General features: G+C 54.8%; 51 protein-coding genes and 7 pseudogenes. 28 read left to right on the top strand and 30 right to left on the bottom strand.

The genetic code is table 11. The annotated features are described in order from the left end of the window. Positions 1-236 precede the first annotated feature (236 nt). The 5 genes from MUN84_RS14215 (at position 237) to nth (ending at position 3267) form a co-directional block, all read left to right on the top strand. The gene (locus tag MUN84_RS14215) at positions 237-665 is read left to right on the top strand and encodes a hypothetical protein (RefSeq protein WP_244694670.1); all 429 of its coding nucleotides are present in this window, start codon (positions 237-239) and stop codon (positions 663-665) included. A 76-nt stretch (positions 666-741) separates the two neighbouring features. After that, positions 742-1317 (top strand): DUF6799 domain-containing protein, encoded by a 576-nt coding sequence (locus MUN84_RS14210; protein WP_244694669.1) that lies wholly within the window; start codon positions 742-744, stop codon positions 1315-1317. A 317-nt stretch (positions 1318-1634) separates the two neighbouring features. After that, positions 1635-2270 carry an RNA polymerase sigma factor gene (locus tag MUN84_RS14205; RefSeq protein ID WP_244694667.1) on the top strand — a complete coding sequence of 212 codons (636 nt, stop codon included), beginning with the start codon at positions 1635-1637 and terminating at the stop codon, positions 2268-2270. Then, positions 2209-2439 (top strand): hypothetical protein, encoded by a 231-nt coding sequence (locus tag MUN84_RS14200; RefSeq protein ID WP_244694666.1) that lies wholly within the window; start codon positions 2209-2211, stop codon positions 2437-2439. The genes MUN84_RS14205 and MUN84_RS14200 overlap by 62 nt, the downstream gene beginning before the upstream one ends. Before the next feature lie 108 nt (positions 2440-2547). Further along, positions 2548-3267 (top strand): endonuclease III, encoded by a 720-nt coding sequence (nth, locus tag MUN84_RS14195; protein WP_244694665.1) that lies wholly within the window; start codon positions 2548-2550, stop codon positions 3265-3267. Between the two features lie 44 nt (positions 3268-3311). On the opposite strand, the gene MUN84_RS14190 is transcribed toward nth, so the two are convergent. Together MUN84_RS14190 and gldB are read right to left on the bottom strand one after the other, a co-directional pair. Next, positions 3312-4532 (bottom strand): glycosyltransferase family 4 protein, encoded by a 1221-nt coding sequence (locus MUN84_RS14190; protein ID WP_244694663.1) that lies wholly within the window; start codon positions 4530-4532, stop codon positions 3312-3314. Positions 4533-4534: 2 nt separating this feature from the next. Next, entirely contained in the window at positions 4535-5545 is a 1011-nt protein-coding gene (gene gldB / locus MUN84_RS14185) for a gliding motility lipoprotein GldB (protein ID WP_244694661.1), read from the bottom strand. 12 nt (positions 5546-5557) lie between these two features. Here gldB and MUN84_RS14180 point away from each other — a divergent pair, with 12 nt between their 5' ends. Together MUN84_RS14180 and MUN84_RS14175 are read left to right on the top strand one after the other, a co-directional pair. Next, entirely contained in the window at positions 5558-5977 is a 420-nt protein-coding gene (locus tag MUN84_RS14180) for a PorT family protein (RefSeq protein WP_244694660.1), read from the top strand. Next, a complete protein-coding gene (locus tag MUN84_RS14175) occupies positions 5956-6321 on the top strand; it encodes a hypothetical protein (protein WP_244694658.1) in 366 nt (121 codons plus the stop codon). Before MUN84_RS14180 ends, MUN84_RS14175 begins: the two co-directional genes overlap by 22 nt. Positions 6322-6457: 136 nt before the next feature. Here MUN84_RS14175 and MUN84_RS14170 read toward each other — a convergent pair whose 3' ends face one another. The 4 genes and pseudogenes from MUN84_RS14170 to MUN84_RS14155 all read right to left on the bottom strand — a co-directional run bounded on the left by MUN84_RS14170 (position 6458) and on the right by MUN84_RS14155 (position 12258). Further along, positions 6458-8800: a PAS domain-containing hybrid sensor histidine kinase/response regulator gene (locus tag MUN84_RS14170; RefSeq protein WP_244694656.1), complete on the bottom strand. Its 2343-nt coding sequence runs from the start codon at positions 8798-8800 to the stop codon at positions 6458-6460. A 230-nt stretch (positions 8801-9030) separates the two neighbouring features. Beyond that, positions 9031-10637 (bottom strand): annotated as a pseudogene (locus MUN84_RS14165) (Rne/Rng family ribonuclease). A gap of 327 nt (positions 10638-10964) precedes the next feature. Next, positions 10965-11870, bottom strand: a complete 906-nt coding sequence (locus MUN84_RS14160; protein WP_244694655.1) for a tetratricopeptide repeat protein — start codon at positions 11868-11870, stop codon at positions 10965-10967. A gap of 82 nt (positions 11871-11952) precedes the next feature. Further along, on the bottom strand, positions 11953-12258 hold the full coding sequence (locus MUN84_RS14155) for an HU family DNA-binding protein (RefSeq protein ID WP_045690055.1): 306 nt from the start codon (positions 12256-12258) through the stop codon (positions 11953-11955). A 197-nt stretch (positions 12259-12455) separates the two neighbouring features. Here MUN84_RS14155 and mutY point away from each other — a divergent pair, with 197 nt between their 5' ends. From mutY to recG, 4 genes are all read left to right on the top strand, one after another. Beyond that, on the top strand, positions 12456-13547 hold the full coding sequence (gene mutY / locus MUN84_RS14150; RefSeq protein WP_244694654.1) for an A/G-specific adenine glycosylase: 1092 nt from the start codon (positions 12456-12458) through the stop codon (positions 13545-13547). A gap of 96 nt (positions 13548-13643) precedes the next feature. Continuing rightward, a complete protein-coding gene (locus MUN84_RS14145) occupies positions 13644-14051 on the top strand; it encodes a single-stranded DNA-binding protein (RefSeq protein ID WP_244694652.1) in 408 nt (135 codons plus the stop codon). Positions 14052-14215: 164 nt separating this feature from the next. Then, on the top strand, positions 14216-14812 hold the full coding sequence (gene gldD, locus MUN84_RS14140) for a gliding motility lipoprotein GldD (protein WP_244694651.1): 597 nt from the start codon (positions 14216-14218) through the stop codon (positions 14810-14812). 109 nt (positions 14813-14921) lie between these two features. Continuing rightward, complete coding sequence (gene recG / locus MUN84_RS14135) at positions 14922-17021, top strand: ATP-dependent DNA helicase RecG (protein ID WP_244694650.1); 2100 nt, start codon at positions 14922-14924, stop codon at positions 17019-17021. Between the two features lie 138 nt (positions 17022-17159). Here the strand turns inward: recG and MUN84_RS14130 are convergent, their stop codons facing one another. Continuing rightward, positions 17160-17393: a hypothetical protein gene (locus tag MUN84_RS14130; RefSeq protein WP_244694648.1), complete on the bottom strand. Its 234-nt coding sequence runs from the start codon at positions 17391-17393 to the stop codon at positions 17160-17162. Between the two features lie 394 nt (positions 17394-17787). Here MUN84_RS14130 and MUN84_RS14125 point away from each other — a divergent pair, with 394 nt between their 5' ends. Then, positions 17788-18342, top strand: a complete 555-nt coding sequence (locus tag MUN84_RS14125) for a hypothetical protein (RefSeq protein WP_244694647.1) — start codon at positions 17788-17790, stop codon at positions 18340-18342. Continuing rightward, the gene (locus MUN84_RS14120) at positions 18261-19235 is read left to right on the top strand and encodes a hypothetical protein (protein ID WP_244694646.1); all 975 of its coding nucleotides are present in this window, start codon (positions 18261-18263) and stop codon (positions 19233-19235) included. Before MUN84_RS14125 ends, MUN84_RS14120 begins: the two co-directional genes overlap by 82 nt. Positions 19236-19502: 267 nt before the next feature. Here MUN84_RS14120 and MUN84_RS14115 read toward each other — a convergent pair. The 10 genes and pseudogenes from MUN84_RS14115 to MUN84_RS23885 form a co-directional block, all read right to left on the bottom strand. Next, a pseudogene (locus tag MUN84_RS14115) lies at positions 19503-20932 on the bottom strand (Glu/Leu/Phe/Val family dehydrogenase). A gap of 230 nt (positions 20933-21162) precedes the next feature. Then, positions 21163-22949 (bottom strand): annotated as a pseudogene (locus tag MUN84_RS14110) (acyl-CoA dehydrogenase family protein). Between the two features lie 344 nt (positions 22950-23293). After that, complete coding sequence (locus tag MUN84_RS14105) at positions 23294-24472, bottom strand: acetyl-CoA C-acyltransferase (RefSeq protein WP_244694645.1); 1179 nt, start codon at positions 24470-24472, stop codon at positions 23294-23296. Between the two features lie 46 nt (positions 24473-24518). Further along, a complete protein-coding gene (locus MUN84_RS14100) occupies positions 24519-24887 on the bottom strand; it encodes a four helix bundle protein (RefSeq protein ID WP_262920531.1) in 369 nt (122 codons plus the stop codon). Between the two features lie 39 nt (positions 24888-24926). Next, positions 24927-27335 (bottom strand): 3-hydroxyacyl-CoA dehydrogenase/enoyl-CoA hydratase family protein, encoded by a 2409-nt coding sequence (locus MUN84_RS14095; RefSeq protein WP_244694643.1) that lies wholly within the window; start codon positions 27333-27335, stop codon positions 24927-24929. Positions 27336-27520: 185 nt separating this feature from the next. Next, complete coding sequence (locus MUN84_RS14090; RefSeq protein ID WP_188558023.1) at positions 27521-27997, bottom strand: MarR family winged helix-turn-helix transcriptional regulator; 477 nt, start codon at positions 27995-27997, stop codon at positions 27521-27523. 141 nt (positions 27998-28138) lie between these two features. Beyond that, the gene (locus tag MUN84_RS14085; RefSeq protein WP_244694642.1) at positions 28139-28714 is read right to left on the bottom strand and encodes a SpaA isopeptide-forming pilin-related protein; all 576 of its coding nucleotides are present in this window, start codon (positions 28712-28714) and stop codon (positions 28139-28141) included. Positions 28715-28720: 6 nt separating this feature from the next. Further along, positions 28721-28888 carry a hypothetical protein gene (locus MUN84_RS14080; protein WP_244694641.1) on the bottom strand — a complete coding sequence of 56 codons (168 nt, stop codon included), beginning with the start codon at positions 28886-28888 and terminating at the stop codon, positions 28721-28723. A gap of 120 nt (positions 28889-29008) precedes the next feature. After that, complete coding sequence (locus MUN84_RS23890) at positions 29009-29818, bottom strand: AMP-dependent synthetase/ligase (protein ID WP_317238944.1); 810 nt, start codon at positions 29816-29818, stop codon at positions 29009-29011. Next, on the bottom strand, positions 29779-30804 hold the full coding sequence (locus MUN84_RS23885) for an AMP-dependent synthetase/ligase (protein WP_317238943.1): 1026 nt from the start codon (positions 30802-30804) through the stop codon (positions 29779-29781). The genes MUN84_RS23890 and MUN84_RS23885 overlap by 40 nt, the downstream gene beginning before the upstream one ends. Before the next feature lie 185 nt (positions 30805-30989). Here MUN84_RS23885 and MUN84_RS14070 point away from each other — a divergent pair, with 185 nt between their 5' ends. From MUN84_RS14070 to MUN84_RS14055, 4 genes and pseudogenes are all read left to right on the top strand, one after another. Further along, positions 30990-32138 carry a formimidoylglutamase gene (locus MUN84_RS14070; protein ID WP_244694640.1) on the top strand — a complete coding sequence of 383 codons (1149 nt, stop codon included), beginning with the start codon at positions 30990-30992 and terminating at the stop codon, positions 32136-32138. A 54-nt stretch (positions 32139-32192) separates the two neighbouring features. Next, positions 32193-32452 (top strand): annotated as a pseudogene (locus MUN84_RS14065) (cytochrome b5 domain-containing protein). 86 nt (positions 32453-32538) lie between these two features. After that, complete coding sequence (gene murQ / locus MUN84_RS14060; RefSeq protein ID WP_244694638.1) at positions 32539-33342, top strand: N-acetylmuramic acid 6-phosphate etherase; 804 nt, start codon at positions 32539-32541, stop codon at positions 33340-33342. A gap of 370 nt (positions 33343-33712) precedes the next feature. Continuing rightward, positions 33713-34278 (top strand): annotated as a pseudogene (locus tag MUN84_RS14055) (hypothetical protein). 69 nt (positions 34279-34347) lie between these two features. Here the strand turns inward: MUN84_RS14055 and MUN84_RS14050 are convergent. The 4 genes from MUN84_RS14050 to era form a co-directional block, all read right to left on the bottom strand. Further along, positions 34348-34575, bottom strand: coding sequence for a hypothetical protein (locus MUN84_RS14050; RefSeq protein WP_244694637.1), 228 nt, complete (start codon positions 34573-34575; stop codon positions 34348-34350). 207 nt (positions 34576-34782) lie between these two features. After that, positions 34783-35019, bottom strand: coding sequence for a hypothetical protein (locus tag MUN84_RS14045; RefSeq protein ID WP_188558015.1), 237 nt, complete (start codon positions 35017-35019; stop codon positions 34783-34785). A gap of 150 nt (positions 35020-35169) precedes the next feature. Further along, on the bottom strand, positions 35170-36492 hold the full coding sequence (gene der, locus MUN84_RS14040) for a ribosome biogenesis GTPase Der (protein ID WP_188558014.1): 1323 nt from the start codon (positions 36490-36492) through the stop codon (positions 35170-35172). A gap of 167 nt (positions 36493-36659) precedes the next feature. Then, a complete protein-coding gene (era, locus tag MUN84_RS14035) occupies positions 36660-37559 on the bottom strand; it encodes a GTPase Era (protein ID WP_244694635.1) in 900 nt (299 codons plus the stop codon). 216 nt (positions 37560-37775) lie between these two features. Between era and hemH the strand changes: the two genes are divergently transcribed. Continuing rightward, entirely contained in the window at positions 37776-38822 is a 1047-nt protein-coding gene (gene hemH, locus MUN84_RS14030) for a ferrochelatase (RefSeq protein ID WP_244694633.1), read from the top strand. 84 nt (positions 38823-38906) lie between these two features. Here the strand turns inward: hemH and MUN84_RS14025 are convergent, their stop codons facing one another. Together MUN84_RS14025 and MUN84_RS14020 are read right to left on the bottom strand one after the other, a co-directional pair. Next, complete coding sequence (locus MUN84_RS14025) at positions 38907-39392, bottom strand: PRC-barrel domain-containing protein (protein WP_244694631.1); 486 nt, start codon at positions 39390-39392, stop codon at positions 38907-38909. A 27-nt stretch (positions 39393-39419) separates the two neighbouring features. Continuing rightward, complete coding sequence (locus MUN84_RS14020) at positions 39420-40079, bottom strand: hypothetical protein (protein ID WP_244694629.1); 660 nt, start codon at positions 40077-40079, stop codon at positions 39420-39422. Positions 40080-40242: 163 nt separating this feature from the next. On the opposite strand from MUN84_RS14020, the gene MUN84_RS14015 reads away from it, so the two are divergent. Then, positions 40243-41172: a DUF389 domain-containing protein gene (locus MUN84_RS14015; protein ID WP_244694628.1), complete on the top strand. Its 930-nt coding sequence runs from the start codon at positions 40243-40245 to the stop codon at positions 41170-41172. 73 nt (positions 41173-41245) lie between these two features. Here the strand turns inward: MUN84_RS14015 and MUN84_RS14010 are convergent, their stop codons facing one another. Then, the gene (locus MUN84_RS14010) at positions 41246-42394 is read right to left on the bottom strand and encodes a cysteine desulfurase family protein (protein WP_244694627.1); all 1149 of its coding nucleotides are present in this window, start codon (positions 42392-42394) and stop codon (positions 41246-41248) included. A gap of 188 nt (positions 42395-42582) precedes the next feature. Continuing rightward, positions 42583-43968: pseudogene (gene glmM / locus MUN84_RS14005) on the bottom strand (phosphoglucosamine mutase). Positions 43969-44135: 167 nt separating this feature from the next. Here glmM and mazG point away from each other — a divergent pair. From mazG to MUN84_RS13960, 9 genes and pseudogenes are all read left to right on the top strand, one after another. Next, positions 44136-44973: pseudogene (gene mazG / locus MUN84_RS14000) on the top strand (nucleoside triphosphate pyrophosphohydrolase). A 278-nt stretch (positions 44974-45251) separates the two neighbouring features. After that, positions 45252-46115, top strand: coding sequence for a MotA/TolQ/ExbB proton channel family protein (locus MUN84_RS13995; protein WP_188558102.1), 864 nt, complete (start codon positions 45252-45254; stop codon positions 46113-46115). Between the two features lie 120 nt (positions 46116-46235). Then, entirely contained in the window at positions 46236-46814 is a 579-nt protein-coding gene (locus MUN84_RS13990) for an ExbD/TolR family protein (RefSeq protein ID WP_244694626.1), read from the top strand. A gap of 11 nt (positions 46815-46825) precedes the next feature. After that, a complete protein-coding gene (locus MUN84_RS13985) occupies positions 46826-47344 on the top strand; it encodes an ExbD/TolR family protein (protein WP_188558004.1) in 519 nt (172 codons plus the stop codon). Next, positions 47341-48171 (top strand): energy transducer TonB, encoded by an 831-nt coding sequence (locus tag MUN84_RS13980; protein ID WP_229728709.1) that lies wholly within the window; start codon positions 47341-47343, stop codon positions 48169-48171. The genes MUN84_RS13985 and MUN84_RS13980 overlap by 4 nt, the downstream gene beginning before the upstream one ends. Before the next feature lie 538 nt (positions 48172-48709). Further along, on the top strand, positions 48710-49231 hold the full coding sequence (locus MUN84_RS13975; RefSeq protein ID WP_244694625.1) for an energy transducer TonB: 522 nt from the start codon (positions 48710-48712) through the stop codon (positions 49229-49231). Between the two features lie 190 nt (positions 49232-49421). Further along, a complete protein-coding gene (locus tag MUN84_RS13970) occupies positions 49422-49676 on the top strand; it encodes a hypothetical protein (RefSeq protein ID WP_244694624.1) in 255 nt (84 codons plus the stop codon). Continuing rightward, entirely contained in the window at positions 49663-50622 is a 960-nt protein-coding gene (locus tag MUN84_RS13965; RefSeq protein WP_317238942.1) for a substrate-binding domain-containing protein, read from the top strand. The genes MUN84_RS13970 and MUN84_RS13965 overlap by 14 nt, the downstream gene beginning before the upstream one ends. A 46-nt stretch (positions 50623-50668) precedes the next feature. After that, on the top strand, positions 50669-52291 hold the full coding sequence (locus MUN84_RS13960) for a tetratricopeptide repeat protein (RefSeq protein ID WP_244694623.1): 1623 nt from the start codon (positions 50669-50671) through the stop codon (positions 52289-52291). Between the two features lie 81 nt (positions 52292-52372). Here MUN84_RS13960 and MUN84_RS13955 read toward each other — a convergent pair whose 3' ends face one another. From MUN84_RS13955 to bamA, 5 genes are all read right to left on the bottom strand, one after another. Further along, positions 52373-53467 carry an RluA family pseudouridine synthase gene (locus MUN84_RS13955; RefSeq protein WP_244694622.1) on the bottom strand — a complete coding sequence of 365 codons (1095 nt, stop codon included), beginning with the start codon at positions 53465-53467 and terminating at the stop codon, positions 52373-52375. Positions 53468-53600: 133 nt separating this feature from the next. Beyond that, entirely contained in the window at positions 53601-54233 is a 633-nt protein-coding gene (locus MUN84_RS13950; protein ID WP_244694621.1) for an OmpH family outer membrane protein, read from the bottom strand. Between the two features lie 45 nt (positions 54234-54278). After that, positions 54279-54908: an OmpH family outer membrane protein gene (locus MUN84_RS13945; protein WP_244694620.1), complete on the bottom strand. Its 630-nt coding sequence runs from the start codon at positions 54906-54908 to the stop codon at positions 54279-54281. Between the two features lie 95 nt (positions 54909-55003). Continuing rightward, positions 55004-55297, bottom strand: a complete 294-nt coding sequence (locus MUN84_RS23065) for an outer membrane protein assembly factor (protein WP_262920530.1) — start codon at positions 55295-55297, stop codon at positions 55004-55006. A gap of 26 nt (positions 55298-55323) precedes the next feature. After that, entirely contained in the window at positions 55324-57273 is a 1950-nt protein-coding gene (gene bamA, locus MUN84_RS13940; RefSeq protein ID WP_262920529.1) for an outer membrane protein assembly factor BamA, read from the bottom strand. Positions 57274-57340 lie beyond the last annotated feature (67 nt).

Below are 57340 nucleotides of genomic sequence, written 5' to 3'. Positions count from 1 at the left end.
ACCAGCGAGTGAGCAAAGGTAGCTCCCCTGGCCGGTGTGGGCAGGAGCAACACGGTACTTTTACAGGTCCTCTGTGCCGAGCTCTTGCCTTACGCAAGCCGTTTTACCTGCGTTATCGTATAAAACAACCTTCGCCGGCTTGCATTACGGGCGCCATAGGTTTCTGGCAAAGCGGCTCCAATACCAATTTTGTGGTTGCCGCGCGCCGCCTGCTGTTCCATCTACCTGTTCTCCGTATGCCTCCATCCCAGCCCCCTACCACCCTCGATTTTGTGGAGTTTCGCCGCCCGGATGAGCTAGGAGTGCTTATCATTCGCTGGACGCGGCCGGTTTCGGCCGCTGAGCTGCAGCAAAGTTACGAGGCGGCCCTGACCGTAGCACGGCCGGCGGCGGTTAGGTATTGGCTGGCCGACTCGCGGGGCCGAGGGCCGGCCAGTGAGGACGACACGCATTGGGTATTAACCCAGTTTATTCCGCGCGTAGCTACCTCTTTGCGCGGCCGAATTTATTTGGCGTTCCTTGTTTCAGCCGCGCAGCTTAGCCCTGAGGAGCAGCAAACTGGCTCGCCTATGGTCCTCAGCAACCTTGCCCACGTTCGGCTCTTTGCCGCGGAAGAAGCTGCTCTTTATTGGCTGCATAGCCGCCAGCACCTACACAGCGCCTAGCCTGTAGCATTGGGGTTAGCCGCAAGTCGGGGCTCCCCCGTATGCTAGCGTATTTCTCGCTCTTTCCCGACTTTCTATGCTCACTCCCGCTATGCTACTTCGCTCTCTCATGCTGGCTGCCCTGTTGTCAGGGGTCAGTACTTTTTCTGCTGTTGCTCAAACTAGTAAATCGGCGGCTACGGCGGCCACACTCAAAGACGGAGCCTTTGCTCGGAATGGCAAGATGTACCGCCTACAGGCGGGGAAAGTCACGCCCCTAACTAGCCCCTTACGCGTTGGTAATGACCTAACGCTGCAACCCGATGGCACCCTGCTCGGCAAAAACGGTTCCCGGCGCCGCCTAACTGATGGTAAAGCCGTGAACATGCAGGGTGACGTGGTGCTTTACCGCGACGACATGATGACGGCCGCGGCCATTGAGCGCCACGATGAGTTGACCACCGGCTCGAAACCTACCGTGGTAGAAATTCCTGCTACCGCCAACGTAACGGCCCTAGTCCCGGAGTTGCAACGCACCAGCCAGCGCCTAGAGCAGCTTCGGCAGCTTACTGATTTGCTGGCGGAGCGAGCTACGGGCGCCGCAACAGGCACCAAAGCCACGGCCGCTTCTGAGCAGCAGATTCAACAGCTCAGTCAGCAACTTCAACCGTAGTGCACGGTTTTTGCTTTTAGCTGTACAAGGGTAAACCGAAGTTCCTACATCTTAAGAAGCTTCGGTTTATTTATTTCATTGTCAATAAGTTATATATTTAAATACACTATTTAATCTAGAATTGTATATACTGAATATTTTGGTTTCAGATGTTGCGAAAAAAATTTTGGCTTTTGCGGGGCCAAGGCATTGTGTTTGGGCCAGCGGTTCTCTACATTTGGATTCACTGAGTTTTTCTCTACTCACTTCTTCTCCTTTTCACTGGCAACTGCACTCTATGGCCTAAAGCTCTACGTCCCCTAATTTTCGTAGTCTTTATGGAAACCATGCAGCCGAGCGACTCCGCTCTTATTTCGCTTTATATTGCCGGCCAGGAAGAAGCCTTCGCTCAATTGCTTGAGCGGCACAAAGCCCGCGTATTTACTACTATTATGCTGATCGTGCGCGACGAAGATGTTGCCGAAGATCTGCTGCAGGATACCTTTATCAAGGCCATTCACACCATGAAGGGTGGCCGCTATAATGAGGAAGGAAAATTCTCGTCCTGGATTTGCCGCATTGCCCACAATTTGGCTATTGACTGCTTCCGTCGGGAAAAACGCAGCCCTTTGTTGAACCTTGATACAACAAGTCATGCGTTCAACTCGTTGTCGTTGGCAGAAGAGGGTGCTGAAGCTGCGCTTACCCGGGAAGAAACCCACGCGCGGCTTCGGGAGCTGATTCAGGAGCTGCCCGCGGCGCAGAAAGAAGTCCTGATCATGCGCCACTACGGCGACATGAGCTTTCAGGAAATTGCCGATGCAACGGGGGTCAGCATTAACACAGCGCTGGGGCGTATGCGTTACGCGCTGATTAACCTGCGGAAAAAAATGGCCGCGCAACCCGTTTTCTATGATCAAAACGTTTACCCACGAGAAGCTGCTCCGGTACGTGTACAACGAATTGCCGGCTAATGAACAGCAGGAAGTAGAACAAGCTCTGGTACACGACCCCGAGCTGGTCGCCGCCTGCGCCGATCTGCTGTTGGCCCAACGTACCCTCGATGGAGCCCGGTGTACGCCCAAGCAGAGCACTACTAGTTCTATTCTGCAATACTCCCGTACTTTTTTGAAGGCCGGGTAGCATCTTCTTAGGGGAAAATTCTTGTCCTTACCCGCCTATGTTTCTAGAAACATAGGCGGGTAAGGACTTTTTTTGCGTGTATTTTGCGCGGTATTCATTTGTTGCAGCATGCGTAAGCCTGAGCGGTACCGCCTTTTTTTAGAGTATTTCACCACCAATTTTCCGGAGCCGAAAACGGAGCTGGTGTACTCGAACCCCTACGAGCTGATTGTGGCTGTGGTACTAAGCGCCCAGTGCACCGACAAGCGAGTAAACCAGATTATGCCGGCCCTGCTCCAGCAGTTTCCTACTCCTGAGCAGCTAGGCGCCGCTTCTGCCGAGGATATCTTCCCTTTTATTCGTAGCGTTTCTTACCCCAACAACAAGGCCAAGCACTTGGCGGGCCTCGGCCGCTTGCTTGTAGAAGAGTTTGGGGGCGAAGTGCCGAGCACCATTGAAGAATTGCAGCGCCTGCCGGGCGTGGGCCGCAAAACGGCCAATGTAGTTGTCTCGGTTATCTATAACCAGCCGGCTATGGCCGTCGATACGCACGTGTTTCGGGTATCTCACCGGCTAGGCTTGGTGTCCCGCACGGCTACTACGCCCCTAGCGGTGGAAAAAGAGCTAGTGCGCTACATCCCCGAAGACTTAGTGCATAAAGCCCACCATTGGCTTATTCTGCACGGCCGCTACATCTGTGTGGCGCGGCAGCCCAAGTGCGGCATTTGCCCCTTAAGAAGTTGGTGTAAGTATTACGCAGAGGTTGTGTCAAAGCAGGAGCCCATCTTGCAAAAAAAGCCTCAGAAAGGCCCTAAAACCCCAATTTCACCGAATACTAGTACAACATAGTATATAAGTAGTTATAGGCAGTACATAAGGATGTAACTGTCTTGTCAGCGGGCTTGCTCAAGAATGCGCTGAATGGTCTGGCCTATTCGCTGGCGGTCAAATTGAGTAGCGGCAACCCGCTGCCCCGCCGCCCCTGCAGTCCGCAGCTGGGCGGGGTTACGCAGTATTTCGGCCAGCCGCTCCGTGAGTTTTTCCGCGTTGCCGGCGGGCGTGAACCAACCGCATTTGTGCTGCTCCACCAAGCTCTTGGTCCACCCTTCATTCGTGACTATAACTGGAGTTCCAACGGCTAGACTGTCGTAGAACTTGGCAGGTGAATTAGCATCGAGCACTGGCAGCCCGAGAAATGAAACGACCGATACATCTGCCAGCCGAAACCAGGTAAATACCGCGTGACGGGGCTGGGCCGGCACCAGCCGAATGGCGGAGCAACGGCCAGCCGCCGCTCGTAGCAAAGGCTCATCGTAGCCGTGGCCCATGAATAACCAGACGACATTCGGACACACAAGCGCCAGACGTTCGGCGGCCGCAACCAGCGTAGGAATATCATTGGCGCGCCCGAACGTGCCAGCGTACAAAATTACCTGCCGTCCTTCCAGCCCCTGCTCCTGCCGCAAGGCCGCTACTGCCGCATCGGTGGCCGTGGCTGCTAAGTCTAGGTCGGTTCCGTTCAGAACCGTGTGCACCTTGCCGGGGGCAAAAGCCCAACGAGAGGTAGCGCCAGTCCCAACCTGTTGCACATAGTTTGTCATGTCGGGCGAGAGGGTCATAATGGCCCGCGCTTGCTGGTAGAGCTTGCCTTCTAGCTTGTATAGCTCCCGCCGGGCCAACTTGCTGGGCACCGCGCCCATGGCAATGGGAAAGGAAGGCCACAAATCCTGCACCTCAAACACCCACGGTACCCGGCGCAAACGGGCCACTTGCGCAGCGGCCCAAGCCGCCGTAAGCGGGGTGCTGATACCCCAGATAACGTCGGGCTTGTTTATACGCAACCCTTCCCGCAGGGCGTAGGCAGCGTACTGCCCAAAGGAAAGCACGCGGCGGGCGGAGCCCATGTTGTTCTGGTAAGGCACCGCCGCGGCCCGCATTTCCACTCCTTCCGGTAGCCACGGAAAACGCTCCGTCAGGCGCTGGGGCTCCCAGGTACGGGTGGTAATAAGCGTTACGCGGTGCTGCTGGGCTATTTGGGTCAGCAGCGAGTAGTGCCGGCTGGTGGCTGGGCAGTCGGGGTTGGTGTGGTACTGGCTGAAGACGGCAATATGCATGGCTAGCTGATCCGGCCCCGGTTCTGCTTCGGGCGGTAGCGCGACTCGTTCAGGATGCGCTGGGCGTTTTTCTCGGCCATCAGCTGCTGCAGGGTAACGTTCGGGTGGTCGGCCATGTATTTGCGCACAATCTGCCAGCCAATCCAGGCCCCTACCCTACCGGGACAGGTCTTGTCAATTTCCGGAATATTGGGCCGCTCCCCGATGTACTTCTGAATGGTGAAGGGCGCCGTGTTGTAGAGCAGGTTTTTGTCGATGAAGTGAGCCCAGATCTTTCCTTCGTTGAAACTCACTCCGGCCATTTCCTTGTCGGTGTAGCCCATAATCAGGGAGTCGGGGGTGCAGGGCAGCACTTTTTCAGCGAAGTACAAGGACTTGCCAAACTGCACCATCTCGGCCAGCATGGTTTGGTTGGTGAGCTGCTTCTGGTTGTACTTGCTGCTGATGGCCAGCGCCGCGGTAGGCAGCACGTGCTCCGGGGTGTAGCGCCGTTGAATGTAGCCCGGCACGTTGGGGCGGTAGGCAGCTTTTGGCCCCACAAAGAAATCGGTGCTAATCACCAGCAGACTGTCGTTAACAAACAAATCCTGGCTCAGGCCGCTCACAAAGGTTTTCACGGGCGGCACCCGGAAGCTAGGGAAGTAATAGCGGATGTGCTGAAACATGGGCTGCAACTGCTGCTGCAACTGTTCTGCGCGGAAGGTAGTATCGGCCTGGGTGCCTAACTTTTGCAAACCGGCATTGGTAGCCAAGCGGGCCAGGGTAGTGCTGAGCACACTAGTCGGGTACTGCGCGCTCTGCAAGAACTGCCGGGCAAACAAGCCGTGCTCTTGTATGAAACGCTCGGCGTCCGCCGGATTCTTGATCTGGAAAAAGGGCTTCTCCAGGCGTTCCAGGGCCACCGGAGCCGAAACCTTAGCTACCTCCGGGTTCAGCTCACAATTTTCTTGACCTTCACTACAGGCGGTTAGGCCCAATCCGGCGGCCATTAGGAGTGCCAACAAGGTCCGCATACGGGCAGGAATGTGCATCACGCTTCTATCTTTAAGGCGAAATTAGCCAAAACGAAACGGCTCACCGCCGCGGCTTCGTGTTTCCCTCACTGTAATTCCGCAGTTGCCATGAAAAAAGCCCTGCTCGCCCTCTTAATTAGCGGTGCCACCATCGGCGCGGCCTCCGCTCAGGTTGAAATCGGCCTGAAAGTTTCTCCTTCCATCACGCACCTCCGCGCTAACTCACTCGAGAATGGTCTGCAAAACGAAAAGGCCAAACTCAGCCTGGGTGGCGGCCTTATTGTTGATTATTTCTTCGGCGAAAACTACGCCTTTAGCACTGGCCTGGAGCTAACTGGCAAGGGGGCACTATTAGCTACTTCGACCCCCAGCTTAATGCGCGGCAGCAGCAGAAAATCGGCCTACAGTACTTGCAGGTACCCGTTACGGTGAAGCTGTTCACCAACGACATTGCCACCGATACCAAGCTGTATTTCCAACTTGGCGGTACCCTGGGTGGCGTTATTGCCGGCCGGATTGGAGGCGAAAAGTACTACACCGACCCCGCTACTACCGAGAAGAGCAAGGCCTCCAAACACGTTATCATTCCGGACGCAGGATTACGGGCCGGGCTGGGCGTTGAGCGGCAGTTAGGAAAAAACACAAAGGTATTGGCAGGCCTAAGCTACCACCGCGGGCTGCTCAACATTGATAACTACTTTGAGGACAGCCGGGGCTTCAAGGAAGTAGAGCTGAAGAACTCTGAATTTGCTCTAGACCTAGGTATTAAGTTTTAACCTAGCCCCTGAGCACATAAAAGGCCCGCGTACACTCTTGTACGCGGGCCTTTTATGTGCTCAGGAGCTGGGTCTAAGCGTCATCATTCCACCACCTTTAGCTGGAGGGGCTCAGGTTCCGGGTCAGGAACCGGGCTTACTGGGTGCGGGCATCGGCTGGCAGCTCCTGAGCCAGCTCCTGAAGGGCCCGGCGAATTTGGCTTACTATATGATCTGTGGCGGTTGTGCTGGCCGCCGCAGGCTGCCCAGTGGGCGGAATGTCCTGTTCCAGCTGTTGCATGGCGGGTAGTACCCCTTGAATACCCAACGACTCCACACTGGGCTTTATGTGGTGAACCAGGGCGGCCACCTGGGCCCAGTTGTGGCTGGCGGCGGCAGCTTCCAACTCAACCAAGCTGGCGGGCATGTTGGTCAGAAACGACTGAATGATTTTGTCTACGAAAGCAGCGCGGCCACGGGCCATGGTCTGCAATTTGGCCAGGTCGTAGCTAGTCCCAGAGGCAGGAGTGGCAGGTTGAATTAGGGCCTCCAAGTGCCGGTACAAGTCCTCTTCTTCAAATGGCTTAGTCAGGCAGGCATTCATGCCGGCGGCTAGGTAGCGGGCATTATCAGCCCGGAAGGCGTTGGCCGTTAGGGCCAGAATGGGGATGTTAGCTTGGGCCGGGTCGGGTAGTTTGCGGATGATGGCTGTGGCTTCCAACCCGCTCATGCCGGGCATCTGAATGTCCATCAATACCGCATCATAGGCCCGGTGCTGAAGCATTTCTACACCGACCTGACCATTTTCGGCCTCGTCCACCGCTACTCCCCATTCCTCCAGCAGCATGCGGGCTACGTCGCGGTTGATTTCGTTGTCTTCCACCAGCAGCACGCGCCGCCCGCGCAGGGCGCCGGTATCGAAGGCTGAGTGCACGGCGTCCTGGGTTACAGCGGGCGTACGGGGGAAATCCAACACAAACCGGAAGCGACTACCCTTTCCCGGTTCGCTTTCCACCAGTAAGGTACCTCCCAACTGCTCCACAATGGCGCGCGATATACTCAGTCCCAGCCCCGTCCCTCCGAAACGACGGGTGGTATCGGCGTAAGCCTGGGTAAATCCTTCGAAAATGCGCGTCTGCTGCTCCGGCGGAATGCCTATGCCGGTGTCGGCCACCACAAATTCCACGGTAAGCGTATCGGGGGTAGAGGCCAGCTGGCGGCTGCTGACGGTGATATGGCCGCCAGGCTCCGTGAACTTGATGGCGTTGGCCACCAGATTAATCATAACCTGGTTGATGCGGTATGGGTCGGCGCTAACCCAGGGCAAGGGACACGTGTCGCGCAGGGGCATGGCCGTTACGGTCAGCCCCTTTTCCACGGCCTGCATCACCAGCGGCTGCAACGACTCGCCCAGGGAATCACAGAGGTTAAAGGCCGTTTGCTCGAATTCCAGCTTCCCCGACGTGATTTTGGCCATGTCCAGCACGTCGTTGATGATGGTAAGCAGATGCTGGCCCGAGCTGCGGATAATGCGCACAAACTCCTGCTGGCGGGCATCGAGGCGGGTTTTGGCCAGCTGCCCAGCCATGCCCAGCACCCCGTTCATGGGCGTACGGATTTCATGGCTCATGTTGGCCAGAAAATTCTCCCGGGCCCGCACGGCCGCCTCGGCCTCATCTTTAGCCCGGTTCAACTCCTGCTCTACCAGAATGCGCTTTGTAATATTGACCAAATACAAGTTAGCGTACCCTTCCTCCCCGAAAGGGGCCACAAAAACCGTATAGAAACCTTCGCCTACAGAAATATCCACCTGCCAGGGCTGGCTATGCTCTAAGGCAGTAGCCGCTAGTCCCTGGGCCTTGGCCAGCAACCGAGTCTGGTCGGCTTCGCTCAGGGATTTGAATAGAGAATTGGCCGCTTGATTGGTGTAGAGCAGCTGCCCTGTTCCATCCAGGCGGAAAATAGGGTTAGGGTTCTGCCCCGGAATGCTGGCTACGGCCCGCAGCCGATCCGTGGCCTGGCGATATTCCGTAACGTCGCGCAGCCGGATCAGCACGTTGCTACCCGTGCCAGTATCGGTGGGAATGGGCATAAAGTCCCGCTCTAACACGCGGCCATCGGCCAGCTCCACGGGGTCGTTAAATACGGGCGCTCCTTGCTGCCGCTTGCTATGCACGGCTTGGGCAAAGCGCCCGGGATCTGTGGTAAGCGGCATCAGAATAGTGGTCAGTTCTTGCCAGGGCCGGCCTACCCAGTAGCTGGCGGGCTCCTCTAGCTCCCAGAGCGCACAAAACCGGTCGTTAATCAACGCTATTCGGCCCGCTTCATCCGTGAGCAACACCCCTTCCTGCAGATGGCTGACCAACTGATCCAGGCGGCGTTCGGCGGCGACGGTGGCAGAGGAGGCCTCACGCAAAGCTTCTTCCAGCGCCTGAATCCGCAATTGAGCCTGTTCTAGATCCAAAGGCGAGTCGGCGGCAGTAGCGGAGGTGGAATTCATAGCGGAAGAAACGGCGTCCCCGAAAGTACTAGCTACCCTGCTCAACGGTCCTGAACTCTGGCTGAATGGCTCTTTTTACCCAGCCAATAGGGAGTTCAGGCAAGCGAATAGCTTAGCCTACCCTGAATGTACTACCCGTACCTACCGGCTTAAACCAAAAAGCCCGCGTTGCTTCCTTGCAACGCGGGCTTTTCTTCTATCAGGAGGAGTTTTCTCGCAGAAAAAATCCGTCAGTCAGTTATTTCCAATTCCCGGTCCTGCAACCGGCTCATGGCCGCCGCGGCCGAGTGCAGCTCGATTTCCTCGCCGTGCTCGTCCTCGATGCGGTACTCAGTGAGGCCCAGACTTGTGTCTTTCATCACCTTTACCCACTTGTAATACTTCAGGTACCATTTCATTTGCCGACTTACCAAGCCTTTGGTGTAGTAAGCATGCAGGAAAGGATGCACCGAAAGCGTAATACCCGACTGGTTTTGAGCTACCAGCAGGTCGTCAATGCTGTTGTCGATTTCGTCCGTCACGAGGATGGAAGCCGAAATCTTGCCCGTGCCACCGCAGGTAGGGCACACCTCACCGGTGACAATGGCTTCGGCCGGCCGCACGCGCTGCCGGGTAATCTGAAGCAGGCCAAACTTGGTAATGGGGAGGATGGTGTAGCGGGCCTTGTCCTGCTTCATGATGTGGTGCACCGCATCTTCCACCTTTTTCCGGCTCTCGCCCGACTTCATATCAATGAAATCGACGACGATAATGCCGCCCATGTCGCGCAGCCGGAGCTGGCGGGCTACCTCTTTGGCGGCCGCGAGGTTTACGTGCAGGGCCGTGGCCTCTTGGTCGCCTTCCTGGTTGCTCTTGTTGCCGGAGTTTACGTCGATGACGTGCAGGGCCTCCGTGTGTTCGATGACCAGGTAACCGCCGCCGGGCACGGTCACGGTTTTGCCAAACAGCGTTTTCAGCTGCTTCTCAATGCCGTGCTGCTCGAAAACTTTCACCTTGCCGGTGTGCAGCTTCAGGAGCCCGAGCTTGTCGGGGGCAATCTGCTGCAGGTAGCTGCGCATCTCCTCGTACATCGTCGATGAGTCCACGGTAATGGCATCGAACGATTCGTTGAGCATGTCGCGCAGCATGGAGCTGGTGCGGCCCAGCTCGCCCAGTACCTTGTCGTTGGGCTTGCCCGCGCGCAGGTTCTGGAAGAGGGTTTCCCACTTGCTTACCATGCTTTGCATGTCCTTGTCGAGCTCAGCCACCTCGCGGCCCTCGGCCACGGTGCGGATAATCACGCCAAAGTTGTCGGGTTTGATGGAGGCAATGAGCCGCTTGAGCCGCTCCCGCTCCGTCTTGCTGACAATCTTCTTGGATACGCTGATGGTATTCGAAAACGGAACCAGCACCAGGTAGCGGCCGGCCATGGAAATATCCGTGGACAGGCGCGGGCCCTTGGTGGAAATTGGCTCCTTTACAATCTGAACCAGCAGCTGCTGGCCCTTCTTGAGGGTGTTGTCAATTTTACCGACTTTGTCGAGCGTCCCGTCAAACTGGAAGGTTTTCAGGGGCCGACGGTAATTTTCTGCGATTGTACGCCTTTGCCCCACTTCACCAGGGAGGGAAAATTCTCCCCCAGGTCGCCGTAGTGCAGGAAGGCGTCTTTTTGGTACCCAATGTCAATGAACGCGGCGTTCAGACCGGGCATAACTTTCTTGACCGTGCCCAGGAAGATGTCACCGACTGAGTAGGCGGTGTCGTTGCGGTCGAAATGATATTCGATGAGCCGCTTGTCCTGTAGCAGGGCAATCCGTTCTCCGTCCTGAGTAGAATTAATGATTAATTCGTTACTCAATGGATTAAGCGGTTAGAGTAGCACCCGGCGAAAGCAACTGCCCTACCTCCCCGAAACCCGTAAAGGGAAGCCAGTGCATAACAGCACCGGCTTCCCTTCCAAGCCAGGGGGAAAGCATATAGCTAGCCACTCTCCGAGATACTAAGTGAGAGATAGACGAGGACGTTTCCCACAGGAAATCCGCGCCAGCAAACCCCGGAAGGGCTTACTTCTTCTTGTGACGGTTCTTGCGCAGACGCTTCTTCCGCTTGTGAGTGGCAATCTTATGACGCTTTCTCTTTTTACCGCAGGGCATGAGTTGAGATGGTTAAGGGTTGTAAAAAATACTTAGTTCAGCTTTTGCAATTGCTCATCCACTGAAGCCGCCAGAGCGGGGTCGGTGCTGAGGCTTTTGGCCTTCTGGAAGGCTTTGCGGGCTTCTTCTTTGGCCCCGGTCTGGGCTAAAGAGACGCCAAGATAGAACTGTCCGTTGACGTTTTCAGTGTTAACGTTCACCAGTTCCCGGAAACGCTCCACGGCCTTATCGTACTGGCTGCTTTGAATGGCCAGTAAGCCAAGGTTATACAGCGCCTTTTCGTTGCGAGGATCCGCGGCCAGAACTTCTCGGAGCAACGTAATGCCCTGCACCGGATTGTCGCTGGCCATGTAGGCCATACCCAGGTTGGTTTTGGCGTCAAGGTTGTCGGGATTGTTTTTCAAGACTTTCCCGTACAGTTCCTGGCACTTGGCCCCCAGCAGTTTCTGCCGCTCCTCCGTAGCCGCGAAGCTGTAGGCTTCGAAGTACTCATCGGCGGCCCGCTGCCAGGCTTGCTCACCGGGGCGAGCAATGGCAACCTGCTCGAAGTAATACCCGGCGCTGTCGAACTTCTCGACGGCCTTGTACTTGGCCGCCAGCTCCTGAGCCAACCGCAGGCGGCCCGTCAAGTCGGCGCCCGAGGCCTCATACTTCGCCAGCAACCCATTGATTTCCTGGCGCTGAGCAGCAGGCACCGTCATGTGCGGCTGCTCAGGCCCAACCGTTGTGGGCTGCTCTCCGGAGGAAGCTATGGCTTTGGAACCGTTGGTAGCAGGTCCGCCGCCGTCGCGGTTGGCAGTTTGCGCCGCATCTTGGGCCAGTTCCCCTCGCCCTTCTTTGGGCTTGACAACTACCTTCGGCAACAAAAACAAACCGGCCACCAGCGCAACCGCCAGGGCCAGAATCAGGAGTTGGTGCTTGGAAGAATTGGTAGTCATTAGCAGGAAAAAAAGCCGGCCGCCGGAGTTCCGAAACTGGAATTCCCGGCGGCTCAGCCGGCAATATTACAACAAGTGCGGGTTAGGCGTTGGCCGTTTCCTTGATCTTCTTGCTGTTTTTGATTTTGCCGATGAAAGTTTTCGACGGCTTGAAGCTCGGGATGAAATGCTCGTCGATGATGATCGACGTGTTTTTCGAGATGTTACGGGCGACTTTCTTCGCGCGCTTTTTGTTCACGAAGGAGCCAAAGCCACGCACGTAGATGTTGTTGCCGTCGGCCATGGAGTCCTTCACAACTTTGAAGAAGGCTTCTACGGTAGCCGAAACGTCTGCCTTTTCAATGCCAGTTTTGTCGGCAATTTCGGCGATTACTTCTGCTTTAGTCACGCTGGTAAGTGTACTAGGGAGTGAAAAATATTGTGTTGGCAAAATGATGCCGTCCTCAAAACGTAAGCACTTGCCCGGTAAGAGTTTGCCTACGTTTTGAGGGCACAAAGGTAGCCCCCTTTTTCGGTTTTACAAATGGTTTTCGTGCAATCCGTTCTGCTTCCCCGGTTGCATCCAACTTATTCTTTCTCAAAGCCTTGACATTTTCTTTAACTGCTCCTAACCAATCGTGGTTCGCGGGGGCGCTGCTGAACTGGTATCCGCGCCACCGCCGCGACCTACCCTGGCGTCATACCCGCGACCCATATGCCATTTGGCTGTCGGAGGTAATTCTGCAGCAAACCCGGGTGAAACAGGGCCTGCCCTACTACCTCGATTTCATCACCAGCTACCCCACCGTGCACGACCTGGCCGCGGCTCCGCAAGATGAGGTGCTGCGCCACTGGCAGGGCCTGGGCTACTACTCCCGGGCCCGCAACATGCACCACACGGCCCAGCAGGTAGTGCAGGAGTACGGCGGGCAGTTTCCGGGTTCTTATGGGGAGTTGCTGAAGCTGCGCGGTGTGGGCCAGTATACGGCCGCCGCCATTGCCTCCTTCGCCTACGATGAGCAAGTAGCAGTGCTCGATGGCAACGTGTACCGGGTGTTGGCCCGGGTGTTTGGTCTGACCCAGGACATTGCGGCGCCGGCCAGCCGGAAGGTGTTTCAGCAACTGGCCGATACATTGATTCCGGCGGACCACCCAGCGGAGTTCAACCAGGCTATTATGGAGTTTGGAGCCATTCAGTGCACGCCTCTGAAGCCAGATTGCCTGTTTTGCCCGCTGCAAAGCCAGTGCTACGCCTTCCAGCACGGCATGGTGCAAGAGCTACCCGTAAAGAGCAAGGCCAAAGCCGCCCGTACCCGTTATTTCCACTACTTGGTGCTACGGCACGGGAACACCCTGTATTTGCGCAAGCGCGGCCCCAAGGATATCTGGGAGGGCCTGTATGATTTTGCCTTGCACGAAGACGATACGGCCGAACTACCCGCCCCAACGCTAGTAGAAGCGGTAGAAAAGTTAGGCGGCCGGCTGGCGGCTAACCACGCGGAGGAGCCCGTGCGCAGCTTGCGCCATGTGCTAAGCCATCAGAAGGTAGAAGCCAAGTTTCACCCGGTGTGGCTGGCGGAGCCCCTACCTTCCGCGGCGTTACTGGCTACCGGCCTGCTACCCTACCAAGCGGCTGAGATTGAGGAACTGCCCAAACCCATGCTTATAGCTAACTATATTAGCAATATTAGCACCTAACCAACTAAATTATTTGGTATTTTAAATAGTAATTCGTATATTTATAACAGGAAATACATCTTCATTTACAGCAATAACCAACTCACTACCAATAGCATGGCAGGCGTAAACAAAGTTATTTTAGTCGGTAACTTAGGCAAAGACCCAGAAGTACGGCACTTGGAAGGTGGTACCAGCGTAGCCCATTTCACGCTGGCTACCAATGAATACTACAAAGACAAGCAGGGCAACCGCGTAGAGCGTACGGAATGGCACAACATTGCCGCGTGGCGGGGCCTGGCGGAGCTGGCCGAGAAGTACTTGCGCAAAGGCCAGCAGGTGTACGTAGAGGGCAAGATCCGGACCCGGCAGTACCAGGATAAGGACAACCAGACGCGCTACATCACGGAAATCATTGCCGATGAAATTTCCATGCTGGGCGGTCGGCCTCAGGGGGCGAAAGCGCTTCTCCTCAACCGGCCACCACAGAAGCTCCTACTACCTTCCGCCAGGAACCGGAACTAGACCAGTTGCCGTTCTAAGTCTGCGCAGCTTAACCCTTCGCACAAGCCCCGGTTTCTGCCGGGGCTTTTTGCGTTTTCGGGCGCGCGCTTGGCCAGGGGCGAAAACGGTGAACCTCTGCGCTGCTTTCTTAGCTACCTTTGATTACTCATTTGCTTTTGCTTCGCATGGCCGTTTATCCAATGCTGCGTGCTGGGGGTGCAGTTCTCGCTTTGCTGGCCCTAGCCGCCGGCTGCACCTCTACCCCTGACTTTACGCCCAAGCCGAAAGGCTACAACCGCATCGACCTGCCCCCGCATGCCTACCAGCAGTTGGGGCCCGGCCACCCGTATCAGTTTGAGTACTCGCGCTACGCCAAGATTCTGCGCGACTCCTCCTACCTGGCCCAACCCCACTGGATTAACGTGTACTACCCCTCGTTGCAGGCTAACGTGCAGGTGACATACGCCAGCCTAGCCGGCAAGCCCCAACTCTACAGCAAGCTGCTGGAAGATGCCCGCAAGCTCACCAGCAAGCACGAAATAAAAGCTACGGCCATCGACGAGAACGTGCTCAAAACGCCCCACGGCATGCGCGTATCCGTGTTTGAGCTGCAGGGCGAGGTACCTAGCCAGTTTCAGTTTTATACCACCGACAGCACCAAGCACTTTTTCCGGGGCGCCCTCTACTTCCGGACTGCTACCGCTAACGATTCGCTGGCGCCGGTGATTGATTACGTTAAGCAGGACATCGTGCGCATGCTGAACACGCTGCACTATCAATAAGCCACTGGGTTATCGTCACTGGCTGTTAGCTTTGTTTTGACAGCATGTAGAGTCCACAATCATCAATAACAGCTAACAGCTAACGGCCAACAGCTAACAGCTGATTAGAATGAGTAACTTCTTTCAAACCAAGATAGAATTTCTGCGCGGCGTGGGGCTGCAGCGGGCTCAGCTTCTGCAGAAAGAGTTGGGCCTGTTCACCTACGGCGACCTAATTCAGCGCTACCCTTTCCGCTACCTCGACCGCACCCAGTTCTACAACATCTGCGACTTGCACGATGACCTGCCCTACGTGCAAGTGAAAGGCATCCTGCGCGGGCGGGAGGTAGTAGGCGAAGGACCCAAGAAGCGCATGGTAGCCAAGCTCGCCGATGCCAGCGGGGAGCTGGACCTCGTGTGGTTTAAGGGCGTGAACTACCTGGAAAAGATCATCAAGAATCACCAGGAGTACATTGTCTTTGGCAAGCCAACCATGTTTAACGGGCGGCCCCAGATGGCTCATCCCGAGCTGGAGGAGGTCACGGAGGCCAAGGCTGGCCAGAGCTACCTGCAGCCGGTGTACAACACCACCGAAAAGCTCAAAAATTACCATCGGGTTGACAGCAAGGCCATTGCCCGCATGGTGGCCGACCTGCTCAAGCTGGCCCTGCCCCAGGTGCACGAAACCCTGTCGCCGGACCTGATTCAGCAGTACGGGCTGATGGAGAAGGCCATGGCGCTCCAGCAGATTCACTTCCCGCAAAGCACGGAGCTTCTCCAGACGGCCCGGTTCCGGTTGAAATTCGAGGAGCTGTTTTACGTGCAGCTCAAGCTGCTACGCCAGAAAGATCAGCGCAAAGTCACGCTGGCCGGCCAGATTTTCAAGGAAGTGCCTACCCTCGTGCACTTCTACAAAAACGTAATGCCCTTCGATCTGACGGGCGCCCAGAAGCGGGTTATTCACGACATCTACAAGGATTTCTGCTCGGGCCAGCAGATGAACCGCCTCCTACAGGGCGACGTAGGCTCGGGCAAAACCATTGTAGCCTTTATCAGCATGCTCATGGCCGCCGACAACGGGGCGCAGAGCTGCCTGATGGCGCCTACCGAAATTCTGGCCGATCAGCACTACGTGGGCCTGAAGCACTTTGCCGATATGTTGGGGCTGAAAATTGGCAAGCTCACGGGCAGTACCCGCACCGCTGAGCGCCGTGTCCTGCATGAGCAACTCCGCTCCGGCGAAATGCACATGCTGGTGGGTACCCACGCCTTGCTGGAAGACGTGGTGCAGTTCCGGAACCTGGGCCTGACGGTGATGGACGAACAGCACCGCTTTGGGGTAGCGCAACGCTCCAAGCTTTGGCAGAAAAACCCCCACGTAATTCCCCACGTGCTGGTGATGACGGCCACGCCTATTCCGCGCACCCTGGCCATGACCCTGTACGGCGACCTGGACGTATCGGTGATTGACGAGCTACCGGCCGGCCGTAAGCCCATCGTCACGGTGCACCGCTTCGACTCGAACCGACTGAAAGTGTTTGGCTTTCTGCGCGACCAAATCAAACTTGGCCGCCAGGTCTACATCGTGTACCCACTGATTGAGGAAAGCGAAACCATGGCCGACTACAAGGACCTGATGGATGGGTACGAAAGTGTAGCACGTGCCTTCCCGGAGTTCCAGATCAGCATTGTGCACGGACGCATGAGCGCTGCCGAAAAGGACGCCGAAATGCAGCGGTTCGTGAAAAACGAAACCCAGATTATGGTAGCCACTACCGTTATCGAGGTAGGCGTAAACGTGCCCAACGCCTCCGTAATGGTGATTGAGAGCACCGAGCGGTTCGGTCTCTCACAGCTGCACCAGCTGCGGGGCCGGGTGGGCCGCGGGGCCGACCAGAGCTATTGCATTCTGATGAGCGGCTACAAGCTCAGCAAGGACTCGCGCACCCGCATTGAGACGATGGTACGCACCAACAACGGTTTTGAAATTGCCGACATCGACCTGAAACTGCGCGGCCCCGGCGACCTGATGGGCACCCAGCAAAGCGGCGTACTAGATTTGCTGATTGCTGATCTGGCCAAGGATGGGCGCATTCTAACTGAGAGCCGGGCGGCCGCGCAGCAACTCATTAACGAAGATCCTGGCCTTAGTAAACCCGAAAACCTGGCTATTCGCCGCCACATTGAGAGCCTACCTGCTACGGCCGTTAACTGGAGCCGAATTAGCTAAGCCGGGCGCAGCACTAGCCAGGAAATAAAGAAAAGCCGTCCCGGCTGGGGAAGTAGTACTTCCCCAGCCGGGACGGCTTTTTGCCGGAATGGACACAAAAAAAGCGACTTCTAAGAAAGTCGCTTACCGGTAGCTAGATTATTCAAGCGTATTGGCGGTTGTTGCGGGAGCTGTGGTTTGCCAGAAGCGGGAACCACCTCCCGGAATCTGTCGCTTGACCGAATTCTGGCCCTCCGACAAGGAAGCATTTTGAACTGGAACTTGCCAGCTACTGCGCACTGCCTTGGCCGCCACCGGAACGGTTGAATGCTGGCTTAGTTTGCCGAGGATGACAAGCGAAATCATGAGAGAAAAACGAAGTAAAGATTTCATAGCGTATTGCTGATTTAGGGCGGCCCGAGGGCTTACAAACTTCGAGCCAGACTAGCTTCGGTTACAAGGCGTTAGTAGTGAAAAAGGAGGAAGAAAATCCATATAAAACGCTGGCGTGCAGGCATAAACAACGAAAATATTCGTGTTCAGGGCTCGTCTTTACTACCTCATTTCCTGACTGATTTTTCCGGACTCTTTCAGTATCGGGTGCAAAGATCAACTATTCCCTGGGCTTTTTGCTGCCCTCAGAGTTAAGCCTGCATGAATATTCCGTTATCGGGCCAAGGGCTGACTTACCCGGCGCAAGGTGTAGGAGAGTGCCGCTGAAGTTGGATATCTTTGGAAGATATAGTTCTCATTTTTCGCGTCTTCGCTTACTTAATTCCCTTTTTCCGTGCGTTTTTCCTTTGTACTCGCAGCCGGTTTTTCGCTGGCTAGCCTACTAACGAATCTGACCCCAGCGGTAGGACAACGGGTGAAATCAGCGCCCTTCAGCTACGTGCCAGAACGCGCCGACGACCGGTACAACCAGCGCGTGACCCGGAAAACCCTGGCTCTACCCTCCGGTGGCTTCGTGATACTGGCGCATAAATCGGGTACGGAGTACGCCGTGGAGCGCTACGACGCGGACTTGAAGCGTCTGTGGAGTACGCCCCTAGCCCTGGCCGCCGGCGAAGCTGTGGACGGATTTGCGCGCAGCAGTGGGCAAGCGCTGGTCGTGACGCACGCCACCGGAGCCGCCCAGCAGCTCTCAGCCTATAGCCTAGACCTCAGTAATGGCCAGAAAAGCCCGGTTAAAAAGCTGACTGAAACCGGCCCGCGCGACCGGCGCCCTGGCGTGGCCTTCTCCCCGACGGTACCAAGCTGGTGGTGTGGCGCTACCTCACCCGCAACGAGCAGATTAGGGCCATCAGCGCTAGCGTGTACGATGAGAAGCTGCTCAAGCTAAAGGACCGCACCTATGATTTCCATGATCAGGGCGGCTTCTTTTCCACTACCGTGGAAGTCGGCAACGATGGTTCGCAGTTTGTGACGCTCGTTAGTGACGGAATGAAGAAGCTTACCGTTCGCCGCTACCGCAACGATTCGCCGGAAGTTAAGGTGATGTCCGTGTCGGTTGGTGGCACGTTCGGCGGCAAGGAAGTCAACGTATTTGACTCCCGTTTTTCTCTGCAGCCCGACAACATCCTCTACGCCGCCGCCATTTGCAACGAGCGAGAAAGCGGCCTGTATCACAGCCTGAAAGTGGTAAAGTTTGACTTTTCGGGTGAGGGTGAAATGAAGTTTGCCCCCGAAGTGAAGTTCAGTCCTGAATATTTGGCGGAAACCAACAAGGTCACGGGTGCCACGGCCAAGCGCCTGGAGGATGTGTACCTGACGGACCTGCTGCTGACTGACGAGAAGCAGCTGGTGGTGGTATGCGAAAAGAAGTACGAGGAAGGCGGCGACGACTCCCCCGGCCACACCCGGGAACTGCACTTGTTCGGTTACAACGAGTTTCAGACGCCTTCCTGGCACCGCATCATTGCCAAAGACCAGGTAGCTCCGGCCGCCGAGGGCTTCAGCAGCATCGGCTACCGGGCCGCCGTGTTCGGGCCCGATATTCAGGTGGTGACCTGGGAAAAAATCAAAAATAAGTCAGACCTGTACCTGCGCCGCGTGAACGCGCAAACGGGCGCAGTGCAGGAGCCGAAAGGCCTCGGGCTCAACGTGGCTTCCGACCAAAATCCGTCGTACGTCAAGGATTTTACTACCTGGCTCGACGCCAAAACAATTATTGGCGTCAGCCGGCCCAGCAAGAAATCTGCTTCGCTGATGCTGAATAAAATTGCCGTAAAGTAGGCGTTATTCCCGCAATAAAAACACGGTGGCTCCTTCACTAAACAGGCCGCTCCCGGTGTCGGGAGCGGCCTGTTTGGCTTACTTAGGTTGCGTGGATAACAGAAAATTTTGAGTTAAGAAAGACCGTCATGCAGAGCCGGAGGCGAAGCATCTCGCTTGAATTGTTGGGTTACCATTGCAGCCTCAGCACGCGAAATGCTTCACCTGCAGCTCTGCATGACGGTATTCTAAATTCACTGCCCGCACAGCTTAGAACTGGCCGACGGCTTACGGAAAGATGCCCAGCGACTGATAGCTGACGCCAATCTTCTCGATGGCGCTGTAGAAGGCAGCCGTGCGTAGGTCTGTAATGCCGTTTACCTCATCCATCACCTTCCGGATGTTCTGGTAGGCCGTAATCATGGTGTCTTCCAGGCCGGAGCGCACGAGGTCAATCTCGTCGGCGCCGTGCACAATGAGCTGGCGTTCCTCGGGGTAATGGTCTTGCCCGTGGTGCGCTCAATAGTGGTTACCAGACGGCGCATGGCGCCTTCCTCGGCCCGCTTGCCCATCCGCCCGAAGCGCACGTTCGAGAGGTTCTTCAGCCACTCAAAGTACGATACGGTTACGCCGCCAGCGTTGAGGTAGAGGTCGGGTAGAATGACGATGCCCCGCTCCAGCAGAATCTTCTCGGCGCCCTGGGTGGTAGGACCATTGGCTCCCTCGGCAATGATTTTGGCTTTAATATTCGCGGCGTTGCCCTCATGAATCTGGTTTTCAAGGGCGGCCGGCAGCAGCACGTCGCACTCCCGTTCCAGTAAGTCCAGGGAGTTTTCCACGTTCTCCGCTCCCACGAAGCCCAGGATGGAACCCGTCTCTTCCCGGTGCTTGAATACGGCCGCTACATCTAGCCCACTAGCGCTGAAAATACCGCCCTCCCGCTCTGCTATACCCGTAATGACGGCTCCCGCCTCTTGGCAAAAGTGAGCGGCATAGTACCCCACATTGCCCAGGCCCTGCACAATAATACGCTTGCCAGCAATGCCGCTAGGCAGGCCCATCTTCTCCAGCATGGGCTCGTCCAGTAGCAACTCACGCAGCCCATAGAATACCCCCAGGCCGGTGGCTTCCGTCCGGCCCCGAATGCCGCCCTGGCCCACCGGTTTACCAGTCACGCAGCCGAGGGCGTTGGTGTCGCCGTACTTAAAGGTCATGTACGTATCGGCAATCCAGGCCATTTCCCGGCTGCCCGTACCGTAGTCGGGAGCGGGTACATCCATGCCGGGGCCAATCAGATTTTTCTTGATCAGTTCACTGGCGTAACGGCGCGTAACGCGTTCCAAGGTTTGCACCGAGGTAGTACGCGGATTGATTTTTACCCCACCTTTCGCGCCGCCAAATGGCACGTCTACCAGGGCGCACTTGAAGGTCATGAGGGTAGCAAGGGCCATTACTTCCTCCTCATCCACATACACGCTGTAGCGGATGCCGCCTTTGCTAGGCAGCTTATGGTGGCTGTGTTGCACCCGAATGCCCTCGAATACTTGCACGCTCCCATCTACCTCAACCGGGAAGTTCACCTTATAAATACTGTTACACACCCGAATCTGGGCAATGATGCCGGGGTCCAGCTTCGAGAAGCTGGCCGCATGATCATAAAACCGCAGCACACTTTCGTAAAAGTCCTTGCCTTTTACTTGCTCGTTGGCGTTGCTCATAAGAAGTGGAAGGTTGATGGTGGGTAGTCTACTATGCAACGGCTGAGATAAGTGCCGCGTTGTCGTTGAGTAGCCCCTCCCTGCCTCCAACTTACCTACCGGGCAATATGAGCAGACCAACAAAAAAGCCGCTCCCGAACACGGAAGCGGCTTTGAACGCACCAGGAGCGTAAGTTGGGGAGCCGCCTGCCAGCAGCCCTACCCTTCTCTGCACCCGATAAACTAGTGAGTTAGTACACGTACTCGTTGGCGGCAATCAGCACGTCGGCAATGCGGCGGCGGGCGTCCTTGGCGTTGTAGAGGTCGGCTTTGGTGAAGCGCTTTAGGCCCATGGCTAGCAGGCGCTGCTCGTCGCCTTCGGTCATGGAAGCAATGGCGTCCTTGCCGAACTTGTTCACCAGGTCTACCGTGTCGTAGAGGTACACGCGGGCAATATCCATTTGGGTGGCCAGTGCCTCCTCGCCTTTCACACCCGCTTCTTTCTCCACGCGCAGCAGCGTGCTTTCGGCCGTGTACACTTTAATAGCCATGTCGGCAATGTTCATGAGTACTTCCTGCTCCTTAGCCAGGGAGTTCATGTACTTCTGCACGGCCGTGCCCGCTACCATTAGAATGGCCTTCTTCAGTTTCTGAATGGTTTTCTTCTCGGCGGCGAACAGACCGGTTTCCTCCTCGAGGTTGAAATCCGGAATAGCCATCAGCTCCTGCTGCACGGCCTGGGCGGGGCCCATCAAGTCCAGCTCACCTTTCATGGCCTTTTTCAGGATCATGTCTACGGCCAGCATGCGGTTGATTTCGTTCGTACCCTCGAAGATGCGGTTGATGCGCGAATCCCGGTAAGCGCGGTCCATGGGGTAGTCGGCCGAGAAGCCGTAGCCACCGTACACCTGCACGCCTTCGTCCACTACGTAGTCGAGCACCTCGGAGCCTTCTACCTTCAGAATGGCGCACTCCACGGCAAACTCGCGGGCCGCACCCAGCAAGGCTTCGTTGTGGCTCTGACCCTTCGCCAGCAGTTCCTGCTCCATGCGGGCAATGTCCATACCGGCGCGGTAAATAGCCGACTCCACGGCGTAAATGCGCACGGCCTGCTGGGCCAGCTTGTACTTGATAGCACCGAACTTGCTGATGGGCAGCTTGAACTGTACCCGCTCGTTGGCATACTTCACGCTCAGGGTAGCGGCCATTTTGGTGGCGCCCAAGCAAGCAGCGGCCAGCTTAATGCGGCCAATGTTCAGGATGTTGAAGGCAATGAGGTGGCCTTTGCCAATTTCGCCCAGTACTGCCGACTTCGGCACTTTCACATCGGACAGAAACACTTGGCGGGTAGAGGAGCCCTTGATGCCCATCTTGTGCTCCTCGTTGCCAAGGCTCAGACCAGGCGTGTTCCGCTCCACAATGAAGCCGGTGAACTTGTCGCCGTCTACCTGCGCAAACACGATGAATACGTCGGCGAAACCACCGTTGGTAATCCACATTTTCTGGCCGTTGAGCACGTAATGCTCGCCGTCCTCGGTGGGCATGGCTTTGGTTTTGGCGCCCAGAGCGTCGGAACCGGAGCCAGGCTCAGTGAGGCAGTAGGCCCCCATCAATTCCCCACTGGTCAGGCCGGGCAGGTACTTGGCCTTCTGCTCCTCGTTGCCGAAGTACAGAATAGGTAGCATGGCAATACCGGTATGAGCCGCAAAAGCCACCGGGAAAGAGTGGCCGCCACCAACGCCTTCCGTCACGCGCAGGGAGGTAGTGAAGTCCATATCTAGGCCGCCAAACTGCTCCGGAATGCTCACCCCGAACAGGCCCAACTCGCCAGCTTTTTCCATCAGGCCGCGCATCAGTCCTTCTTCGTGGTTGTCGAGGCGCTCCAGCAGGGCTGCACTTCCTTCTCCACGAAGTCTAGGGCCGTCTGGTGCATCATGTTCTGCTCCTCCGAGAAATCGGCGGGGGTAAATACGTCCTGCGCGGCGGTTTCTTTAATGATGAACTCGCCGCCTTTCACAAGCTTGTTGGTTACTTCCATGACCGGGTGAGATGTTGGATTGGAGAAAATCGAAGTCGAAAAAGAAAAGAAGATGCTCGGCTTGCCTACTATTTGGCGGTGAGCTAGCCGCGCTGTTCTGTTGTACCGAAAGATACAAAAATATGTTATGCTTGCCGACTACTTCACGAAAAGAAAACCCCGGTTTAGCGGGGAATCCTTTCTGAGTGTACTGCCGAACGAAGTAGAGACACAATGGTTAAGCCTCGTCGTTATTGACATTGCTTAACCGGCGCGGTGCCAGCCGTTCAGCTTGTGCCGTGAGCGGCTGAGTTTTCCGCCCCCACTTGGTTACGGACCGCTCACGGCACAGGCTGCAATGGGTACTACTTCAGCAGCTCGTAGATGCCGGCCACGCCCTGGCCGCCGCCTACGCAGGCGGTTACCATGCCGTACTTCTGGCCCCGCTCGCGTAGTTCGTGGAACAGCTGAATGCTGAGCTTAGCGCCGGAGCAGCCCAGCGGGTGGCCCAAGGCAATAGCACCGCCGTTCACGTTCAGCTTGCTCTCGTCAATATCCAGCTCGCGGGTAATGGCAATGGACTGGGAAGCAAAGGCCTCGTTCAGCTCAATTAGGTCAATGTCTTGGAGCTGCATGCCGGCCTGCTTCAGCGCCTTCGGAATGGCCTTAATGGGCCCCATACCCATGATGCGTGGGTCGATGCCCTCAGTGGCATAGGTAATCATGCGGGCAATGGGCTCCAGGTTCAGCTCCTTCACCATGCGCTCCGACATCACCAGCACAAAGGCCGCGCCATCAGAAGTTTGTGAGGAGTTGCCGGCCGTTACCGAGCCGTTTTGAGCGAATACCGGGCGCAACTTGGCCAGCGCTTCCAAAGAAGTATCAGCCCGGGGACCTTCGTCGGTATCGACTACGTAGGAGCGGGTTTTCTTCTTGCCGGTGGCTTGGTCGAGATAGGTTTCCTCTACCGTGATGGGCACAATCTGCTCCTTGAACTTGCCCGCCTGAATGGCTTTGATGGCCTTCTGGTGGGAGTTGTAGGCAAACTGGTCCTGGTCCTCGCGGGACACTTTGTAGTCCTGCGCCACAGCTTCGGCCGTGAGGCCCATGCCGAGGTAGTAGTCGGGGTGTTGCTGGGCGAGCTTGTAGTTGGGCACCGTTTTCCAGCCTACGGTGGGTACCATGCTCATGCTCTCGGTTCCACCCGCCACAATGCAGTCGGCCATACCCGCCGTGATTTTGCTGGCGGCCATGGCAATGGTTTCCACGCCGGAACCGCAATAGCGGTTCACGATGAGGCCCGATACATTCATGGGCAGGGCCAACAGGGAAATCAGGCGGCCCATTTGCAGGCCCTGCTCGGCCTCCGGCACGGCGTTGCCCACCATCACGTCGTCAATGCGCGTGGGGTCGAGGGCGGGCACGGAGGCTACCAGGTGCTTGATAACGTCGGCGGCGAGGTCATCGGGGCGGGTGAAGCGGAAACCACCGCGGGTGGCTTTGCCCACGGCCGTGCGGTAACCAGCTACGATATATGCATTCATGTTTTTAGAAGTTAGAGGTGAGAACTTGGAGCTTAGACTCTAGTAATTAGTTCTCAGGTTGAAGACTTTTTTGAAAGCCGTAGAGCATTCTTTGTAGTTCTGATAATTCAGCTGTGACTACTTGCAATTGTTCTTCCCTTATATACCCGAAGTCGGCAGCTAGAATGAACTGGGTTTCCAGTTCATAGGCAGATCCGGTAGCAACAGAGAGAAACTGGCTGAAATCCTTAGCTGAACCGCGACCAGCACCTTCCGCAATATTAGAGGGGATAGAAACAGCCGCCCGACGCATCTGTGAGGTTAAGCCGAAACGCTCATCACTGGGAAAGTTGGCACAACACTGATAAGTCAGCTTGGTAATCAGCATCGCCTTCTGCCAGATCTTTAAATCTCGAAATCGATGCCGACTTACCATACAGAACAACTCTAAGTTCTAAGCTCTCAATTCTCAGGTCTAATTACGCAGCGGTTTGCCCGTAGTCAGAATCGACTGGATACGCTCCAAAGTTTTCCGTTCGCCGGTCAGCGAGAGGAAGGCTTCGCGCTCCAGATCCAGCAGGTACTGCTCCGATACTTCGGTGGGGCTGCTTAGGTCGCCGCCGCACATGATGTAGGCCAGCTTGTTGGCAATCTTCACGTCGTGGTCAGAGATGTAGCGACCTTCCTTCATGGCGTGTACGCCGGTCAGGAACATGCCCAGGGCTCCTTTGCCCTGTACCTTGATGTTGGTTTTCTGCACCGGCTGGGTGTAGCCGTCTTCGGCCAGCTCAATGGCGGCGGCTTTGGCTTGCGCAATGACGCGGTTGCTATTTACTACTACCTCGTCGCCGCGGCGCAGGAAACCCAGGTCGAAAGCCTCGGCTGCGGAGGTCGAAACCTTGGCCGTGCTGATGGTCATGAAGGTGTTGCGCAGCAGGTTGTACTCCGGCTCGCCTTCCTCGTATTTCAGAGCAGTGCGCAGAGTCATTTCCTTGGTGCCACCGCCGCCCGGAATTAGGCCTACCCCGAATTCCACGAGGCCCATGTAGGTTTCCGCGGCCGCTACTACCCGGTCGCAGTGCAGGTTCAGCTCGCAGCCACCGCCCAGGGCCAGGCCGTGCGGCGCGCCTACCACCGGAATGGAGCTGTAACGCATGCGCATCATGGCCTGCTGGAACTGGGCAATCATCAAGTTCAGCTCGTCGTATTCCTGATCCAGCGCGAACATGTATACCAAGCCCAGGTTGGCACCGGCCGAGAAGTTCGGCGCGTCGTTGCCAACTACCAAGCCACGGAAGTCCTTTTCCGCCAGCTCCACGCCCTTCAGCAGGCCCTGAATTACGTCGGAGCCCAGGGCGTTCATCTTGCTGTGGAACTCCACGTTCAGGATACCATCGCCGAGGTCCAGGACCGAAGCGCCGGCGTTTTTCCACACCACTTTGCCGGTAGCGCGCAGGTTGTCGAGGATGATGAAGTTCTCTACCCCTGGAATGGCCTGGTAGCTCTTCGACTCGATGTCGTAGAACTGCTTCACGCCCTGCTCATTCACTTTATAGAACGAGGTATTGCCGGCGGCCAGCATTTCCTGCACCCACGGCGCTACTGTTTTGCCTTCAGCCTGGGCTAGTTCCAGACCTTTCTGCACACCTAAGGCATCCCAGGTTTCAAACGGTCCCATTTCCCAGCCGAAGCCAGCGCGCAGAGCGTCGTCAATCTTATAGAGCGAGTCGGTGATTTCCGGAATTCGGTTGCTCACGTAGGCGAACAGGCCCGCGAAGGTTTTGCGGTAGAAGTCGGCGGCTTTGTCGTTGCCGGCTACCAACATCTTGAACCGGTCCGCCAGCTTTTCAATCGGCTTAGTCGTTTCCAGGGTAGCAAACTTCACCTTGGCGCCGGGCTTGTACTCCAGCGTGTTCAGGTCGAGCGCCTGAATTTCCGACTTACCGCCTTCGCCTTTTACTTTTTTATAGAAGCCCTGGCCGGTTTTGTCGCCCAGCCACTTGTTTTCGGCCATCTTCTTGATAAAGTCCGGCAGCTGGAACACCGCTTTGGCTTCGTCGTTCGGTAGGTTTTGGGCCAGGCCGTTGGCGACGTTAATCATCGTGTCCAGGCCTACCACATCCGAAGTACGGAAGGTAGCCGACTTAGCGTGGCCGATAACCGGACCGGTGAGCTTGTCCACTTCTTCTACCGTGAGGCCGAGCTGGCTCATCACCTGCACCACATCCATAATGGCGAAAACACCCACGCGGTTGGCAATGAAAGCGGGCGTATCCTTGGCTAGTACAGTGGTCTTGCCCAGGTACAGGTCGCCGTAATGCATCAGGAAATCCACTACCGCTTGGTCCGTGTCCGGGCTCGGGATGATTTCGAGCAGCTTCAGGTAGCGCGGCGGGTTGAAGAAGTGAGTGCCGCAGAAGTACTTTTTGAAGTCGTCGGAGCGGCCCTCCGTCATCATGTGAATCGGGATGCCTGAGGTGTTCGAGGTGATGAGCGTGCCAGGCTTGCGGTACTGCTCCACCCGCTCAAATAAGCTCTTTTTAATGTCGAGACGCTCTACTACTACCTCAATCGTCCAGTCGCAACCGGCAATGTCCTTGAGGTTGTCGTCGAAGTTGCCGGTTTTGATGCGGCTGGCGTCGGCTTTGCGGTAGAGCGGCGAAGGGTTAGCTGCCACGGCTGCCTGCAAGGAGCTGTTCACGATGCGGTTTTTCACCGCCGGATTGTCCAGCTTCAGGCCTTTGGCTTCTTCGGCGGGTAGCAATTCCTTGGGCGCGATGTCGAGCAGCAACACTTGCACGCCGATGTTGGCGAAGTGGCACGCAATGCGCGAGCCCATCACACCGGAGCCCAGTACGGCTACTTTTTTGATGGTACGGTTCATTCGTGGGGTGAATGAGGGGGTGAGAGATGAATTTTTTAGGCTGCTAGCTATCAGCGTTAGACTGGTAACATTTGAAGTTACTCGTCATGCCGAGTTTATAATCATGCTTTATTTCTTGCTGGCTTGCGTTCTTAACGGCCAAAAAGAAAGCTATCAGCTAAAAGCCAATAACTAAAGCCCACGCATCAAGCCGGCGACTCGGAGCGGAGCGGTTTCGGTTTAAAATCCTCGTACAGTGTCTTGCTCTCAATCATGCCCGTAATCTGGGCTACTACCTTGAAAAACACGTTCAACTCATTCTGCGGGATTTTCTCGCGCACTTTCAGGTTGAAATGACGCACGGTCTGGCGGGAAATTTCCTTACCGCGCAGACCTTCTTCCGTAAGAAAGATGCGTACCGAGCGCTTGTCCTGAGTATCGGCCTGCTTATAGATAAGGCCTTTCTCCTCCATGCTGCGTAGAATGCGCGTTAGGGAACGGGTTTCTAGGCCTAGCAACGGAGCTATTTTGGTAGCGGGTGTGCCGTTCTCCTGGTCAATGTTCAGCAGCACAAAGCCGATGCTCGTGGTAATGTCGTGCTTGGCCGCCTGCGTGTTGTACATCCGCGAAATGGCGTGCCAGGCAACCTTTATGTTATAATCAACGGTTTCTTCGGGAGTCATGGGGTAGTACGGCAAGTCCGGTAAACATACAGAAATATGTTATGCTTGCATACTAAGTTAACCAAAAAAAGTTTGGGGTCTGATTAAGAGTTATCCTCTCATCAAACCCCAACCTATTAGTAATTTACAAGCTTTGCTTATCTACGGCACGATGAACGCTACCGTATTGGAGGCCACACCAAGGCCCATGTACACGGTCCGGCCGGTGGCAGGATCGATGTATGAGCTGAAGGTATTTGGCACGCCGTACACCACTACATAAGCAGTTCGGCCCGAAGCCAAGCCGACTGCGTTCAGACTTGCCCGGGTCAGGACTTGCGATGCATAGGAACTACTTGTGCCGTAGGTAGTATTGGCATATAACGTACCCGTTTCAGTTGTTACGTTAGGCATAGAACCTACGTACATCTGGTAGCGGTAGAGCGAACCTGTAGGCATTACAGGGTTGACCAAGCTAAACTGCAGGGTAGCTGTTCCGGAGTATGAGTTGCTCGATACGGTGGGGTTAAGAATGCGAGTTGAAGAGGACTGCGTAAGGAAGGAGGTAAAGGCGAAGGTAGGCTGGTCACCCCCAACGTGTCCTACGCTCACGCGCCGGTAGGTTCCTAAGTCCGGACGGGTATACGTCAGGTTGTAAGTACCTGCTTTTAGGTTAGCAAACTCGAATCGGCCGTTGGCATCGGTGCTGACGGTAGCAGCGGGATTCGCCCCATCCAACGTTACTCATACACCGCTCTTGGCAGCCGGATTGCCTAGCTCATCTACCGGATTGACGAATCCGTACAAGTTGCCGGTCAGGCTCGGAGTTGCCTCGTCGTCTTTGGTGCTGCACCCTACGAGCAATGAGGTAGCACAGATGGCAGAGAATAAAAGTGACGTAAATTTTTTCATAAAGAACTGTTGAGATTAATACGGCGCTAAAGGTACTGCAGCAGGTAGGATTATTCGTTGTAATCTGGACTTTCTACATAAAAAAACGGTCCCGTAACGTTGCGTTACGGGACCGTTGGCTTAGTGCTTTTCTGCGTGTTGGTAGAGGCTTTCAATTATGGCCTTGTTGTTTTCGGTAATGGCCTTGCGCTTGACCTTCATGGTGGGCGTCATTTCGCCGGTTTCCACGGTCCAGAGCTGGGGTAGCAGCACCACTTTTTTCACCTGCTCCCACTGCGCGAAGTTGGTGTTGTACTTGTGCACCAGGTCTTCGTACATCTTTACCACCTTCTCGTTTTTCACCAGTTCTTCGTTGGAGCAGTCGCAGTTCACGTTGTTGCGCTTGCACCAGCCTTTTAGGGCATCGAAGGACGGAATCAGGAGGGCCGAGGGAAACTTCTGGCCGTCGCCGACCACCATGCACTGCTCTACCAGCGGCGACTCCTTCAGCTTGCCTTCTATCACCTGCGGGGCAATGTATTTGCCGCCCGAGGTCTTGAACATTTCCTTTTTGCGGTCCGTGATTTTAAGGAATTTGCCCTCTACCAGTTCGCCAATGTCGCCGGTATGGAACCAGCCGTCCGCGTCAAACTCCTTAGCGGTCAGTTCCGGCTTGTTGTAGTAGCCCTTCATTACCGATTCCGACTTGGTCAGAATCTCGCCATCAGGGGCAATTCTCACTTCGGTATTGTCAATCACGGGGCCTACGGTACCAATCATGTTGTTTTCCGGCTCGTAACCGCCCACGGCAATAACCGGGGAGGTTTCCGTTAGGCCGTAGCCCTCCATTACCCGAATGCCGCCGGCCCAGAACACCCGCGCCAGCCGGGGCTGCAGGGCCCCGCCTCCGCTCACAATGCAGCGCAGGTTGCCCCCAGCGCCTCGCGCCATTTGCTGAAGATGAGCTTATTGGCCAGAGCTAGCTGGGTGTTGTACAGGAAGCCGCCATCCTTCTGGTTGTCGTATTTCAGCCCTAGGTCCAGGGCCCAGAAGAATAGGCTTTTCTTGACGCCGGTTTGCTCATGCCCTTTAGCGACAATCTTATCGTAGACTTTTTCCAGCAGGCGCGGCACGGTAGTAAAGATTTCCGGCTTCACCTCCCGCAGGTTGTCGGCAATGGTTTCCATGCTCTCGGCATAGTAAATACTCACGCCGTTGATAAGGTAGAGGTGAGTTACCATCCGCTCGAAAATGTGGCAAAGCGGCAGAAAGCTCAGTGCTTTATCGTCCTTGGTGACGGGCACAAAACGCTGGGCATTGCGGCAGTTGCTCAGGATGTTGTTATGGGTCAGCATCACGCCTTTGGGCTGCCCCGTGGTGCCGGAGGTATAAATTAGGGTGAGCAGGTCATCGGGCTGCACGGCAGCCTTTAGCGGCTCTAGGTCGGCGGGGTTGCCTTGCTTGCCCAGTTCTAGCAGCTCAGAAAAATGACGCGCCCCCTCAATTTTGTCGAAGGTAAAGATATTGTCCGCCGGAATGTTGAGCCCCTGCGTGGCTTCCTTCACCTTGTCGAGCAGCTTTTTGTCTGACACGAATACAGCTTTCACTCCAGCATCGGAGAAGATGTATTTATAGTCTTCTACCGTGATGCTCGGATACATCGGCACGCTGGTAGCACCTAGTTGGGCAATGCCAAAATCGGCGAACATCCACTCGGGCCGGTTCATCGAGATAATGGCGACTTTATCGTCTTTGCCAATGCCCAGGCGGCGCAGTCCCAGGCTTACCTGGTTTACTTGTTCCACAGCCGCATCGGTGCTGATGGGCGTGTATTGGCCGTTTATTTTAACAGCGAAGCAGTCAGGCTTATTGTACTTCTGCTGGAGATGAGGCAGAATATCGAACGTACGACGAATGTCCATGCGGCGGGAAAGCACTAAGGTGGGGTTAGTGAACAGGAAAAGCCAGCTACCGGCTGCTGCAGTGCGCTTACAGAAGCCGAACAGAAAAGGCTGCTTAAATAACTACTTTTTTCGCGGGAAAGCTTCTATGCTCGACAGAAAGCAGGTAGGCTGTGGCCGGCTTTTGCGTAGCTTTGTCGGAGTCTGCTACGGCGCGTACGATGAATCTGGCCATCTTTTTTGATCCGCTCCCCGAAGAGCTGGCCGGTCCGGCCACCGTCCCGACCACGCTAGCCGCTTATGCCACGCCTTTTCTAGACACGTTTCCTGACTGGCGAGGAGCTGACTTGGCCCTGATTGGCCTGAACGAGTGGCGCGGTAGTGCCGCTGGCGCCCCCGCCACTCAAGGCGCGGATGCCGTTCGACGCCGCTTTTACCAACTTCAAAAAGGTACTGGACCGATGCGGCTGGTAGACCTTGGCAATCTGCGGCCGGGCCTGACCCTGGACGATACCTACCAGCGCCTGCGGGAAATTATTGCGGCTTTACTGGAGCAGAACACTGTCCCGATTCTGCTGGGTGGCTCTCACGACCTGGATTACGGGCAGTTCCTGGCCTACGAAACCCTGGACCGGGCCGTGAGCTTTGCCACCGTGGACGCGCGCGTGGACATGGCAGAGGTAGAAGGAGCCGCGCCCGAAGACAGCCACCTGCGCCGCATGCTGCTCCACGAACCGAGCTTCCTGTTCAACTTCGCTCAACTGGCCCACCAGCAGTACTTGGTAGCCCCCGATGTGCTGGCCGCGCTAGAAAAGCTGCACTTTGAAACCCTGCGCCTCGGGGCCATTCACGCGGATGTGCGCCAAGCTGAGCCCCTGTTGCGGCAGGCCGATTTTGTTAGCTTTGATGTGGCTGCGCTGCGCTGGAACGATGCGCCCGCCTACTGGCCTGCCAACCCTTTCGGGCTTACCAATGAAGAGGCCGCCCAACTAGCCTGGTACGCCGGCCACAACGACACCCTGACCTCCTTCGGGCTCTACGGCTACCGCCCCGAGTACGACCCTCACGGCCTGGCCGCCGCTACGCTGGCTACCATGCTGTGGTACTTTGTGGAGGGCTTCTACCACCGCCGCCAGGAAACCGATTTTCAAAGCCGGCGCTTTATGCGCTACGCTGTGGGCCTGCCCGGTACCCCGGCCAAGCTAGTTTTCTACAAAAGTAAGCGCACTGAAAAGTGGTGGCTGGAAGTTGAAAGCCTCGCCGATAGTGACGTGAAGCGCATTGTGCCCTGCAGCTACCAGGACTACCTGCGCGCAGCCCAAGGCGACCTACCGAACCGCTGGATTTTAACTCAGGCCCTCCTGGGGTAGGCCGCCCGGAAGTACCCTGCCGGGCTGCTACACCATCAAGTATAGAACTCACTTATGAGCCTCATTGCTGATCCAAATGACACGCTGACTACCTATACTAAGGCGCAGCTAGCATTGCGAAATGGGCAGGATCGGGACGAAATATGGGTGGTGTATCGGGGCTGATCTACGACGTGAGCCGGTCGCGCCTGTGGCGCCGTGGCAACCACTATGAGCACTGGGCTGGCCAGGACCTAACCAAGGAGTTAGAAAAAGATGCGCCCCATACCCCCAACGTCTTCGATAACTTTCCCGTTGTGGGCAAACTGGCGTAAGCCCCGCCGTGAAGGCCGCGCAGGAGCAAACAGCATAATGCTGATACTTCCTCTAGCGGCCTTGCATTACTTCTCTCTTCCTTTCCATGAGCACCACTGAAAGCCCCTCCCTCTTCAATAACCTTGAAACCCTTTCCACCCACGAGCTGCTCACTGGCCTCAATAGCGTAGACCAGACGGTACCGCTGGCGGTAGCAAAGGTCCTCCCCCAGATTGAACGATTGGTGGAGGCCACCGTGGCCCGTCTCGGGGCTGGGGGGCGGCTGTTTTACATTGGCGCCGGCACTAGTGGGCGGCTTGGCATCCTGGATGCCTCTGAGTGCCCACCCACTTTCGGGGTGCCGCATGGGGTAGTGGTAGGCCTAATTGCCGGGGGCGACACGGCCATTCGCAAAGCCGTGGAAAATGCGGAGGATGACGCTGAGCAGGCTTGGCAAGACTTACTGGCTCATAACATTACCAACCAGGATATTGTGGTCGGTATTGCCGCTTCCGGCCGGACGCCTTACGTAATCGGGGGCTTGCAGCAGGCCCGCAGCCAGGGCATTGCTACCGGCTGTATTGTATGCAACGCCGACTCCGTGGTGGCTGCTACCGCCGAGTTTCCCGTGGAGGTTATAACCGGACCGGAGTTTGTGACGGGCAGCACTCGGCTGAAAGCAGGCACGGCCCAAAAGCTCGTTTTGAACATGCTCACAACAGCCACGTTCATTCGGCTGGGCCGGGTAAAGGGCAACAAGATGGTCGACATGCAGCTCTCTAATGCCAAACTGGTAGATCGGGGCGAAAAGATGCTCATGGACGAGCTTGGCATCGGCCACGAGCAGGCTGCCGCACTCCTGCACCAGCATGGCTCTGTGCGCGCGGCCCTAGATGCGCATAAGTCGTAGGCTAGCGCCGGGCTACTGTGATAGGAGAACTTGCGGATGCGTACTACCGGACTGGTATGCTGCAACTTGCGCTGCTCATTCTGGTTGGGTCCGATGACGGTGTAACGGGTTTGGGAGGCGTAGAAATTTACTTACTGCCCACCACAGCGCGGTTACTAATAATGGCATATGCTGCCCTGTTGCGCGGTTACTGGCTAACGGCCTTGTGCACCATTGTTCCCGCTTTTCAGGTTTCTTTAGGGTTGTTTTATGTATGGCTGCAGTGCTTGGCTAGCCCCAGGCGAACAGACAGCAGGCATTCCGCGTTAGGCCATTACACGCTCGCCCAACCTTTGCCAGACGAAGGGCTTGGCGCTAATTCGACCCTAGCATGCACACCATTGAGCCGCATTATGCGTGGCTGGAGCACTATTCCGCCACTGAAGACCCTCGCTCCCCCTCTTTGAGGCTGAAAATAGCCTTGATGCTTATGTGAATACCATCTACGGCTATTACATCCATCCGCAGTGGGACAGCCTCGATTCAGATACCCTGTACCTGAAGATTCTATTCGTGGATTATGACCTGGGCATTAGCGTCATCGAGTTCATCGGCGAGTGGAACGACGCCATCGAAAACGACGTGATGCAACTCAAGCGCAACATCATTGACGTAATGACGCACGAGGGTATTCGCAAATTCATTCTCATTGGCGAAAACGTGTTCAATTTCCACGGTTCCGATGATTCCTACTATGAGGAATGGTTTGAGGATGTGGAAGATGGCTGGATTGCGGGCGTTAATTTTCAAGAGCACGTCATCCGCGAAATGCGCCAGTACAACCTCGACAGCTACATTAATTTTGGCGGGCAGCTAGATGAGCTTCCCTGGCGCACCTACCAGCCGCGCAAGCTATTCGAAGTGGTAGACGGACTTTTGCAGCGCCGGTTGGGCTAGATTCTTGTAAACTACTTGATGTACGCTCAACAAAAAAGCCGCCCTTAAGGAGCGGCTTTTTTGTTGAGCCTAGTTAGCTGACTCTATTGGAACCGAATCGGTTGGGCTTTCCAGGGCGGCGGCTTTAGCATCGGCAGAGTCCCGAACAGCATTTGCCCGCTCTTCCATGGCGTCAAGTTGCGCATCTCCCGAAGACGCTGTAGTATCAACGGGCTGCGTAGTACCTTCCTTCTGGCCGTCGCAGGCCGTAAACGATAAGACAACGGCGACAAGGGCGAAATAAGGTGCTTGTTTCATGATGGCGGCAGTATGGAAGAGATAAAGCCAAGGCGTGTCCAGGCTTTCTGAAGCACGACCAAGCCGCACCAGCGCAAGTAAGCTGGTAACAAATACGGTTGCCAACGTACTTATTCCACTTCTTATTCCCTGCTTTCATCCATAAAATAAAAAAAGGCCGCCCCGGTAGGAGCGGCCTTTTCTCTTAGCACCGGTCGGTGCGTCAGCTTACTTAGCGTCGGTCGAGTCAGCAGCGTTTTCGATGGCATCAGCCTGAGCTTCGGTAGCGTTTTCTACCGAGTCAGCACCAGCTTCGTTGCCAGCGTTTTCCATAGCGTCAGCCTTGGCTTCGCCACCTTCTTCTACTTGCTCAGCCTGAGCTTCAGCAGCGTTTTCAGTTTTGCTGTCGCAAGAAGCGAAAGAGAAAGAAACAGCAGCCAGAGCAAGGAACAGTACTTTTTTCATGGTAAGGGTACGTGAGAAATTGAAATTCAAATGAGGGATGACTTCGCAGTTTCTAGCCGGAAATCGGGGCTTTATATCAGATTCAGCAGAAGGTAACCCGACAGTAGAAAAACATTTTACTTTTTTTCTGCTGCCAGGCTACTGCTCATCTTACTTCTTCCGGAAAACAATACCAATAGGCACGCCTGTAAAGTCGAAATGCTCCCGCAGACGGTTTTCAAGGTAGCGAGTGTAGCTCTCCTTTACATACTGCGGCAGGTTGCAGAAAAAGGCGAATACCGGATTGTGGGTCGGCAGCTGCGTGGCGTACTTGATACGCACCAACTTGCCCTTCTGAATGGGCGGTGGGTACTTCTCAATCTCCTTGAGCATCACCTCGTTCAGCTCGGAAGTTGGGATTTTACGGCGCTTGTTTTCGTACACCTGCACGGCCGTTTCAATGGCTTTGTGCACGCGCTGCTTGGTAAGCACCGAGGTAAAAATGATGGGCGGATAGCTGATGGGCGCAATCTTCTCCCGGATTTTCTCCTCGAACTCCTTGGCCGTGTTTGTTTCCTTGTTCTCGATCAGGTCCCACTTATTGACCAGAATCACGATGCCCTTGCGGTTTTTGTCGGCCAGGCCAATGATGTTCAGGTCTTGGGCCTCAATGCCACGAGTAGCATCCAGAATTACAATGCATACGTCTGACTCCTCCAGGGCCCGCAAGGAGCGAAGAACGGAGTAGAACTCCACGTCTTCGTGCACCTTGGTTTTGCGGCGCAACCCGGCCGTATCCACCAGAATAAACTCGTGGCCAAAGGCGTTGTAGCGGGCCTGAATAGAGTCGCGGGTGGTGCCAGCAATATCCGTAACAATGCTACGGTCGGTGCCGAGCAGTAGGTTTACGAACGAGGACTTGCCCACGTTCGGACGGCCTACTACGGCAATTTTGGGTACGCCAGCATCAGGCTCTTCTACCCCTTCCTCCTCAAAGTGGCTGATAACGGCATCCAACAAGTCGCCGGTGCCGGAGCCGCTTTGAGAACTGATAGGATAGATTTCGCCGTCGCCGAGGCCGAGGGAGTAGAACTCGCCGGCGGCGTGGGCGCGGGTGTTGGTATCAGCCTTGTTAGCGACGACGTAGATGGGCTTCTTGCCCTGGTAGCGGCGCAGTACGTTGGCAAATTCTTCGTCTAGGTGGTGCAAACCGGCGTCCACATCCACCATAAACAGCACCACGTCAGCCTCATCAATAGCCAGCTTTACCTGCTTGTTGATTTCGCCCTCGAAAATATCGTCGGAGTTGTGCACGTACCCACCCGTGTCGATAACGGTGTAGTACTTGCCGGTCCAGTCGCCGTAGCCGTAGTGCCGGTCGCGCGTTACGCCGGACTCGTTGTCCATGATGGCTTTGCGCTGGCCTACCAGGCGGTTAAACAGTGTGGATTTGCCCACATTGGGGCGGCCCACAATGGCAATGGTATTTTTCATATTGTCTGACTCCAGCCGCCGGCCCGACCAATTTCGGCAGTGCCCGGAGTAGTTAAGTGAAGAGTGGTCGGAAGGTTTTTAGAGCAGGAGGGTATGAAGGTAGGAGGGTAGGAGTTGCAGGCAAATTCAGTACGAATCCTACCCTCCCACCTTCATACCCTCCTGCCCTATTGGCTATACCCGAACCGGTTTAGGGCTTTGGGGTCGGTGCGCCAGTTTTCATTGACTTTGACGTGGATTTCGAGGAAGACCTTTTTCTGAAAGAACTTCTCCATTTCCTCGCGGGCCCAGGTGCCTACCTTTTTGAGGGCAGTACCTTGCTGGCCGATGATGATGCCTTTCTGGCTGGCTCGTTCCACGTAAATCGTGGAGCGCATCCGAATGATGTCTTCCTCCTCCTTGAACTCGTCAATGGCTACCTCGCAGGAGTAAGGCACTTCTTTTTTGTAGAGCTTAAAGATTTTCTCCCGAATCATCTCAGCGGCGAAAAACCGCTCGGGCTTATCCGTCAGCTCATCCTTGGGGTAGTAAGGCGGGTGCACGGGTAGGTAGCCCAGAACCAAGTCCAGCAGCTCTCCGGTTCCAAATTTCTCCAGCGCAGAAATAGGTAGCACCCGGGCTGCGTTAGGCAGGTGCCCGCGCCAGTACTCTACTTTGGCTTCCACTTCGGCTTGGTCGGCCTGGTCGATTTTGTTTACTAGCAGCAGAATGGGGGTATCCTGCATTTTGCGCAGGCGCTCCACCACCGGCTCCTCGTCGTGCTTTTCGTAGATGTCCGTCACGAACAGAATCACGTCAGCATCTTCCAAAGAGGAATACACGAACGACATCATGGCATTATGCAGCTCGTACTTGGGCTGAATGATGCCGGGCGTATCGGAATATACCAGCTGAAAGTCGTCGCCGTTCAGAATGCCCAGAATGCGGTGGCGCGTGGTCTGGGCCTTGCTGGTCACGATGCTGAGCCGCTCACCCATCAGGGCATTCATGAGCGTGGACTTACCCACGTTGGGCTTGCCGATAATGCTCACAAAGCCAGCGCGGTGCGGAGTTGGTTCGGTATTCACTTCAGAATCTGAAAATTGGCCTGCAAAGGTACAACTTTTAGCCCGCCCAGCCGCCGGTCCTTGAAACAACGGCTACCGGAAGATTGTCTGTAGCCCGAACAGCAAGAACATGCCCTGGAAGTTTTACTTGGCGCAACGTTGTGCGACCTTTGCAGCCGCGAGCCGGTAGCTACTTACCGCAACGTGTTCTTACGACTCGTCACGTACTAGTATTCTATGCCCACCACTCCTTCTTCTACTAAAGGCCGCATTGGCGTCCTGCTCGTCAACCTTGGCACGCCGGACTCGCCCCAAACCAGCGACGTGCGCCGCTACCTTAATGAATTCCTGACCGATGGCCGCGTGATTGACATGCCGGCCGCCGTACGCTACCCGTTGTTTCAGGGGCTCATTGTACCGCTACGGGCGCCGAAGTCAGCTAAGATTTATCAGCAGCTCTGGACCGAGCGAGGTTCTCCCCTGCTCTACCACGGCCTGGATTTGCAGAAGCTGGTACAGGAGCAACTAGGCAAAGAGTACTTGGTGGCCTTTGGCATGCGCTACCAGAACCCCAGCATTGAGAGTGCCCTGCAGGAGTTGCGCGACGCGGCCGTGGAGCGGATTATTGTGCTGCCCTTGTTTCCGCAGTATGCGGCAGCCAGCACGGGCTCGGTGCAGGAAAAGGTGATGGAGCTGGTCAGCAAGTGGTGGGTAGTGCCCAGCATCAGCTTTATCAGCACCTTCGTCGATGACCCCGGCTTTATCAGCAGCTTTGCTACCCTGGGCAAGGCGGAAATGGCCAAGCGCGACTATGACCACGTGGTGTTCAGCTACCATGGCATTCCGGAGCGCCACGTACTAAAGGGTAGCCACAAGGGCTACTGCAAGCTGGGCAACTGCTGCAACAACTACAATAAAAACAACCGCTACTGCTACCGGGCCCAGTGCTTTGAAACCTCGCGGCAGCTGGCCCAGGCGCTTGGCCTTGCACCTGAACAGTACACTACCTCCTTCCAGAGCCGCCTGCAAAGCCGCCTCCGCGACCCGTGGCTGCAGCCTTACACTGACGAAGTACTGAAAGAAATGCCGGCCAAAGGCATCAAAAATGTGCTGGCCTTCTCTCCCGCCTTCGTAGCCGATTGTCTGGAAACGACCATTGAGGTGGGCGAAGAGTTTAAGGAGATGTTTGAGGAGGCCGGCGGTAGCCACTGGCAGCTGGTTCCTTCGCTCAATTCCAATCCGGAATGGGTGCAGGCCGTAACCTCCATGATTCGGCGGAACTAGTTTACTTCCTACTAAATGATAAATGCCACAGCGGCTGTCTCCTGCGGGGAGGCGGCCGCTGTGGCATTTATCGTTATGCAGCTTCTACCCCAGCCGACGGCGCTGGTAGAAGGCGTGGTCATCATAGCCGGGCTGGCTATAAAAATCAGTTGTGGCAGTTTGAGCCAAGGGCAGGTTCAGGGCCCGAAGCATGGCTTCTTCGTACTGGCGGCTGATCTGGATTTCAACGTAGGGCGGGTATTCCAGTACCGAGCGGGCCGTAAGTGAGGGAACGAACACGTTGTCGGCCTCCTCATCGAGGGCAGCCACGCCAATGGGCAGGAGAATGTGCCGGTCTCGCTCGTTGATGTTCAGCCTTTCATCCAGCTCCACATCCAGGTAGCGCACCTTAAGGGCATCCGTGTCTACTATCAGCTCGTGCACCTGACCAAACTGCTGGCCGTCAGCACCACGAACTGCCCAACCCCGCACGTCGGGGTTGCCGTCCGCTACTTCAAAATCAGACAAGTCGCGCAGACGACGCAGGTGCAGGCCTTGAGCGGAGGGAATAGAATCGATGGTAGGTTCCATAGGAATATAGAGTACAAATGAGCCTGCTTAACGGGCAGGAGGCTGATTTAATGCTTTAACCATACTGGCCGCCCGGGTAAGATAGGCGCGCGTTTGCTCCTGATCTTGGGCCGTAGCAGTTCGACCGCTAAGGTTAGCAGCCTGGCTGGTTAGTTGATTCATTTCGGCCTCCAACTCCGGGTAGCCTTGTTGCTGCATGGCCTGCAGCAATGCCGTGGCCGCTACATACCCCGGCCGTAGGCTGGTGCCGGCTTCGCCCAACCGGGCCGTGGCGCTGGTCAGCTCGTCGCGCCGGGTGGCAATGGCGGGCTCCCGAAAATCGTCCCGGTCAGCTAAATCAACCAAAGAAGCCGTGAGCAGCCGTAGCCCCTCCCGACCGTACTGCGGCTGGGTAGCGTCACTCTGGGCAAAAGACGACAGCACCTCCGGCGTCACGGGAGCTGGTTCCGCCGCCATATTTCCTACGGCATCCGTCCCGGAAGGACGCGGCCCCGTTTCAGCACCCGTACTACTATCTGGTGGCACGGGCACCCCTGCTTCTGCCGGTACGGGAGCCGGAGCGGTGGGAGCTGCCGAATCGGCCCGCAGGAGGAAATAGGCGCCAACGGATACTACCGCCAGCACCAGCAAGATGAGTAGCCAGGGGCTAGGCGAAGACTTTTTACGCTGAATGTTGATGTCGGCCATAGGGAGGTGAACAGGTTTGGGGTTCCATACGCAGCAAGGCTCTAATATGATACCCACTGCATCTTACCCCGCGCCTGCGGAGCTATTATTGGGGCCTAATTTTGTGGAACAGTAAGCCAATAGGGCGCCTCTACGTATAGCCAATTTCACTATCGTAGCGTTTATGCATCGGAACCTTGCGCTTACAGTCCCTGCTGCCATTACTGAATCCTTATCAAAACAGCTAGTTGAGATTGAGGATGTTATTAGCTTAAGCGTCCAAATTGGCGCCTCCCGCAAACCCGTTGGTGACATCATCACGGTGCAAGTGCTCAATCGTGGCGCCGATGAGGTGTTGCGCCAAGTCCGGGCGGCGGTGGCTAGCCCGGAAGAGCTATCCATATCAACAGCCGAGTTAAGCAGCATCATTGACCCCGTTCATGGGGAACAGGTGCTCAACGACCGGGACGAGGCCATTTGGGAAGAAGTAGAAGCCGGATTACGCCACCAGGGCCGACCAACCCCGAACTATGCCGCTCTTATGGCCCTGGGCGGTGTTATGGCTGCCGTGGGGCTCGTCTCGGACCCGGTACCGCAAGCAATAGCTTTTATTGCTGCCAGCATTATTTCACCTGGCTTCGAACCCATTGCGGCTATTCCAATGGGGGTAGTACTGCGGCGGTGGCACGTGGTGGGTAGAGGCATGAGGTCCGTGCTTATTGGCTATGCTCTGTTCATACTCACGGCGGGGCTTACCATGCTTTGGCTGGTAGGAGCCGGGGAAACCTCCGCATCGGCCCTAATAAATAACCCAGAAGTGCGTAACATCTCCAACCCTTCCCTGAAAGAGTTGCTAGTGTCTGCCTGTGGGGCGGCGGCAGGTATTGTCATCATTGCCGCCTATCGTCGGAGTGTTATTGCCGGCGCCCTAATTGCCCTCATTCTCATGCCTGCCGCGGCTTTGATAGGCTCCGGTATTGCCCTTGGTCAGTCTCATCTGGCCCTCGAAGGCCTCACCCGCTTCGGCATTGACGTAGGCTTTGTCATTGTGCTGGGTTTGCTGATCTTCTATATAAAACAGAAGATAGTCCACCGCCGCGAGTCACTGGAATAGCAAGTTAACAATAGCAAAGGGGCCACTGTGATGCACAGTGGCCCCTTTGCTATTGATGATGGTACCTTGGAAATCAGATTTTCAAGGGCTGCCGCCGATACATTTTGGCTAGTTGCTCTACGGCATAATCTACTTCCTCGGTGGTGTTGTACTTGCTCATCGAGAAGCGGATGGTGCCCCGGTCCGGATCGGCGTTAAGGGCGCTGAGTACGTGGGAGCCGGCGTTGGCACCACTGGTACATGCGGAGCCTCCTGACACGGACACCTTGTTGATATCGAGGTTGAACAGCAACATCTCATTCAGCTCCGACGGCGGCAAGCTCACGCTCAGCACAGTGTACAAACTCTGGTCAGCCTCAGCAGAAGTGCCGTTAAATTCTACCCCTTCAATTTCCGCCCGCAGCTTGTCGATAAACCGGTCTTTCAGCCCCTGAATATGTCGCTGATGCGCGGCCATGTCGCGGTAAGCAATTTCCAGCGCTTTGGCTAGGCCAATAATACCGTACACGTTTTCGGTGCCCGCCCGCTGGTTGCGTTCCTGGGAGCCGCCATGGATTAGGGCATCTACTAGCAGGCCCGACCGGCGGTACAGGAAGCCAATGCCCTTCGGACCGTGAAACTTATGCGCTGACCCGACCAGGAAATTCGCTTTAAGTTGCTGTACGTTGTGGGGGTAGTGGCCCATCGTCTGTACCGTATCCGTATGGAACACGGCATTGTGCTGGGCGCACAGCTCCCCAATAGCTACAATGTCATTGAGGTTGCCAATTTCATTATTGGCGTGCATCAAACTCACGAAAGTGCGCGGCTGGGTAGCCAGCAGTTCTTCCAGGTGCGCCAACTCAAAGCGTCCTTGCGCGTCGTGGCGCACATAGCTCAGTTGAATGTCGCCGGCCTTCTGTAGCGCCTGCAGGGTATGCAACACCGCATGATGCTCCAGCGGGGAAGTAATAGCATGCTTGAGGCCCAGCGTCCGCACGCTGCCGAAAGCGGCGTAGTTGTCGGCCTCCGTACCACAGGAAGTAAACACGATTTCGGCCGGGGCGGCATTGATTAGGTGGGCAATTGTCTTGCGGGCATTTTCGATGGCGGCCCGAACCTGTCGGCCGTGCCCGTGTATGCTGCTCGGGTTGCCAAAATGGTCCCGCATGAAGGGCAACATAGCATCCAGCACTTCGGGGTCTAATGGCGTGGTGGCGGCATTATCGAAATACACGTTCATGGGCAAGACAGGCGTAATCGTGAGTACGGAGAAAGGAAAGGCTCTGCAAAAATACAAGATTCCGTTGGGGTAGCCGGAATTCTGTACGTTGCCTACCTTGTCCTGGCTTTTACTACTAACTGAAACAGCCTGCTTCAAACCGCAATTTGGCTTGAAGCAGGCTGCTGAGTTGGTCTGACAAGCAGTCCTTATTTGCTGATGATTTCTTTGATGTCGCCGATGATTTTGTTAGCCAAATGATCAGCGGTAGCATTTGAATCCGACTCGGCGTAAATGCGGATAATCGGTTCAGTGTTCGATTTGCGCAGGTGTACCCACTCTTTGTCAAACTCAATCTTAACCCCGTCAATTGTGTTGATGGGCTGCTTGGCGTAGCGCTCTTCCATGCGCACCAGTACTTCGTCGGTGTTGATTTCCGGCGTTAGCTCAATCTTATTCTTTGAAATAAAGTAGTTCGGATAGGAAGCTCGCAGGCGGGTCATCGTCATGCCCGTTTTGGCCAAGTGGCTCAGGAAAAGCGCAATGCCTACTAAGGAGTCACGGCCGTAATGCAGTTCCGGGTAAATGATGCCGCCGTTGCCTTCGCCCCCAATGATGGCGCCGGTTTCCTTCATCTTGTTCACTACATTGACTTCGCCTACGGCAGCGGCCGCGTAGCTACCCCTTGTTTTTCAGTGACGTCCCGCAGGGCACGGGTACTGCTGAGGTTACTCACAGTGTTGCCTCCCCCACTTTGCTGCAGCACATAGTCGGCAACAGCTACTAGAGTGTACTCCTCCCCGAACATCGTTCCGTCTTCGTTGACTAGGGCCAGACGGTCTACATCCGGATCCACGACAATGCCGAGGTCAAACGAGCCTTTTTCGAGTACCCGGGCAATGTCGCGCAAGTTCTCGGGTAGCGGCTCCGGATTATGAGCAAAGTCGCCGGTAGGTTCACAGAACAGCTTTTCAATTACCTCTACCCCCAGCTGTTGGAGCAACATAGGCACTGCAAACCCACCTGTGGAGTTAACGGCGTCTACGACCACTCGGAAGTTCTTAGCTTTAATGGCTTGCTTGTCTACCAGTGGCAGGGCCAGAATAGCGTTGATGTGTTCCTGGAGAAAAGTATCGTCGGTGGTATACTTGCCCAGCTTAGTAACGGGAGCGAAATCAAACGCTTCAGCGTCGCCGAGGGCCAAAACCTGTTTGCCGTCCTCATCAGAAATAAACTCGCCGGCTGCGTTAAGTAGCTTCAGCGCGTTCCACTGCTTGGGGTTATGCGAAGCCGTCAGAATAATACCGCCCCCGCATTTTTCGCGGGTACAGCCATTTCTACAGTTGGCGTAGTACTTAGCCCCAAGTCAATTACGTTGATGCCAAGTCCTTGGAGGGTAGCCGATACCAACCGGCTCACCATATCCCCGATAAGCGGGCGTCGCGACCAATAACGATGGTGTTATTCTGCGTTTTTTCTAATACCCACGTGCCAAAGGCAGCGGCGTATTTAACCACATCGATAGGAGTCAGACCGTTTCCGGCTGCTCCTCCAATGGTTCCTCGTATGCCCGAAATCGATTTAATCAGTGCCACTGTGCTGTCCGTATGTTGAAATACTCTGTAATCAGAAGGAAGAAGGGGCAAAAGTAGGCAACCGCCCCTGCTTTCCCTACGTGGAAATTAGTCTGGCGGGTAATCAGAAGCTAGCAGCCATCCGTGTACCCACAATTGATGATTCGTCTCATTGTATATTTGACCTAATGGAAGATACTATTGCCGCCCGCCGCCCAGCCCAGCTAGAGGCTTTTGGTCGCCTGCTCGATGTACTAGACCGCCTCAGAGCTGAGTGCCCATGGGATAAAAAGCAGACCCTGGAAAGCTTGCGCCACCTCACCATTGAAGAAACTTACGAACTCAGCGACGCCATTATCCGGGGTGACTTAGCTGACTTAAAGAAGGAACTAGGTGACGTACTGCTGCACCTAACTTTCTACGCTAAAATCGCCAGCGAACAAGGCGCTTTTGATATTGCTGACGTGCTGAATGCCCAGTGTGAAAAGCTTATTTTCCGCCATCCTCACATCTACGGCACCGCCAAAGCAGACAGTGAAGAGGAGGTTAAGCGTAACTGGGAACAGTTGAAACTGCAAGAAAAAGGGAACTCCTCGGTGCTGGGTGGCGTACCTACCTCATTACCGGCCTTGGTAAAAGCCATGCGCATCCAGGAAAAAGCCAGAGGCGCTGGTTTCGACTGGGAACGTCCCGAGCAAGTATGGGAGAAGGTACAGGAAGAACTACAGGAATTCCAAGCAGAATTTGCTACCCCGAACCTACTCAAGCCAGCCAAGAGCGAGCCGCCGCTGAATTTGGCGACTTATTATTCTCCTTCATCAACTTCGCCCGCCACGCCGGCATTAACCCGAAGAGGCGCTCGAACGCACTAACCGCAAGTTCATTACCCGCTTTCAGTACCTAGAAACTGCTGCGGCTCAAGACGGCCATCAACTCCGCGACCTTACGCTCGCTCAGATGGATAGCTATTGGGAAGAAGCCAAAAACCGACCCGACGCTACGTCTAAAACTCCACGCTCGGAATAGCCTTTTTTGGAGGCACGCATTGTTTTAAAGCGTTTAAACCCATTTTTCATTTGGCGACACACAGGTTTTTAATTAGGTTTGCCAAGGCTAGATCTATTTTCGAACCACGCCCCGCACACGAGCAGACCCACGCTATCCAGACTTTTCAAAGTTATGCGTGCGGGTGAGCGGGGTTTCCCCGTCTATAGGCTAGTCACTTATTTCCACTTTTTTACTCGTACTTCAACCTTTCACCAACAACCCCCTAATTCTCCGGAACAATGGAACAAAAGAATGCCATGAACAAGCCCGCGGCTCGGCCCGCCGCTGCTGCAGCGCCGAAAGGCGAAGCTAAGGGCGGTGGTTCGTCCCTGTTTGCCATTCTCGCCATCGTATTGGCGTTTATTGTAAGCGTGATCATCTACAAATTCGTCCTAGGTGATGCCAGTCACTTCCAAGGTGGTAACAACGAGAATAACCCCATTGGTGGTGACTACTTCGGTGTAGTGTACAAAGGTGGTCCTATCGTACCGCTACTAATGACGATGTTCCTGTGCGTAATCATCTTCTCGATTGAGCGGGCACTCACTATCAGCCGCGCCAAAGGCAGCAAGAGCATCGAATCATTCGTGCGCACTATCCGCCAGAAGCTGAACGTAAACGACATCACCGGTGCTATTGCCGCCTGCGACCAGCAGAAAGGTTCAGTAGCTAACGTGGTAAAGGCTGGCCTGGGCAAATACCAGGAAATGGCCCGCGAGCGTAACCTGGAGAAAGACCAGAAGATCTTGGCTATCCAGAAAGAAATCGAAGAGTCGACGGCTCTGGAACTGCCCATGCTGGAGAAAAACCTAGTTATTCTGTCCACGCTGGCTTCTATCGCCACGCTGGTAGGTCTGCTGGGTACGGTATTCGGTATGATCAAGGCCTTCTCGGCACTGGCTCAAGGTGGTGCTCCTGACGCAGTAGGTCTGGCTAACGGTATCTCGGAAGCTTTGATCAATACGGCTCTGGGTATCGGTACCTCGGCAATTGCCATTGTGGCCTACAACTTCTTCACCAGCAAAATTGACGAGCTGACCTACAGCATCGACGAGGCTGGCTTCAGCATCATTCAGACCTTCGCTGCTCAGCACGGCGAAACCGAACACCACACTGCTTAATTTTAGCGCGACAACGCACTAAAGCATAGGTCCCTTCGTTTCTGAATTACGCTAACTAACAACACCAGCAATGCCCAAAGTAAAGCCCCATAGAACGTCACCGTCGCTGGATATGACCCGATGGTGGACTTGGCCTTCCTGCTGGTGACTTTCTTCATGCTCACCACCAAGTTTGCCCCGGAAGAGGCAGTGGTGGTAGATACGCCCTCATCCACCTCGGAAATTCGTTTGCCAGAGTCGCACGTAATCACGATTGCGGTCGACAAAGACAAGCGCGTATTCTTCGGCGTAGATGATGACGCTATCAAGTCGGATTTGCTGACGCAGGTAGGAGCTAAGTACGGAGTAAGCTTTACTCCTTCTCAGATTCAGGCCTTTAAAGGCGTCGCTTCAAGCTTCGGCACCCCTATCGAAAAACTGCCTGCGCTGCTTAGCCTAGACAGTGAACAGCGGAAGTTGGTGAAGCAGGAGGGTATTCCTGCTGACTCTGTCAACAACCAGTTCATCGAGTGGGTACAAACCGCCCAGGCCTTGAGCCGCAAGTCAGCTTATGGTAAGCCTTCCTACGTGGCTATCAAAGGCGACGGCAATGCCGACGTACCGACGGTGAAAAGAGTCATCAAGCTGATGCAGGATAAGAACATTAACCGGTTCAACCTGATTACCGACCTGGAGACTAAACCAGTGGCTGGTAACTAACCCGCACAGACATGGCAGAAATACAACAACAAGCCGACTCCGGTAAAGGAGGTAAGAAACGGGCCAAGAAAATGTCGACCAAAATCGACATGACCCCGATGGTGGACTTGGCCTTCCTGTTGCTTACCTTCTTCATGCTCACAACCACCTTTAGCAAGCCCACCGTAATGGAGGTTGCTATGCCGGTGAAACCCAAACCGGGTGAAGAGCAGCCGCCTATTAAGGCGTCGAATGCTCTGACTCTGCTATTAGGCGAGAACAATAAACTGTACTATTACGATGGTTTGTTGGATGGTACTACTAAGCCAGAGTTGAAGCTTTCTAACTATGGTGCTGATGGTATTCGTAAGGTGTTGCTTCAGCACAAAAGCAACCCACAGCTCGTAGTGCTGATCAAGCCAGACGATAAATCGGCTTACAAGAATATGGTTGATATTCTTGACGAGATGAACATCACGGAAACCAAGAAGTATGCCTTGGTAGACATCTCTAAGCCTGATCAGGAACTGATTAAAACTTCTGGATTATGATGGACAACTCGCAGTTGGCCAAAGCCTCTCTCGATGACATCGTCTTCGAGGGGCGCAATAAGGCCTATGGAGCCTACGTAATCCGGCGGGTGTATGGAAAGCACGTAACCCGAGCAGTTCTCATTGCCGTTGCCCTTTTCGCTCTCATGATTGCCTTCCCTTTGGTGGCGCGCATGATGAAGAAAGATGAGGTAGTGGAAGACGAGAAGATGCTGAAGGTGAACGTACTGGAGGCACCGCCGCTGGATGCGACTAAGCCCCCACCACCACCGCCGCCGCCACCAGACGCGCCGCCACCACCACCACCAAAGCTCTCCACGATTAAGTTTGTACCTCCTGTTGTTAAGAAGGACGAGGAGGTGCAGAAACAGGAAGAAATTCCAGATCAGGAGGAGCTAAAGGATAAGGTGGTAGCTAACGAAACCGTGAAAGGCAACACCGATAATCCAGCTGACCTGGCTGGTTTGGAACCTGGTGAAGGCACGAAAGCGGTAGAGGAGGTAGTGGAAACCAAGCCTTACACTTACGTAGAACAGATGCCGGTTTTCCCTGGCGGACAAGAAGCGTTGCTGCAATACATTGCCAAGAACATCAAGTATCCGGCAATGGCATTGCGCAATCAGGTTGAAGGTCGCGTTTTCATTAAGTTCGTAGTAGGCCCTGATGGAGCTGTTACGAATGCCGAAGTGCAAAAAGGTATTGGTGCTGGTTGCGACGAAGAGTCGCTCCGAGTTATCAAAAACTTGCCGCGCTTTACTCCTGGTAAGCAGAATGGCCGGGCAGTGTCCGTGTACTACACGGTGCCTGTAACCTTCGCCATCAAGTAAACTGATCTGTTACTGGCTTAGCCAGAACATAAAACCCGAATCAGACTCCGGTCCGATTCGGGTTTTTATTTGCATTCGTATTCACATAAAAATATATAGTCGGCACGCATAATAACCCGCTATTTAGCAACGTTGAATACAGTGAAAGCCAGGAGGTAGCGTTAGATATAGTGGTAAGTATTGGCTTGAATAGTTTAGGTATGTATTAGCCCATTGTTCACTTAATTATATATCCCATGACCACAGCCGCGCACACCTCCCTCCCATCCCTTGATGACATAGTCTTTGAAGGGCGCAACAAGGCCTATGGCGCTTATGTCTTGCGAAAAGCCTACGGTCGGCACGTAACCACCGCTATTGTTATTGCTACTGCTTTAGCTGCTTTGCTCATTGCCATACCATTGCTAGTTCAGCGGCTGTGGCCTGCCATCACGGAGGTTCCAGGGACTATCCCTAATGAAAGAGTTAATATTGTTTTGCCTCCTCCCATCTTCCAACAAAAACCCATCACTACCCCTCCGGCGGGGCAGCCATTACCGTGCGTCCGCCAACTCCCGCTACGGCTACCCGGGTAGTTCGCGACGACTTAGTGAAGACACCGCCTGTTGATACAGATGTAAAGCCGCTGGATGGTCCGGCTATTACTGGACCCGTTGCAACAGCAGGTGATGACATATCAACCGTACCTGGCGGGGTTGTTGGTGGTAGCGACACAGTTACGCAACCAGCGGCTCCGGCCATAACGGAGCCATTCGTACACGTGGAGAACATGCCGGAGTTTATGGGTGGCGATGCGGCACTAGCCAAGTACTTTCAACGCAACCTTCGCTACCCTCCGCAGGCTCTGCGAGCCGGCATAGAAGGCAAGGTGTATATGTCGTTCACAGTTAACTCCGACGGTAGCATCACGGATGTATCGGTGTTGAAAGGGCTGGGCTACGGCACAGATGAGGAAGCCTCCCGCGTAATTCGGCAAATGCCGGCCTGGAAACCTGGTTACCAAAACCACCGAGCAGTTCCAGTCCGCTACAACCTCCCCATTACATTTAAATACGAATAAGTAGGTTCTTGCTATATATTCGCATCTAGATTAAAATTTAAACGCCCAAAGTCGTTCGGTTGCGTACAAACCGAACGCCTTTGGGCGTTTTTGCCACCAATTTTGCAACCAACCACAGCGTCATTCACTTCAAAACGAACAAATAAGACTTTGTTTAGCGTTTGGCTATTACACACCGATTTAGTTTCTCATGCTTGACTTACCCACCACTGAAGAAAGAATAGGTAGTCATAAACAGCAATCTTGGGTCCGCTACTTCACCTTGCTGATGTCGATGGTGTACGCAGGGTTGGGGCTGTATTTATGGTTTGCTCCCGCGGGCACACTTACCTTAGGAGACACCCCACGCCGTCTGCTGGCGGCTGTCTTTGTATTTTACGGAATTATTAGATTTGTCCGCACCTACCAGCAACACTTCAAAAAGAATAAGAATGACGCGCGCTAACTTTTGGGTTTTAGGAGTGGCCTTGTGCACCAGTATCGGAATGGTTAGCTGCGGCAACGACGCAACTAGTACCCAAGCTACTGACACACCCACGAGCGGATCTATTCGGATTGGGGTTGACGAGACGTTTGAGCCTATTCTAAAGTCTCAAGTGGACACTTTTCAAAAGCTCTATACCAGCGCCCACATCAATGCAGCTTACCAGCCGGAACTGGACGTAATGCGGGCATTTATGGCCGACAGCATTCGGTTGGCGGTGGTATCTAGAGAACTCACGGCGGAGGAAAAGGCTACCTTACAGCGTCTTAAGTTGGAGCCTTTTTCAGTTCGTATTGGTGTAGACGGGGTAGCCATCATCATGCACCCAAGCAACCGCGACAGTTTGTTAACTACGGCTCAGTTGAAAGGTATTTTTACCGGGCAACTAGCTCAGTGGAATCAGATCAGCCCAGGCAACAAACTAGGTGCCATTACGGCCGTATTTGATAACAACAACTCCAGCACTGCCCGTTACGTGCAGGATTCCGTTAATAACGGCGCACCGCTGGCGAAAGGTGTTTTTGCCTCGAAATCGAACCCAGCACTCATCGATTACGTTGCAACTCATCCGAATGCAATTGGGGTAATTGGTATTAACTGGATCAGTGACCGGGACGACCCCAATGTTCCGAAGTTCTTAAAACGGATACGGGTTGCTGGTATAAGCCCCAAAGCCACGGGTTCTACTTCAGCAGACTACGTACAGCCTTATCAAGCATACTTAGCCCAGAAGCTGTACCCACTGCGCCGTAATCTGTACGTTATTAGCCGCGAAGCGCGCACCGGACTTGGCACCGGTTTTGCAACCTTTGCAGCAGGTAACAAAGGACAACTTATCATGCTAAAGTCGGGATTGATGCCTGCCAAGGGCCAAATCCGGATGATGGATGTTAAGCCCTCTCTGTAGCCCTACTTGTCTCCTTTCCACCGCATTTTCACTAAACCTTTTGCTCATGAATCTCAAGCCCTGGAAGCTTACGCTCCTCGCTGCTTTGTCTGTTTCGGGTTCTGCTGCCCTTGCCCAATCTTCGGGCGCCCAAAAAGCCATTGAGCTGGAGCGTTACAGCGAAGCCCGCGCCGCTTTGCTGCGGCAAGGCCAATCGAATGAGACGTCGTTCGAACTTGGTCGTTTGTATCAACTGCGCGATATGCCCGATTCAGCGGCATACTATTTCAACCGCATTGCTCTGAACCCGAAGGATGCCATGACCCAGATAGCTGCCGGCCGTGCCGCGTTAGCTCAGGGAAAAACGGCCGAAGCTGAGATTCAGTTTGACAATGCCGTGAAATCCTCGAAGGGCAAAGACCCGAAGGTATACACGATGATTGCTCAGGCTTACGCCGAATCCAACGTAAAAGACGTTACCAAGGCCCTTACCTACGTTAGTGCTGGCGAAAAGCTCGGCAAAGGTAAGGACGACCCAGCGCTGATGATTGCCCGCGGCGACTTGTACCTGAAAACGGAGCAGGGCGGTGGCGAGGCCATGAACAGCTACGAGCGTGCTACCTTGGCCGACCCGAACAATGTGAAGGCTTACGTGCGTAAAGGTCAGCTGAACATGCGGGCCCGTACTTACAACGAAGCCAAAACGAACTTCGACAAAGCTATCAGCCTCGACCCGAACTACGCACCGGCTTACAATGCCTTAGCCGAGACGTACTATTTCGCTGGCCGTTACGATGATGCTCTGGCCCAGTTCCAGAAGTATTCTTCGCTGGCGGAGAAGTCGTCGGATACGGATGCGAAATATGCTTCGTTCCTGTACCTGACCAAGAAGTATCCTGAGGCACTGGTGGAGGTAGATAAGGTTCTGGCTAAAGACCCGAACAACCTCACCATGAACCGTCTGCGGGCTTACTCTCTGTACGAAACCGGCAAGAACGATGAGGCTTTGGCTGCTATGCAGAAATACATGCAGCTTGCTAGCGCTGGCAACAAAGTGATTACCGAGGACAACGTGTACTACGGTAAGATGCTGATTAAAGGTGGCAAGACCACGGAAGGCGCAGCCATCATTAAGAAGGCTATTGATGCTGATCCGAAGAAAGCCGCTGATCTGCAGAATGAGCTGGCTCAGGCTTATATGGCGGCGAAAGACTACCCCAATGCCATTTCTACGCTCAAGGCGCGGATGGCAGCTACCAAGGGTGGTGAACTAACCGACAAAGTATACCTGGGCCGGGCTTACGAGCTGAACAGCCAATATGCGCAAGCTGACAGTCTGTACGGCCTAGTAGTAGCTGAGCGTCCGAACTATGTTCCGGGCTACCAGATGCGTGCCCGCGCCAACGCGAATATCGACAAAGACTCGAAGCAAGGCCTTGCCAAGCCTTATTACGAGAAATACATCGAGGTAGCCGGTGCTTCGGCTGACGCCGCCAAGTATAAGAGCGGTCTGCTGGAGGCCAACAAATATCTGGGGTATTACTACTACCAGAAAGGCGACAAGACCACTGCTTTGCCCTACTGGCAGCAGGCCCTGGCCTTGGACCCCAACGACCAGCAGGCTAAAACGGCAATAGCCGAAATTACCAAGCCCAAAACGGCGGCTAAGCCCGCTGTGAAGCGCAAGTAGTAAGCGTTTGAGAAAATAAGAAGGCTCCTTACCGATGGTAGGGAGCCTTTTCTTTTTCGAGGTATTGGCTATGCGCTTGACTTAGCTTTTTGTAGTGGCATATTCTTCCCATTTTGCTAATAACTCCTGAAAATCGGCGGGAAGCTCGGCCTCAAAATGCAAGTGCTCGTGGGTGACTGGATGCTCAAAACCTAATGATTTAGCATGCAACGCCTGCCGGGGCATGAGGGCCAGCATCTTTTCAGCAAAGGCCTTGTAGGAGCCAGTGCGCTGCCCATACACTATCTTATCTCCGCCATAGGTAGCATCACCAAACAGTGGATGTCCGATGTGCTTCATGTGAGCCCGAATCTGGTGCGTACGACCAGTTTCTAGGTTGCACTGGAGCAGAGCTACTTTACTGTCGAAGGACTGCAGCACCTTATAATGCGTTACGGCGTGCTTGCCATGCTCGCCTTCCGGGAATACTGCTTGCACCTTTCGGTCTTTCAAGCTGCGCCCAATATGCCCTCGAATGGTGCCCTCTGCCTCCTTGGGTACACCCCACACCAGCGCCAGATATGTGCGCTCAATGGTGTGATGAAAAAACTGGTTGGAAAGGTGAGTCATAGCCCACTCGGTTTTACCTACCACCAGCAAGCCCGAAGTATCCTTATCAATCCGGTGTACTAGGCCCGGCCGAATTTCTCCATTGCGGCCCGTTGGCAGGTTCTGCAGATGATAAGCTAGCCCATTCACTAGGGTGCCATTCCAATTACCATACGCCGGATGCACGACTAACCCAGCCGGCTTATTTACAAGTAGCAACTCGGCGTCCTCGTAGCGGATGTCCAAGTCCATAGGTTCGGGCAGGACCTTGAACTCCCGTGGTGGCTCGGGCAGCGTAATAGTTATAACATCGAGTGGCTTAACGCGGTAGTTAGATTTAACGGGCCGGTCATTCACCTGTACCGCCTCCGCCCGGATGGCATTCTGAATGCGGGTTCGGGAGGTACTAGGCAGGCGGTTAAGCAGAAACTTATCTAGCCGGAGCAGTTCCTGCCGCCGGTCGGCCCGGATGCGGTGATGCTCGTATAGTTCATCCCCTCCTTCGTCATCCTCCTCAGCCAGTTCCCCTGCGTCCACAGGTGGGTTGCCGAGGCTGCTCTCAATAAATTCTTCTTCCGGCTCCTGCATTATAAAAGCAATGAATTTAAAGGCTATTGCTTACTGCTCTAGACTTAGGGTAGGCATCCATATAACAACACCGCCGAAGCAGGAGCTCCGGCGGTGTTGTTGGTAAGCGCATGAAGTTTGAGCTTATTACACCTTACTTCTTTGTCTTCGTTTTCGTCTTGGTAGCCGTAGGAGCAGCAGCTTGCGTAGAGGCTGCTGCCGGCGTAGCTACTTTAGGAGCGGCCGCAGCAGCGCCCGGGGTGATGCCCATTTTCTTCAGAATCAGGTCTGATACGTCACCATCCTTCGGGCCGTGCAACAGCAAAGGACTGTCACCATCAGAGTTCAGAATGTATGTATAGCCGTTCTCATCGGCCACGGCATCAATGTTTTTCTGCAGTTTGTCCAGAGCGGGCTTTAGCAGCGTCTGCTGCTTTTGCTGCAACGATACTTCTGCATTCTGCTGGAACTCCTGAATCGACTGCTGCAGGTTCTGGAGTTCTTTTTCTTTATCAGCCTTAACTACGTCCGTCATAGTAGCGCCACCTTTCTGGTAAGCTTCTACCTTAGTGCGGAACTCCGTGCTTTTTGCATCCAGCTGGCTTTTGAGCTGCGTGCTGTAGTCCTTCAACTGGGATTCAATCTGCTTGCTCTCAGGCATCTGGCTCAGTACGTACTGAACGCTAGTATACCCGATCTTCAGCGGTGCGGCCGTCTGTGCCATCGAAGCCGTAGCCGTAGTGAAGGTAAGGGCGGCAGCAGCCAGTGCAACGCGGAATTTGTTCATGGTGGTCATCAAAAAGAGAAGTGTCAGAGAGTTAGATGCGCAAAGTTAATTTTTTCGGGTTGCCGGCCGCGTGGTAGTCCGAGTCGGCTGTTTAGGCCGGGTAGCAGCAGGTTCGTCTTCTACCACCGCATCACCCGCCGGAGCCTGCGGAGTAGTCACCGACCGTACGGCGCCTTTCTGGCCGGGCTGGTTGCGCTCCTCCGAGGCCAAACCCAGTTCTTCCATTACAAACTCCGTGTAATCGTGCACCGGGTTAGTGTAGAGCATGGTCAGGTCACCAGATTTATCGAAAACAATAGCGAGTTGTTTCTTCTTCGCTACCTTCTCAATGGCCTCAAATACCTGATCCTGCACCGGCTTGGTAAGCTCTTGCCGCTTCTTAAAAAGCTGCCCTTCAAAACCGAAGATCTTGTTGGAGTAAGCCTTAATATCCTGCTCCTTCTTCAAAATCTCGTCCTGACGCTTCTTCTTCATCGGCTCAGTTAGAACGACTTCTTCGGCCTGATAATTCCGATAAAGCTTATCCAAGTCCTTTTTTTGCGTCTCAATATCCTTCTGCCAATTGCCGGAAAGGGTATTGAGTTCCTGCTGAGCCTGCGCATACGCCGGCATCTTACCCATGATAAACTCGGAATCGACGTAGCCGAATTTCTGGGCTAGTACTGTTTGGGGCAAGCCCCCACTAACAGGAGTGCGACGGCCGCTACCCACGAAAACATCTTGTTCATATGGTAAAATAAGATGAAGTGTTGACGGCCGCGCCGCCGGGCTTAGCGGATCTGCTGGCCGATAATAAAGTGGAAGATGCCCTTGTCCTGCTTCTGACCGGGAGTGTAGATCGGCACTTTATCAAAGCCCCACCCGTAGTCAAACCCTAGCAAACCAAATGCCGACATGAAGATGCGGGCTCCGACCCCCGCTGAGCGGTACAACTTATAAGGATTGTACTCGGAATAGCGTTCAAAAGCGTTACCAGCTTCTGCAAAGCTGAGCACGTACACAGTAGCGGCCGGGTTTAAGCTAACCGGATAACGCATTTCCATCACGAACTTATTGTACACCACGCCACCACTAGAACCATTTGTACCAGTTATAGAGGTAGGTAAGGGGAAGTGCTGGCATCGCCTGGGTCCGCGTAGCCTCTTAGGCCAATGTATTCAGTGCCAGCTATAAAGTTTGCTGACCCACCGTAGCCCAGACCCGAGCCACCCAGCTTAAAGCGTTCAAATGGTCCGATTGGGCGGCTGCTGTTGTAGGTGCCAATGAAACCGAAGTGGGCGCGAGTATTGAGAACCAGCTTGCCTACCACCGGCGAAAACCAAGAGGCGTCAAACATCCACTTGTGAAACTCTACCCACTCACCTACGCTAGGGCTGGACCCCGGGAACAAGGAGTAAGGTGGCGTCAGATTCACACTCAGCGCCAGCGAAGAGCCCCGGCGCGTGAAGGTGGGGTTGTCGATGCTGTTACGGGAAAGGGTTGTGTTAAACGTTATGTTGTTCGCGTTACCTGTACCGTTAGGAAAGAATTCAGAGCCTAACGCCGTGTAGTTGTTTAGTTTGTACTGGGTGATGGACAGGGCATTACTCAGCGTGAAATAGTCATCGGGCCAACGCAAACGGCGGCCTAAGCTTACACTAGCACCATTTGTTTTAAGGAAACTACCCGTTTCGGCGTCGAAGTTGGTACCTAGCCGATAAATGGTCTTAGTTAGGCTTACGGATAGAGAGTTCGGCTTGCGGCCACCCAGCCAGGGTTCCGTAAACGAGAAAGAGTAGGCCTGGTATTGCAAGCCATTCGCCTGCACGTTCAGCGACAAACGCTGACCATCACCGGCGGGCACCGGCGTCCAATTGCGCAACGTACCGGCTTTGCGCAGGGAAAAGTTGTTAAACACTAGACCAACGGTACCAATAAAGCCGGCGTAACCACCCCAACCACCCGACAGGGTAATCTGGTCGGAAGGCTTCTCTTCCACCGTGTAATTGATGTCAACCGTACCATCAGCCTGGTTAGGAACCGGGTTCAACCCAATCTTTTCCGGGTCGAAGTAGCCTAGGGTAGCAATTTCACGCTGGCTGCGAATGAGCTGCTCTCGGCTGAATTTGTCGCCGGGCAGCGTGTACAGGGAGCGGCGCACTACGTGGTCGGAAGTTTTCGTGTTTCCGGCAATGTTCACGTCCTTAATGCGCGCCTGTACACCTTCCGTAAGACGCATCTCAATATCAATTGAGTCGCCTTCTACCTTGGTCTCTACTGGCTCAATCTGGAAGAACAGGTAACCGTCGTTCATGTAGAGCGAGGTTACGTCCTGACCCGTTGGGTTGTAATTCAGGCGTTTATCCAGGGTTTCCTTGCTGTATACGCTACCTTCTTTAATGCCTAGCACGGAGGCCAGGGTCTTGTCATCGTAGAGGTAGTTGCCCTTCCAGGTAATGTTCCGGAAGTAATACTTGGGGCCCTCATCTACCTTGACAGTGAGGCGCAGGGCATCCCCTACCCGCTCCAGCGTATCGGAAACTACCACAGCGTCGCGGTAGCCTTCGCTGTTGTAAAATTCCAGCAGCTTGGCTTTGTCCTCTTCAAATTCTTTACTCTGAAACTTACCGGAATTGAAGAGCTTAGGAAATTTCTTCTCTTTGGTTTTCTTGAACTTGCCCTTCAGCTTACCATCCGAGTAGGCTGTGTTTCCCTCAAACTGAATGTCATTGATTTTGACCTTAGAGCCCTTATCAACTTTGATATTCAGCACGACGCTGTTAGACAGCGAGGAATCAGGAACCTGGGTGATGGTAACCTTACTGTCTAGAAAGCCTTTGTTGGTATAGAACTTCCGAACCTGGGTACGAGTGTTGCTCAGCAGCGCATCCGTTACCACCTTCCCGCGGATTAGCTTAATCTTATTCTTAAGCTCATCGGCCTGGCTTTTACCGATGCCCGAAAACTCAAACTTAGACAGCCGGGGCCGCTCCTTTAAGTTAAAATCAAGAAAGATGCGGCTGCCTTCTGTGCGCGCAATGCTCACACTTACGTCGCCCAAAATACCCTGGTCCCAGAGCCGGCGGATGGCTTTACCGATTTCTTCGCCCGGAATTGTAATTGGGTCC

This window comes from Hymenobacter sp. 5516J-16, from assembly GCF_022919335.1.
Lineage (GTDB): Bacteria > Bacteroidota > Bacteroidia > Cytophagales > Hymenobacteraceae > Hymenobacter > Hymenobacter sublimis.
The sequence above is the reverse complement of the archived record's forward strand: the minus strand, read 5'-3'. Positions and strand labels throughout refer to the sequence as shown.

Excerpts from the sequence above, each read along its gene's own strand:
- MUN84_RS13955 (WP_244694622.1), bottom strand. The coding sequence starts at position 53,467 with ATGCAGGAGCCGGAAGAAGAATTTATTGAGAGCAGCCTCGGCAACCCA.
- MUN84_RS13950 (WP_244694621.1), bottom strand. The coding sequence starts at position 54,233 with ATGAACAAATTCCGCGTTGCACTGGCTGCTGCCGCCCTTACCTTCACT.
- MUN84_RS14130 (WP_244694648.1), bottom strand. The coding sequence starts at position 17,393 with ATGAAATCTTTACTTCGTTTTTCTCTCATGATTTCGCTTGTCATCCTC.
- MUN84_RS14210 (WP_244694669.1), top strand. The coding sequence starts at position 742 with ATGCTCACTCCCGCTATGCTACTTCGCTCTCTCATGCTGGCTGCCCTG.
- MUN84_RS14080 (WP_244694641.1), bottom strand. The coding sequence starts at position 28,888 with ATGAAAAAATTTACGTCACTTTTATTCTCTGCCATCTGTGCTACCTCA.
- MUN84_RS14070 (WP_244694640.1), top strand. The coding sequence starts at position 30,990 with ATGAATCTGGCCATCTTTTTTGATCCGCTCCCCGAAGAGCTGGCCGGT.
- MUN84_RS14095 (WP_244694643.1), bottom strand. The coding sequence starts at position 27,335 with ATGAACCGTACCATCAAAAAAGTAGCCGTACTGGGCTCCGGTGTGATG.
- MUN84_RS14010 (WP_244694627.1), bottom strand. The coding sequence starts at position 42,394 with ATGAACGTGTATTTCGATAATGCCGCCACCACGCCATTAGACCCCGAA.
- gldB (WP_244694661.1), bottom strand. The coding sequence starts at position 5,545 with ATGCGGACCTTGTTGGCACTCCTAATGGCCGCCGGATTGGGCCTAACC.
- MUN84_RS14215 (WP_244694670.1), top strand. The coding sequence starts at position 237 with ATGCCTCCATCCCAGCCCCCTACCACCCTCGATTTTGTGGAGTTTCGC.
- MUN84_RS14100 (WP_262920531.1), bottom strand. The coding sequence starts at position 24,887 with ATGGTAAGTCGGCATCGATTTCGAGATTTAAAGATCTGGCAGAAGGCG.
- MUN84_RS14190 (WP_244694663.1), bottom strand. The coding sequence starts at position 4,532 with ATGCATATTGCCGTCTTCAGCCAGTACCACACCAACCCCGACTGCCCA.
- MUN84_RS13985 (WP_188558004.1), top strand. The coding sequence starts at position 46,826 with ATGGCAGAAATACAACAACAAGCCGACTCCGGTAAAGGAGGTAAGAAA.
- MUN84_RS14045 (WP_188558015.1), bottom strand. The coding sequence starts at position 35,019 with ATGAAAAAAGTACTGTTCCTTGCTCTGGCTGCTGTTTCTTTCTCTTTC.
- MUN84_RS13960 (WP_244694623.1), top strand. The coding sequence starts at position 50,669 with ATGAATCTCAAGCCCTGGAAGCTTACGCTCCTCGCTGCTTTGTCTGTT.
- MUN84_RS14160 (WP_244694655.1), bottom strand. The coding sequence starts at position 11,870 with ATGACTACCAATTCTTCCAAGCACCAACTCCTGATTCTGGCCCTGGCG.
- MUN84_RS14205 (WP_244694667.1), top strand. The coding sequence starts at position 1,635 with ATGGAAACCATGCAGCCGAGCGACTCCGCTCTTATTTCGCTTTATATT.
- MUN84_RS13995 (WP_188558102.1), top strand. The coding sequence starts at position 45,252 with ATGAACAAGCCCGCGGCTCGGCCCGCCGCTGCTGCAGCGCCGAAAGGC.
- MUN84_RS13980 (WP_229728709.1), top strand. The coding sequence starts at position 47,341 with ATGATGGACAACTCGCAGTTGGCCAAAGCCTCTCTCGATGACATCGTC.
- MUN84_RS13990 (WP_244694626.1), top strand. The coding sequence starts at position 46,236 with ATGGTGGACTTGGCCTTCCTGCTGGTGACTTTCTTCATGCTCACCACC.
- MUN84_RS14200 (WP_244694666.1), top strand. The coding sequence starts at position 2,209 with ATGATCAAAACGTTTACCCACGAGAAGCTGCTCCGGTACGTGTACAAC.
- nth (WP_244694665.1), top strand. The coding sequence starts at position 2,548 with ATGCGTAAGCCTGAGCGGTACCGCCTTTTTTTAGAGTATTTCACCACC.
- MUN84_RS14170 (WP_244694656.1), bottom strand. The coding sequence starts at position 8,800 with ATGAATTCCACCTCCGCTACTGCCGCCGACTCGCCTTTGGATCTAGAA.
- MUN84_RS13970 (WP_244694624.1), top strand. The coding sequence starts at position 49,422 with ATGCTTGACTTACCCACCACTGAAGAAAGAATAGGTAGTCATAAACAG.
- recG (WP_244694650.1), top strand. The coding sequence starts at position 14,922 with ATGAGTAACTTCTTTCAAACCAAGATAGAATTTCTGCGCGGCGTGGGG.
- MUN84_RS14105 (WP_244694645.1), bottom strand. The coding sequence starts at position 24,472 with ATGAATGCATATATCGTAGCTGGTTACCGCACGGCCGTGGGCAAAGCC.
- MUN84_RS14145 (WP_244694652.1), top strand. The coding sequence starts at position 13,644 with ATGGCAGGCGTAAACAAAGTTATTTTAGTCGGTAACTTAGGCAAAGAC.
- gldD (WP_244694651.1), top strand. The coding sequence starts at position 14,216 with ATGGCCGTTTATCCAATGCTGCGTGCTGGGGGTGCAGTTCTCGCTTTG.
- MUN84_RS14015 (WP_244694628.1), top strand. The coding sequence starts at position 40,243 with ATGCATCGGAACCTTGCGCTTACAGTCCCTGCTGCCATTACTGAATCC.
- MUN84_RS14025 (WP_244694631.1), bottom strand. The coding sequence starts at position 39,392 with ATGGAACCTACCATCGATTCTATTCCCTCCGCTCAAGGCCTGCACCTG.
- MUN84_RS14020 (WP_244694629.1), bottom strand. The coding sequence starts at position 40,079 with ATGGCCGACATCAACATTCAGCGTAAAAAGTCTTCGCCTAGCCCCTGG.
- MUN84_RS13965 (WP_317238942.1), top strand. The coding sequence starts at position 49,663 with ATGACGCGCGCTAACTTTTGGGTTTTAGGAGTGGCCTTGTGCACCAGT.
- MUN84_RS14050 (WP_244694637.1), bottom strand. The coding sequence starts at position 34,575 with ATGAAACAAGCACCTTATTTCGCCCTTGTCGCCGTTGTCTTATCGTTT.
- MUN84_RS14090 (WP_188558023.1), bottom strand. The coding sequence starts at position 27,997 with ATGACTCCCGAAGAAACCGTTGATTATAACATAAAGGTTGCCTGGCAC.
- der (WP_188558014.1), bottom strand. The coding sequence starts at position 36,492 with ATGAAAAATACCATTGCCATTGTGGGCCGCCCCAATGTGGGCAAATCC.
- MUN84_RS23890 (WP_317238944.1), bottom strand. The coding sequence starts at position 29,818 with ATGGCGCGAGGCGCTGGGGGCAACCTGCGCTGCATTGTGAGCGGAGGC.
- murQ (WP_244694638.1), top strand. The coding sequence starts at position 32,539 with ATGAGCACCACTGAAAGCCCCTCCCTCTTCAATAACCTTGAAACCCTT.
- hemH (WP_244694633.1), top strand. The coding sequence starts at position 37,776 with ATGCCCACCACTCCTTCTTCTACTAAAGGCCGCATTGGCGTCCTGCTC.